This window comes from Aeromicrobium sp. Sec7.5 (genome assembly GCF_036867135.1).
Taxonomy (GTDB): Bacteria; Actinomycetota; Actinomycetes; order Propionibacteriales; family Nocardioidaceae; genus Aeromicrobium.
This window is the reverse complement of the sequence record NZ_JBAJIJ010000002.1, coordinates 560250-612388: the sequence shown is the minus strand read 5'-3', so window position 1 is coordinate 612388 and position 52139 is coordinate 560250. Positions and strand designations below refer to the sequence as shown.

Genomic DNA, 52139 nt, shown 5'->3' with positions numbered 1-52139 from the left:
TGAATCGCCCCGGGATGTCTGGAGAGTCCTTTCGTTGGAAGGATGATCTTCATGGCACGTCCCTCGAGGTATCCGCTTGAGTTGCAGGAGCGCGCGGTCCGGATGGTGATCGAGTCTCGGGCTGAGTATGAGTCGGAGTACGCGGCGATCAAGTCGATCTCGGCCAAGCTCGGGATCACGTCGCCGGAGTCACTGCGCAAGTGGTTGCGGCGGGCTGAGGTCGACGATGGTGTCCGCCCTGGCAAGACGTCCGAGGAGCTGGCGGAGATCCGTGAGCTGAAGAAGGAAGTCGCTGAGCTGCGGCGGGCGAACGAGATCTTGAAGAGCGCATCGGCTTTCTTCGCGGCGGAGCTCGACCGCCCCTACCGGCACTGATCGAATTCATCGAGTCCCGCAAGGGTGAGTTCGGGGTCGAGCCGATCTGTCGCGTGCTGAGTGAGCACGGGTTGAAGATCGCCCCGTCGACTTACTACGACAACGTCTCGCGGCGACCGTCGAAGAGGGCGCTGCGTGATGGGCAGATCGTCGCGCTGATCGAGGCCGAGCGACAGCGGCAGAAGTTCGTGGCCAGGTTCGGTGCGCGCAAGATGTGGTTGCACTTGCGAGGGCGCGGACATGACGTCGCTCGGTGCACGATCGAGCGTCTCTATCGCCAGCAGGGCTGGGAAGGGGCACGGCGGCGCAAGAAGCACCGCACCACGATTGCCGACCCGTCAGCACGTCGGCCGGCGGATCTGGTCGATCGTCAGTTCCTCGCGACGCGGCCGAATCAGTTGTGGGTCGCGGACTTCACCTATGTCGCGACCTGGTCCGGGACGGTCTATGTCGCGTTCGTCTTCGACGTCTTCAGCCGCCGGATCGTGGGCTGGCGGGCAGCCACGAGGATGAAGACCGACCTGGTCTTGGACACCCTCGAGCACGCGATCTGGACCCGCTCCCAGGGCGGGGTCACCGACCTGACCGGGCTGATCCATCACACCGACGCCGGCAGTCAATACGTCTCGTTCGCGTTCACCGAGCGGCTCGTCGAGGCCGGCGTCGACCCCTCGGTCGGATCTGTCGGCGATGCCTACGACAACGCGTTGGCCGAGTCCCAGATCGGGCTGTTCAAGTCCGAGCTGATCCGCCCCGAGGGTCCCTGGCGGGGCCTGGAGCACGTCGAGCTCGAGACCCTGAACTGGGTCGACTGGTTCAACAACGAGCGCCCGCACGAATCGATCGACGACCTGACACCCGTCCAGGCCGAGGAAGTTCACTACGCTGCAAGAAACCGGCTCACGCCGACCGGCTGAGCCACCAAACCGACCCTCCAGACTCGCCGGGGCGATTCAGTACGAACTTGAACCAGTACGGCGAAGGTGTCAGGCGGAAGTCGCCGGTGTGGGCCATGCGTGCGTGCGCGGAGCCCATCCGGCTTAAGGACTTCTTGATTTCGCTCTCGGCCGTGTAGGCCCATCGCTCTTCGCCGGGCTTGGAGTTTCGTCTCGGTTCCTGGCGTTTGTACTGAACGAGAGTGAACGTACCGGCAGTTGCGTCGAAGTAGATGAGGTCGACTCCGGTGACTTTTTCAAGGCGCTTTCGGTTGACGTTCAAGATCGTCAGGCGGAACCGGTTGTCACGAAAGCTGGCCGCGCTTCCGCTGCTCATCTTCAGTTCACCGCGTCCGTCGAAGCGGCGAAGGTCGACGGCGATTAGGTCGTCTTCGATGTCATACATGACATGTTCGGGGAGGACGAGGGAGAGCGGGGAATCCGGGGTTGGGTTGTCGTCGATGTTCAGTGGAGCGGGTATCTCCATATCTGCGAGGTCGATCGCCGTGGTGATGGCGTCGCGTTCCTCGCGCATCCTTTGGCCGGCCTGACCTTCGACCCTCAGGTCTGCCTCTGCGAGTTTTGCCAGGAATGCGGCAACCTCGGGAGATAGTGATCGCAGCGCTTCAAGGAGCTGATCGGCCACGAGCGCGCCGAGGGTCTGTGCTCGCAGAGGCGGGGGAATGTTGAGATCTGGGCGCTTGCCGAGGTTCGCTTCGATGTAGTTTTCGATGCGGCCTACGGGTACCGGGTCGATCTGGATCAAAGGCTGAACTCGGACGCGATCCTTGCGTGTTGCCACCGCGTCGACCTGGTGCACCACACCGAGACCTATGACCTCCAGTCCGCGTGAACTCGCGCCCAGCGCCACCAATCTGGTTCGAGGTTTCGGCTTGTGGTCGCGCAGGAATACATCTGTGACGTATGCCGCCTCGTTGTCGGTTTCAGTGACGGATCGGGATAGGACATCACCAGCATTCCAGAGCGCCACGGGGCTCCGCATCACTGCAACCGCCCCGCTTCGAGCGTTGCAGCCTCGACGACCGCGGCAAGCCCTGTCGGGGTTCCGAGTTCTTCGAAGTTCACTTCAGCGCGCGGGTGCGTCGGAAGACCCGTCATCAACATTGTTCGATCCCTTCCCCTACGTAGTCGCGCTCGCCGATCGATTCTTACCGAGTCAACCCTCGTGCGCGCAGGATAGGGCGGTGCTGAGCTGCAATGGAGGTTCCGTCGCGGTGCTGGTTCGGGGGTTTAGGCGTGTAGGCCGGGGCATCGGACGTCATCCGTCAGAGGATCGAGCCGGTAAAGAAGCCTGTGAGTAGCAGCATGATCGCAGCGATGCAGTCTCGGATTCCGGCAGAGACCCAGTTGCTGAGTTTTATGCCTTCAAGTTCGTTGTCTGCCGCCGCGTCAAGCATTAGAGCGGCGGCCTTCTCGCTGGCTGCTTCGTGAAGCGTCAGGGTGACGCGTGGCCGAGGCAGATTCACGGCTACGCCGCTCAGAACGGCGGACAGGAGGTAGGCGCCAGCGAGTAGGGCTAGGGCGCGGGGGGCGTCGCCGGCACTGGCGACTTGAACGGCTGGAGCGACGGTCAGCGACGCGACGGCGAGGACGCCGGTGGACTTCGTGACCAGCAGGGCGAGCCGGTCGTTTTCGGCTGCCCAGTAGGCGGTCGCGGTGTCGGTGTTCACGGATGCAAGGTTGGATGAGCTGAAGGACGTGGTCCACCGAGCCTGTAGCCGCCGGTTAGCGGACCAAGCACGGGGCGCCTGCGGCAGGGAGCTGGCGAGTATCGCTGCGCCCCTGAGTGCTGGCGTTTTGAGAGTGCGGAACTTCAGCGGTGGTGGGGTGCGAACGCTGTGTTGCCTCATGTGCAAAGGGTCTTAGCGATGGCCTTAGTCACGCCGAGCGCCAGCGGACGGTCGATGAACGCGAATTCGCCTGCCTGGTTGCATTCCAAGAACCAAGTCTCGGAGGCGTCGGAGGCGAAGTCCAGAGCGCCGTAGGTGAGTCCCATCGCGCGGACGAGTGCCTTCGACCGTTCGGCAATGGTTTCAGGGACGGGCCATGGCTCCCATGTTGTGTCGCTGGCGTGTAGGCGCCAGTCGGTTCCGGGGGCAACGGTCGACGCCCCGAAAACAGCATCTTCGACTACGAAGACGCGGATGTCGGTGCGAGGGGCCACGCGTTGTTGCACGATGACGGGTTGCTGGGCCCAATGGTGGTCTCCGTAGGTCAACGCTTCGTCGAGATCAGTTGTGAAGGTGAAAGCCTGATCGCTGAACGGAAAGTAGCCGCTCGCTACGGTCTTTACTACGAAGCTTCCTCGCGATGCCGCCCATTGCGTCGCCTCGTTCCTGCTGTTAGTCACAAGCGTTGGTGGAACGTTCAGACCTACACGGGACGCCGTCCGAAGTTGTATCAGTTTGTTCTCTGCACGCCTCGATTCAAAGAGCGGGTTCATCCATTTCGCGGCACTCTCTGTCAGGAGTTCGAGTCGCGTGCGCCACTGTTCCCGCCGGACGAGAAAGTCGTCGACCTCGGCGACTGTCCTTGTTGGTTGGGCGTCTGGAAGGAACTGTCGAAGCCAGACGCTTCGAATGTTCGAAGGGAGCGGTGGCTGGTCCGGCTCCCAATTGGGGATGTCGCTCATCAGCGTCTCGGTGTTCCACCGTTCTACCGACCAGTCAGGTCGTTGGTTGATGAGACTGATGACCTGGTCGGCAGCGAAGTCGCGGTGGTTCGAGACCACCAGAACTGTCTGTGCGGTCACTACTGGCCCTTTTGGTCCTCACCGGTCTCGAGGTCGGCCTTCTTCGTCCGAGTGACCGCCGACGACTTCGTACTGGGTAGCCAGACGCCAGCCTCTTCCACGTAGGCGATTTTCTCGGTGGGCGAGTACCGCACGTGTGGCTGAGTGGCGGACGCAGTGCGTGTATGAGCGAGTTGTCGGATAAGCACCGTCGGCACCTTTCGGGTGGAGTGGAGGCAGGAGATCGGCCTCAAGGTTGTCTCTCTGGGGGAAGGCGGGTGTTACACAGTGGCGGAGTGCTCGAACCTTTCAAGTAGCCCTGTGGAGTGTCGCGGGGGGACCATGTGGAGGCGGGATCGCTTGTGTTGGACGTTGACGACCGGGGATCTCGAACGTTTCGCGCTCGCGCAGCGATCCAGTTCTGGCGCCTGAACACGGCGTCAGCGACTCGGTGACACTCGGCTAGTCACCACTTCGCGCAGTGCTGTGAGTGCCCGCGCTCGTGAGGTGGTCTGGCGTTGGTACTCGTCGGCTAGTTGCCTCTGCCGGAGTAAGTCCGGCTGGCCCTGGGCGTCAGTCGGGACGATCACTTCTACTTCTGACCGCACGTTGGTGAGGCTCGACCGAAACACTCGGTCGAAGCCGTACGCGTCTTTAGATGCGTCCAAGTAGCAGTAGACGTAGAACGGGTCGAGGTCGTCAGCAAGAATTTGGAGTCTGCCGCAGTGGTCGGTCGTGGCGAACTCATGCTTTGTCGGCAGGTAATTCCACATGAAGTTCCCGTCGATTCCCCAGAGAATCGACGGGCGGTCGAAGTCGGTCAGGTTTCCCACCGCTACGTGCCCGAACGGTGCAAGTGCGTTGGCACTGTAGATCGGGATACCGCTGTCAGCGTGGTCCTTCTTGAGTACGCGATTGCCTATCGAGAGCTCAAATCTCGTCGTGTCAGACAGGGTCAGCGTCACGTGCGGATCTTCGATGTGGAACGGGATGCTGACGCGCTCCAAGGCATCGTGGGCCTGGAGGACGGCCTCCTGCCGATTTTCGATTCTCTCTAGGCGGCTGCCGGCGTCCTCCATCGCGTCGAAGTCGAGGGAGCCATCGGACAGCACGGGTAGTTCGACGGTGACGTCTGCAACCGTGCCGGGGTAGAGCTTGGTGTACTCATTCAGGCGACCTTCGACTCGGCGACCAACGGCGGCAGCGCGGAGCTGCGGCTCGAGGATGTGCCGCAGATACGTGAGGTTCGGAATGCGCTTATCCGCGCGCGGGAGGAGGACACCTCGGTCGCGGTTCGCACTGAACCTCCCCGCCACCTGCTGTACCCGACCGCCGTAACCGTTCATGACCCATGTCAGGTAGGTGCCCTCAAAGTCGACGTCGGCGACGTGACCAAAGGGTTCGAGCAGCGAAGCCGAGTAGACCGGATGTGGTCCCGGGTTCGCGTCGACGTAGTCACGGATGTACTTCGTCTTGCCTCCGACCGGCTGGAAGATGTCGCCGACCGCGATCTCGACGGTGGCAGTCACGAGCTGAGTTCCGTCAGTAGTTCATCGAGGGCAGTACGTGCATCGTCGACGAGACCCCGGAACGCAATCGGGTCAACTTCGAACGTCTCTTCCGAAATGCCGAGCTCGACCTTCTCAGCGTGGGTCCACGCGCGATCCACCAGCCAGTTGTGAGACTCGTTGAAGTCGTCCCAACTGACAATCTTGCACCTCGGATCGGCGGTCACGTAGGCGTTCGGTTGAGCATCGAAGTACTTGAACTCACTCACGAGGGCGGTGAGATCGTTCTCGTCGATCGAGACACGACGCGTGTCACGGGACTCGCCGATCTCGGAGACGAGGTAAGTCAGCACCGGACGAGTCTGGACGGTGGTCGGGTCCGCCTTCTTTCGCAGACCCAAGATGTAGGTCTTCTTCGGGGTTGAGTAGAACGTCCGGCTGGGGAGCGCAGCAATAGTCAGGACCTCGCACTGCGTCTTCACGTACTCCAGCATCGGTGTCTGGTTCATCAGCCCATCGGGAACGACCAGGAATGCCTCACCACCGGCTTTCAGGTGTTTGACGATCCATTGCATCGCCAGTGCTTCGGTGCCTCGACCGGGTTGGTCGTAGAAGTCCTGAAGGTTCTCGGCCTCAATGGCGGACCGGATGGTGGCGGACCCCGACGTCACGTAGGGCGGATTGGTCAGGATGAGATCGTGCTGGCTCGTCTCGTCGACCTTTCCGAAGGTCCCAAGGTTCGTCCGAAGGAGCTTGAAGGTTGAGTTGAACGCGTTGTCGGCGAACTCCCTTAGATACTCCGGGGATGGGTTGGCCGAGAGCAGGTCCGACAGGTAGACGAGCATGTTTGCTTTGGCGAGAATGATCGTTCGTTCATCCTCCTTCTCGTCGGAACCCTTGTCATAGCCCACGAACGTGATCTTGGGGTCGACGCGGTTGTTGCGGGGTTCGAACTGCTTCAGCAGGGCGGGGTTCTCCGCGATGGCCTCGAGAAGGAACCCGCCTACGCCACAGAACGGATCGCAAACCGAGGCCCCGTCGCTGAGTCGGTCCGCGTTGGACATGCGGACCATCGCCTGTACGACGTTGCGGGGTGTGAAGTACTGACCGAGCGAGCGGATGCCGGCCTGCTGGCGTAGGAAGGACTCGTACAGGCGGGTCTTGAATTGGCGGTCGATGAACGCCAGCGACCCGTACTCGTCGTCGAATTTCTGGAAGTCGCGGATTACCATGGCGAACAGCTCTGCCTGAGAGATGTTCGGCTGTCCGGCCTCGTTGACGAAGATGGTCCCGTTGATCACGGTCGTTCCATCGTCGCCAGCGGGGAACAACTCCTTGATCCGTTTGCGGGAACGATCTGCGTAGTGTCGGAGAGCCTCCTGGGCATCTTCCTCGGCGAGGAGACGCACGATTCTGGAGAATGACACGTTCCCGGTGAGGACGCCGATGTCACTGAGAAACTTGAAAACCAGGATCTCGACGACGTTGTAGAGGCACTTCTCGGGCTCCTTGCCCGTATTGATCCAGATCTTCTGCCAGACCGTCTTCGCAAGTGCGCTTGGATCGATGACTCTCACTGCCACCAGTTCGTTGCTCTGGTCTGTGAGGCTCTGGTCTGCCAGCTCGATAGTCGAGACGAAGGCCCTCAGGTCCTCGGGGGCGAGGTCACCTGAGTCGAGTCGAGCCGGGTCCACATGCAGTCTGAGCGGGGTGTCGTCCGCTTGCATGATGGGCTGCTCAGTGAGCGGGTTGTACCAGTACGTCTTCTGGCCATCCGTGATGATGAGGATCTTGCACACCGCGCGGGCGATCGGTGCGTAGTGCTCGACTACGCGCGGAAGCTTCGCAGCAGTCAGTTCGCGCGGCTGCTTGATTTCGATGACGGCCTTGATCCCGCCGAGAGGCAGGAAGACAATGGCGTCCGGCTTGCGTCGCTCATCTTCGGCGGCGAGCGAGCCTCGCACATAGCGGCTCCGCTTCAGTTGAGCAAGAGTTGTGGACCCGAGGGTGAGATACCCGTACCGGCCCAGACTCCGAGAGTGACGGGCGACTTGGTCCTCGCTCACTGGTTGTGCCTTCCATTCGCTGTTCGTTGACTGAAGTGTTTCACGGTGGATAGGGGTCCACAATGGGCTCGCCCGGGCCGGTAGGGGTCGGCTGCGAAGGCGACGAAACGACCTGGCACCGTCGTGTTCTTGCCGCGTGCCGAGTCGCGCTGAATCCCGTCCGGAGGTCGCCGGATGGCGTGACTCCGCGCCGGTCGGAGCGAATCCTGCCTGTTCGTGCCGACAGTTCTCAGCTGGTGCTCGAGGCTGTGTCCTAGGGCTGAAGCAGATCGGACACGTGCAGGTCGAGCGCATTCGCAACCTTGCGAAGCGTCGAGATTCGAGTGTCCAGGGTTCCTGCCTCGAGACGACTGATGTGGACGTCGTGGACGCCGGCTAGGGCGCCCAACGCCTTCTGCGTCAAGGCTCGGTCCGTTCGCGCGGCGCGTATGCGCCCCCCGATGGCCTCTAGAAACACCCGTTCCGATACGCCCGAGGCGGCTGACTCGGATTCCGGCAGGTTTGCCATCGGGCCCCTCGCTGATTCTGAGACTGGGCGGATCCTGCCGCGAGATTCCGGGACTCGACGACCTCGACGAAATATGTGGACCGTCCAGTACTGAATATGTGGACCGGTCGTGGAGCCGATGACGGGAATCGAACCCGCATATCTTGCTTGGGAAGCAAGCGCTCTACCACTGAGCTACATCGGCGAATGTGGGACTGAGTCTAGCCACCTCGCAGGCTAGCCTGTGCACGTGCTTCTCTCCGACCGCGACATCCTCGCCGAGATCGACGCCGAACGGGTCCAGCTCGACCCCCTCGACCGCGACATGATCCAGCCCTCGAGCATCGACGTGAGGCTCGACCGGTTCTTCCGGGTCTTCGACAACCACAAGTACCCGCACATCGATCCGGCCGCGGACCAGACCGACCTCACGCGTGCCGTCGAGGTCGCCTCCGACGAGACGTTCGTTCTCCACCCGGGCGAGTTCGTCCTGGGCTCGACCTACGAGCTCGTCACGCTGCCCGACGACGTCGCCGCCCGGCTGGAGGGCAAGAGCTCGCTCGGTCGCCTCGGCCTGCTGACGCACTCGACGGCCGGCTTCATCGACCCCGGCTTCAGCGGTCACGTCACGCTCGAGCTCGCCAACGTCGCCACGCTGCCGATCGTGCTCTACCCCGGCATGAAGATCGGCCAGCTGTGCTTCTTCCGACTCACCTCGCCGGCCGACAACCCGTACGGGTCGGCGAAGTACGGCTCGCGGTACCAGGGCCAGCGCGGTCCCACGGCCAGCCGCTCCCACGCGAACTTTCACCGCACCGAGATCTGATGCCGAAGCTTCCCCTCAGCACGTCGCCCGAGGTCGCCGAGGCGCTCGCCGCAGGGCAGCCGGTCGTCGCGCTGGAGTCGACGATCATCTCCCACGGCTTGCCGCGCCCCGACAACCTCGTGGCCGCGCAGGAGTTCGAGGCGATCGTGCGCGACGCCGGGGTCGTGCCCGCCACGATCGCGGTGCTCGACGGCGAGCTCAAGGCGGGCCTCACGGGCTCCGAGCTCGAGCGCATCGCGGGCGAGGACATCCCCAAGCTCAGCGTCCGTGACCTGCCGGTCGTGCTCGCCCAGGGCGGCAGCGGTGCCACCACGGTCGCCGCCACCTCGTACATCGCCGACAAGGCCGGCATCCGCGTCTTCGCCACCGGCGGCCTCGGCGGCGTGCACCGCGGCGCCTCGGCGAGCTTCGACGAGTCGGCCGACCTCACGGTGCTGGGCGACGTGCCCATCACGGTCGTCTCGGCCGGCGTGAAGTCGATCCTCGACATCGGGGCCACGCTCGAGCGGCTCGAGACCCTCGGCGTGGTGGTGCTGGGCTTCCGGACCGAGGAGTTCCCCAGCTTCTGGCTCACGAGCTCGGGCCACCGGCTCGACTGGCGGGTCGAGGACGCGTTCGCCGTCGCCGCCGTGATGTCGAGCCGCGACGCCCTCGGCCAGCCCGCCGGCATCGTCGTGGCCAACCCGCTCCCGCTCGAGAAGCAGCTCGACCCCTCCGTGCACGACGCCGCGCTCGCGCAGGCGCTCGGCGAGGCCGAGCAGGAGGGCCTCAGCGGCAAGGACGTCACGCCGTTCCTGCTGCAGCGCATCGTCGAGATCACCGGCGGCGAGAGCCTGCGGGTCAACCTCGACATCGCGCGCAACAACATCGAGGTCGCCACGCGCATCGCGAAGGCCTGGGTCGAGCTGTCCGCCGGCCCGGGCGCCTGATCGCCCCGTCATGATCGAACGCCCGTGACCATCCTCGTCGTCGGTGACGTCGTCGACGACATCAGCGTGCTCCCGCTCGAGCCGGTCACGCCGCGCACCGACACCCGCTCGCAGATCCGGATGACGCCGGGCGGCTCGGCCGCCAACACCGCGGCCTGGCTCGGGTTCCTGGGTGCCGACGTGCGCTTCGTCGGCAAGGCCGGTGCCGACGGGGCGGTGCGGCACTCGATGGCCCTGGCCGACTTCGGTGTCGACGCACACATCGCCGCCGATCCCGTCGTGCCCACCGCCACGATCGTCCTGACGCTCGACGACGACGCCGACCGCACGATGTACGTCGACCGCGCGGCCAACGGCACCCTCACGACCGACGACGTGCCGGAGTCGGTGTGGGACGACGTCACCTGGCTGCACCTGAGTGGGTACACGTTCTTCGACCCCGCCACGCTCGGCGTCGCGCGCGACCTGCTCGCCGAGGCGCGTCGGCGGGACGTGCCGGCGAGCATCGACCCGGGCTCGGTCGCGTTCCTGCGCGAGGTGGGTCACGAGGAGTTCCTCCGCTGGACCGCGGGGGCTGACCTCGTGCTGCCCAACGCCGAGGAGGCGCGCCTGCTCACGGGGTCGACCGGGCCGTTCATCAACCACGACGTGCTCGCCGAGGCCTACCCCCACGTGGTCGTCACGATGGGCGCCACCGGAGCCACCTACGTCGGTGGCGAGGTCCGTGAGCAGGTCGTCGCGCCGCGGGTCTCCGTGCTCGACACGACCGGAGCCGGCGACGCCTTCACCGCCGGGTTCCTCGCCGCGTGGATCGATGGGCAGGACCCGAAGCTGGCGCTCGCCGGAGGCGTCGGTGCGGCGAGCCGGTGCGTCGAGATGCGGGGAGCCCGACCGTGAGCTCACGGTTGCGGGCGATCCTGGCGGTGGGGATCCTGTCCGTGCTGCTCGGCGGTGTGGGCGTCTACTCGCTCGTGACCGACCTGCCCACCGGCACGACGCTGTCGACCGATCCGGTCTCGGAGTACCAGTCGCCCCCGCTGGAGGCCCCCGGCGGCGGCGTCTACGCGTTCATGGCCACCCAGCCCGAGACCGACGACGTCCCGGTCACCTACGACCCGTGCGAGACGATCCGGGTCGTCGTCAACGAGGAGCGGGCGCCCGACGACGCCGACGAGATCCTCCGTGACGCGCTCGACGAGGTCGAGGAGCTGACGGGGCTCTCCTTCGAGGTCGACGGCACCACCGAGGACGAGCCGCTGTCGGACGACATCCGTCGCGGTGACGGGTGGCGGCCGGTGCAGATCTCCTGGAGCGACGTCGACAGCGTGCCCGAGCTGGAGGGCACGGTGGCCGGCCTCGGTGGCAGCACCTGGGCCGAGGAGGACGGCCAGCGGAGGTTCGTCACGGGCGATGTCGTGCTCGACGCCGAGGACCTCGAGCGCCTCGGCGACGACGTCACCACGATGGTGCTGCTGCATGAGCTGGGCCACCTCGTGGGTCTCGCGCACGTCGACAGCACCGACGAGCTCATGCACCCCAGCAGCGGGGGACCGGAGTGGGGCCCGGGCGACCTCGTCGGCCTCGCGGCGTTGGGTCAGGGCCCCTGCCGCTGAGCGAGCGAAGCCCCCGCCCCTTGAGTTGCGACGAGGAACGAGGAGCCTCGAAAGGGGTACCTCGGCCCCACGGGTGACCAAGGTTTCGAGGCTCGCGCGCCAGGGCGCACTCGCACCTCAACCCCCGGGGTGCAGGCGCCCGGCGGGGGGCGTCGCCGGGTGTGAGACTTGGACGGTGGATCGACGACAGCTGCTGGCCGCGACAGGCCTGCTCGCCCTGGCCGCCGCCTGTGCGCCGGGCGGGAGCGAGCCCGCTCCGCCGGCCGAGGACACCGACGAGCGTCTGGCCTACGGCGACCATCCCTCCCAGTTCGTCGACGTGTGGCGACGCACCGGGTCGGGGGAGCCCGTCGGCACCGTCGCGCTGATCCACGGCGGGTTCTGGCAGCAGCAGTTCGACCTCACCTACCTCGAGCCGTTCGCCGCGGCGGCCGCCGCACGCGGGTGGGACGTCGCCTCCTTGGAGTACCGACGGGTCGGAGGGGACGGGGGCTACCCGGCCACCTTCGACGACGTTGCGGACGGCATCGACGTGCTCAAGGGCTGGATCCGCACGCCCGACGTGGTGACGTTGGGCCACTCAGCCGGCGGTCACCTGGCGGTCTGGGCCGCCGGCCGTCCCGCATTGACCGACACGGTCTGGGGCTCGCCTGCGGTCGACGTGCGCACGGCGATCAGCCTCGCCGGCGTGCTCGACCTGCAGGCCTCCCACGACGAGCTGCTCGGCAACGGCGCCGCGGACGAGCTGATGGGCGGCCCGCCCGACGGGTCGACCTGGCCCCTGGCCGACCCGACCGCCCGCATCCCGCTCGACGTCCCGGTGCGGTGCGTCCACGCCCCGGACGACGACCTCGTGCCGATCTCGCAGTCGACCGACTACGTCGAGCGGGCCACCGCCGCCGGTGCCGATGCGACCCTGACCGAGGTGTCCGGCGGCCACTTCGCGGCGACCGAGCCCGGGACGTCCGCCGCCTCGACGCTCCTGGACGTGCTGGACGCGGCGGCCAAGCCCGTCTGACCGGGCTCACACTTCGGGCGGCTGCGTCGTCGAAGGGGTGAAGCGGGAGACACGCCCCCGCACTTCCCGAGAGGATCACCCCATGAGGATCGCCGTCGCCGGAGGAACCGGTGCCGTGGGCACCCACGTCGTCGAGCTCGCCCGGGAGGCCGGGCACGAGGTCGCGGTGCTCAGCCGTGGCACGGGCGTCGACCTGACCACGGGGGTCGGTCTGACCGAGGCGCTCGCCGGTGTCGAGGCCGTCGTCGACGTCGCCTCGACGTTCACCCTCGATGCGCAGGAGTCGCGCACGTTCTTCGGTGACACCACGCGCCGACTCCTGCAGGCCGAGGCCGCCGCCGGGACCAAGCACCACCTGGCGCTCTCGATCGTCGGCATCGACCGCGCCCCGCACGGCTACTACGCGGGCAAGGTCCTGCAGGAGGAGCTCGTGACCACGGGCCCCGTGCCGTGGACCGTGCTCCGGGCCACCCAGTTCCACGAGTTCGCCGGTCAGGTCCATGGATCCACGACGTTGGGTCCGCTCGTGCTCGTGCCCCGCATGCGCAGCGAGACGGTGGCGGCTCGCGACGTCGCCGCGCGGCTCGTCGAGCTGGTGGAAGCCGGACCGTCCGGCAGGGTCGCCGATCTCGGTGGGCCCGAGGAGGCGTGGATGGCCGACCTGTCCCGCGCCTGGGCCCGCGCCCGTGGCGACAGGCGTCGGGTGCTCGGCGTGCCGTTGCCCGGCAGGCTGGGCCGGGCGATGCGCGACGGCACCCTCGTGTCCGGCCCGGGTGCCGACCACGGCTCCACGACCTTCGAGGAGTGGCTGCGTGACCAGGCGGTCCAGCGTGCCTGAGGCGGAGGACGCCGACCGCGGGCGCCTCCTCGCCACCGCGTTCCGGCTCCTCGGCACGAGCGCCGACGCCGAGGACGCCGTGCAGGAGGCCTACGTCCGCTGGTTCCGGCTGGCGTCCACCGAACGCGAGGCCGTGCGCAACGTCGACGCGTGGTTCACGACGGTCGTGGGCCGCATCTGTCTCGACGTGCTCGGATCGGCCCGCGCCCGGCGCGAGCAGTACACGGGGGAGTGGCTCCCGGAGCCCCGGCCGGGCTCGGACCTCGCCTCCCCGGGTGCGGCGATCGACCCGGCTGAGCGGGCGAGCCTCGACGACCAGGTGACGAGTGCGCTGATGGTCGTGCTCGACTCGCTGACCCCCGCCGAGCGGGTCTCCTTCGTGCTGCACGACCTGTTCGGGCTGAGCTTCGTCGAGGTCGCGGACGTCGTCGGCCGCTCGCCGCAGGCCGCCCGCAAGCTCGCCTCCGACGCGCGGCGCGACATCCGCGAGCGCAAGGTCCGCGGCTCCTCGGCGGTCGACCACGAGCGTGTCGTGCAGGCCTTCCTCGCGGCGTGCGGCTCGGGCCAGCTCACCGACCTCGTGGCGATGCTCGACCCGAGCGTGACCTTGGTGACCGACGGTGGTGGGCGGGCCTCGATGGCGCGCCGCCCGGTGCAGGGTGCCGACCGGGTCGCCCGGTTCATGCTCGGCATCATCGAGAAGATGGCGCGCGAGGGTCGCGTCGTGGAGCCGAGCATCGAGCCGGTCGACGGGCGTGCCGCGATCGTGCTGCGGGAGTCGGGCGCGGCGCCATTCGTCATCATGCTGAACGTCGTGGACGGTGTCGTGCGCGACGTGTGGATCCAGGCCAACCCTGACAAGCTCGGCGCCTGGACGGAGTAGGCAGACCCGCGACCCCCCGGTGGTTGAGGTGCGAGGAGCGCCAGCGACGAGCCTCGAAACCTCGGTGGGGTGAGGCGGGCGGTCACCGCGGGGTGGCTTCGAGGCTCACGCCCTGGCGGGCATTCGCACCTCAACCACCGGAGGGTCTGGGAAATCGCGAGACGGCGACCGCCCCGGTGGGGGCGATCGCCGTCTCGGTCGTGCGGTGACCTCGGTCAGTCGGTCTTCTTCGCCTCGTCCGCGTCGTCCTCGTCGTCGGCGGCCATCTCGGTCGCCGCGGACGAGAGGTCCGCGCCGCTCGGGTTGGCCTCGGTCAGCGGGGCCACGTCGTCGGACTCGACCTCGGGATCGGAGCCCTCCTCGACCGACACGATGCCCTCCGGTGCGTCCGGCGAGATGGATCCGGCCTCGGGCTCGGCGGCCTCGGCCTTGTCGTCGAGCGTCTCGGCCTCCTCCTCGCGGGCCCCTTCCTCGACGGGCTCGTCGGCCTCGGGGGCCGGCGTGTCCTCGCTGGGCGAGGACTCCGTGTCGGGCTGGGCCGACGGGGCGGACTCGGCGTCGGGGTCGGTGGTGTCGCCCGGCTCGGGCTCGGCCTCCGGCTCCTCGACGTCGTCGGCCGGCTTCGCGTCGGCCTCGTCCGTGGGCTCGGCTCCGGCGGCCGGCGTGCCGGGCAGAAGGTCGGTGTTGACCGCGCCGACGTTGGCCCAGGCACCCTCCTCCTTCTCGGACGCCTCGCGGTCGTCGGCCTCGGAGTCCTCGGACGTGGCCTCGGCCTTCGCCTCGTCGCCCGCAGGCTCGGACGTCGTGGTCTCGTCGTCGGCCTCGGCCGCGTCGGCCTCGTCCTCGACCACGCCGCTGTCGCCGGCGCGGTCGCCGGGCTCACCCTCGGACTGCTCGAGCGTCTCGGCCTCGCTGTCCTCACCCTCGCGGGCGTCGGCGTTGCGCGGCTCCTCGGCGAAGTCGGACTCGTCGGTGCTGCCCGAGCCCTTCTCGTCGACCGGCACGCCCTGCTTGGCGGCGGCGTGGTCGGTGGCCTCGTCCTCGGTGGTCGTGGCGGGATCGTCGAGCTTCTCCTCCTCGACCACGTCGGCGGCGGCCTCGGTGCCCTTCTCGGCATCCTCGCCGGAGTCGCCGTCGCCGGAGTCGTCGCCCGAACCGTCGCCGGCCTTGTCGGTGGCGGCGGCAGCCGTGGCGGCCTCCGCCTCGGCGATGACCTCGGCCTCCTCCTCGGGGGCCGGGGCACGCTTCACAGCCGCGAGAAGCATCTGCGCGACGTCGATGACCTCGACCTCCTCGCGGGCCTCGCCCTCGGACTGCTTGAGGGTCAGGCCGTCCGACAGCATGACGCGGCAGAACGGGCAGCCGGTGGCGATCTTGTCGGCACCGGTGGCCACGGCCTCGACCGTGCGGTTCACGTTGATGCGCGAGCCGATGGTCTCCTCCATCCACATGCGGGCGCCACCGGCGCCGCAGCAGAAGGAGGTCTCCTTGTTGCGCGGCATCTCGGTGAACGTGGCACCCGGGATGATCTCGAGCAGCTCACGCGGCGCCTCGTAGACCTGGTTGTGACGGCCCAGGAAGCACGGGTCGTGGTACGTGATGTTGGTCCCGGCGACGGTGCCCTCGGACGCGGCGACCGGGGTCAGCTTCTTCTCGCGCACGAGGCGGTTGAGCAGCTGCGTGTGGTGCACGACCTCGAGCTCGATGCCGAACTCCTGGTACTCGTTCTTGAGCGTGTTGAAGCAGTGGGCGCAGGTCGAGACGACCTTCTTGACCTTCGTCTCCTTGAACGTCTCGACGTTCTGCATCGCGAGCTGCTGGAACACGATCTCGTTGCCGGAGCGACGCGCGGCGTCACCCGTGCAGGTCTCGCCGTCGCCCAGCACCGCGAACGTCACGCCCGCCATGTCGAGCAGCTCGGCGACGGCCTGCGTGGTCTTCTTGGCGCGGTCCTCGTAGGCGCCGGCGCAGCCGACCCAGAAGAGCCACTCGACCTCGTCGAGGTCCTCGACGTCGACGCCGACCTGCTTGACCTCGAAGTCGAGGCCGTCGGTCCACTTCAGACGGTCCTTCGGGCTCATGTTCCAGGGATTGCCCTTGCGCTCCAGGCCCTTGAAGATGTTGTTCAGCTCGGCCGGGAAGTTCGACTCCACGAGCACCTGGTAGCGGCGCATGTTGTCGATGTGGTCGACGTGCTCGATGTCGACGGGACACTGCTGCACGCAGGCGCCGCAGTTGGTGCACGACCACAGGACGTCGGGGTCGATGACGCCGTAGACGTCGGCGTCGCCGATCAGCGGACGCTCGAGCTCGGCGACCTGCGCCTCGGTGCGCTGGTCCTCGGGGATGTCGAGCAGCGGCAGCTTGGCGTGCGCGTGCTCGCGCAGGCCCAGCATGAGGAGCTTCGGCGAGAGCGGCTTCTCGGTGTTCCAGGCCGGGCACTGGCTCTGGCAGCGACCGCACTCGGTGCAGGTCGAGAAGTCCAGGAGGCCCTTCCAGCTGAAGTCCTCGACCTTGCCGACGCCGAGCTTGTTGAAGTCGTCCTCGTCGAGGTCCTCGAGCTTCTCCAGGTCGATCGGCTCGCCGCCCACGTAGAGCGGCACGAGGCCGCCGAGGGCGGTTCCGCCGTCGGACTCACGCTTGAACCAGATGTTGAACCAGGCGGTGAAGCGGTGCCAGGCGACGCCCATCGTGATGTTGCGGGCGATGACGATGAGCCACACCATCGCGAGCACGATCTTGAACATCGCGACGAAGAAGATGATGTTCTTCAGGCCGTCCTCGCCGGCCGACCCGTACAGGGCGTCGCCGACGTACCCGCTGAACGGGAAGTGGAAGCGCCCACCCTTGTCGGTGTCGCCGGTCAGCTCGAAGAGCTTGTACTCGGCGCCGCGGACGAACAGGATCGCCGCGCCCTCGAGGAGCGCCATGATCTCGACGAAGTAGGCCTGCCAGAACGTGGAGCCATAGAAGCGGCTGCCGCGCTCGAGCCGCCGCGGGTGGTTCCGCTGGCGCACGGCGATCAGGTAGATGATGCCGATCGTGCTGAGCAGTCCGAGGCCCTCGGCGATCCACTCGTAGAGGAAGAAGTGTCCGATGATCGGCCACGCGAACTCGGGATCGGCGAGCTGGAAGTACGCCTGCAACACCGCGGTCGACAGCACGAGGAACGCCGCGTAGACGAACCAGTGCATGACGCCGACGACCGTGAACTGGCCTTGCGTCATCCGGGTGTGGAGAAAGGTCTCCTTGAACATCGTGAGGGTTCGCTTGACCGGCTGGTCGCGACGTCCGATGACCGGTTGACCGGCCTTCAGGACGCGCACGAACTTCGCGGTGGCGAGGGTGATCATCGGGACGGCGACAGCCGTCACGAGCACCGACACGATGATGGCGACGAGCTGCATCAGGGCCCCAATCTCCACGCTGACAGTTGGGCTGACATTAACTCGCGAGGAGGCGGCCCGCGCACTAAGGCATGCCATACCCGCAGGTCACGTGACGGATCACTCACGGGCGTCGTCGCCGAGGTGTCGGCCGCCCCGCCCCGATCAGGGCTCGGACGGGGCCGGATCGCGGGGGATCAGCGGGATCGCCAGGACCGGGAGCACCGCGACGACCAGGAACGCGGTGGCGTAGCCCTGGTGCGTCACGAGCGCGCCGACGACCGGGGGCACGGCCGCGCTGACGAGGTACTGGCCCGTGTTCTGCCAGCCCATCGCCTTGCCGGCCCAGTAGGGTCCGCCGATCTCGGCCACGGCCGTGAACGCCAGCCCGTTGTCGGCGACCGTGACGCCCGTCGCGACGACGATCACGACGACCGCGACCCATGTCGACTCGACGAGGCCGAGCAGCAGCATCACGAGCGCCGCAGCCACGGCGACCTGACGCATGGGGCGCAGGCGGCTGCCGACGTGGTCGGACCACCAGCCCACCCCGATGCGGGCGGCGGCGCCGACGAGCTGGGACGCCGCGACGAGGGCACCGGCCCCGGCGGCGCTGAGGTCCTTGGTCTCGATGAGCCAGACCAGCATGAAGCCCCACACCGTGAACTGGGGCACGACGAGCAGCGTCGACGCGAGGTGGATCCGCACCAGCCGGGTGTCGCGCCGGTAGGGGTTGTCGAGCTGCCCCGTCGAGGCGGCCTCGACGCGGTCGGGCCGCGGTGGGTCCACGACCAGCAGGACGCAGCCGACCGTCGCGACGGCGCAGATCGCGGCGACGACGAGCATCGTCGTGCCGATGCCTGAGGTCGTCGCGAGCGGAGGCACGAGCAGCGCCGTCGCTCCGATGCCGAGCGGCAGGGCCGTCTGCCGGACGCCCATCGCGGTGCCGCGCCGGTGCGCCGGGAACCAGCCCACCACGAGTCGGCCGCTGGCGGAGTTGGTGGACCCGGCGAACAGGCCGATCACGAAGAAGCAGGCGGCGAGGGGCACGTAGCCGTCGACGAGCCCGGCGGCGAGGGCGGCGGCCGTCACCCCGGCGAGGCCCAGGGACATGGCGGTGCGCTCGCCCAGACGGTCGACCAGCGCCCCCCAGGCGACGAGTGACGCGGTCGTGCCGATCGCGGGGGTGGCCGCGATGAGTCCGGCCTGCGTGAGCGTCAGCCCCTGCTCGAGGTACAGGTACGGGATCAGGAACAGGGGGGCGTTCGCCGCGATCGTGCCGGCGACCTGCGCCACCATGCCGACGACGAGCATGAACCACGGACTCGGCGCCCGTGTCGCGCTGCTCGTCGCCGCTCTCGTCACCCGGTCAGTCTCCGCCTGTGGCGGCCGTCACCCGGGTCCGGGGTCAGGTGAGGTACTTCTTCATCCCGAGGTGGCTGGGCTCGTAGCCGAGGCGCTCGTAGAAGCGGTGCGCGTCCAGCCGGCTGCGGTTGGTGGTCAGCTGGATGCGGGCAGCACCGCGGTCGCGCGCGGCCGTCTCGATCCAGGCCATGAGCTCGCCACCCAGTCCGCGCCCACGGTGCGCCTCGTCGGTGCGGACGTTCTCGACCTGGCAGTACAGGCCTCCGTCGGCCGACAGCATGCGCAGCCACGTGATGTGCGCGGTCGCGACCACCGTGCCCTCGAGCTCGCCGACCAGGACCTGGTGCGACGGGTCGGCGACGAGCTCGGTGAGCGCAGCACGCTGCCGCGGGGTGGCGACGGTCGACGTCGGGGTCGTGGGGCTCCGCGCGTCCTGCACCATGAGTGCGAGGATCGCGTCCAGGTCGACGGCCGTCGCCTCGCGGACGACCAGGTGCCCCCTGGCTCCCGCCTCGCGGCCCGGCACTACTGCAGGGCGCCGAGGTGCGCCAGCGCCTGCTTCACGAGCACGCCGCGTCCCCCTTCGAGCTCCTCCAGGATGCCCGCGGTCAGGACCTCGGCGGGCGTGAGCCAGGAGAGCTCGAGGGCGTCCTGGCGCGGGTTGCACTCGCCGGTGACGGGCACGACGTAGACCAGCGACACGGCGTGCTGGCGCGGGTCGTGCAGCGGGGTGACGCCGGGCAGCGGGAAGTACTCCGCGACCGTGAACGGGACCGTGCTGGCGGGCAGCTGCGGGAACGCGGTCGGGCCGAGGTCCTTCTCGAGGTTGCGCAGGAGCGCGTCGCGGACCGACTCCCCGTGCATGACCCGGCCGGAGACGATCGTGCGGGACATGGCGCCGGTCGTGACCGAGCCGCCGAGCAGGAGGCCGACGTGCTCGACCTGGCCGAGGGCGTCGACGCGGACGGGGATGGCCTCCACGTACAGGATCGGTACCCGCGAGCGTGTCTCGTCGAGGGCGATGTCCGAGAGCCAGCCGGGATTGGGATCGGGGGTGCGCACGCTCATGCCCGCCATTGTCTCCCACGGCCCGAAGCGAACGCGGGACCGGAGCCGAATGTGTCGACGAAGAGCGCCCGCTGGGGCGCCTCGCTACCGTGAAGTGGTCTCTGGACGACTGTCCCGGACGAGCCGCCGACCGAGAGGTGCCCCGTGATCCGTCACGCTGTCGCGGTCGCCGCCGTCCTGGTCTCGGCCGTCACGTCGTCCGGCTGCTCGCACGACACCCCGGAGTCGTCGCACGACGACGTGCACGTCGACCCCGGCGGAGACGCCGCCCACCTCCCGCCGATCCCGGACATGGACGGGGCGGAGGGGGCCGTGGCCGACGCGACGTTCGACGACTGCGCCACCACCCCGGGTCCGCACGTCGTGCGGGGCACGGTCGAGAACTCCGCCGACGAGGCCATGACCTACGTCGTGGCCGTGAGCTGGATCGACCGCGAGGCCGACGTCGCGCAACGGGGCGTGGCGGAGATGGTCGACGTCCCCGCGGGCGACTCGGCCGACTTCACCGTGACCGCCGACGTGCCCGACGGCGTCACGTCCTGCACGTACTACGTGCTGCGGGCGCCCACCGACTGAGACCCGTCCGACACCCGGCTCGTCGCCGGGTGCGGCGTGGGTAGGGTGGTGTCACCAGACAGGGGAGCGCCGGGCCTTCGGGCAGGGGCGCTGAGAGTGCGGGCCAGGCATCTGGCACAGCCGCAGACCCTCCGAACCTGCCCCGGTTAGCACCGGCGAAGGGAGTCCTTGATGAGTGCTGCACCCACCACCCACGACACCGCGGTCTCGCGTCTCGTGCGGTACCGCACGATCGACCTCGTGACGATCGCGACCCTGGCGGTCGCGCTCGGCGTCACGTTCTGGGCCTGGGGGAAGGCGTACGCCGGCCTGAACGGCATCGCCGTGTTCTCCTACCCGCCGAGCGTCGGCCTCCTGGGCGGCCCGTGGCTCCTGGCCGGCGTCATGGGCGGTCTGATCATCCGGCGGCCCGGCGCCGCACTGGCGACCGAGGTCGCCGCCGCGGCCGTCTCGGGCCTCGTGCCCGGGGGCACCGAGTGGGGCATGAGCGTCCTGGTGTCGGGCTTCTGGCAGGGCCTCGGCGCCGAAGTCGTGGTCGCGATCCTGCTGTATCGCCGCTTCGGCCTGCCGGTCGCGATGCTGATGGGTGCCGCGGCCGGCGCGATCGAGTCCGTCTACGAGTGGTTCGCCTTCTACGACGGCGTCTTCGACACGGGCGACCGCCTGGCCCACCTGGGCTTCTTCGCGCTCTCGGGCGCCGTCGTGGCGGGTGCCGGGGGTTGGCTGCTGACCCAGGCGCTCGCTCGTGCCGGGGTGCTGGACTCCTTCGGACCCGGACGGGACCTGCTCGCGCGGCACGAGGTCTGAGGTCGGGGACCCCGATGCGGGGCGAGGTCCGGGTCGAGGGACTCACGTGGCGTCCGCTCGGCCGCCGCGCCCCGGTCGTCGACGGCCTCGACCTGCACGTGGAGGCCGGTTCGAGGGTGTTGCTCGCGGGTCCGAGCGGTGCCGGCAAGTCGACGCTCCTCCATGCGCTGGTGGGTGCGCTCGGCACGACGCTCGCGGGCGAGCTGGACGGATCGGTGCAGGTCGACGGCCGCGTCGGGCTGGTGCCGCAGCAGCCCGGCGACGCCGTGGTGGCCGAGCGGGTGGGCCGTGACGTCGCGTTCGGCCCGGAGAACGTGGGCCTCGAACGGGACGAGACGTGGCGCCGGGTCGACGCCGCCCTCGCGGCGGTGGGCCTTCGCCAGGGTCGTGACCACCCCACGGCAGCGCTGTCCGGCGGCGAGCTGCAGCGGCTGGCGCTGGCCGGGGTCCTCGCCCTCGAGCCGGACGTCGTGCTGCTGGACGAGCCGACGTCGATGCTCGACCCGGTCCACGCCGCGGCGGTGCGGGACGCCGTCGGTCGCACCGTCGGAGGCGGTCGGGCGACGCTCGTCGTGGTCGAGCACCACCTCGAGCCGTGGCTCGACCTCGTCGACCGGGTCGTGGTGCTGGGGTCCGACGGAACGGTCGTGGCCGACACGACCCCCGACGAGTTCGTCAGGGACCACCGGGACCGGCTCGGTGCGCTCGGCGTGTGGATGCCCGGGCTGCCCGCCCCGCGTCCGATCGAGGTCGACCCTGACCTGGTCCGCCCGGAGCATCCGCTGCCGGGCATGGCGGCGGTCGACCTCACGGTGCAGCTGCGTTCGCGCTCCCTGCGGGGGTCCACGACCACGACGGCGCTGCGGGGTGTCGACGCTGCGGTGGCCGCCGGGGCGCTGACGGCCCTGACCGGCCCGAGCGGTGCCGGCAAGTCGACGCTGCTGGCGGCGATCGGCGGGCTGGTCGCTGCCGACGGCGGGTCGGTCACGGGACTCGACCCGGCGCTTGCGCGCCGGCGGTCGCGTGACCTCGCGCAGGACGTCGGCTGGTCGCCGCAGGTGCCCGAGCACGGATTCCTCGCCCCGACGGTGGCCGAGGAGGTGGCGCTCACGGCGGGCCGGTCGGGTCGCCGCGCGGACGCAGCAGCGTGGCTCGACATCGTCGGCCTCGGGCACCTCGCGGGCGCCCATCCGTACCGGCTCTCGGGGGGCGAGCAGCGCCGCCTCTCGGTCCTGGCCGCCGTCGCGCACCGGCCCGGGCTGCTGCTCCTGGACGAACCGACCGTCGGGCAGGACCGGATCACCTGGGCGGCGGTGGCGGGCATCGCGGTCGCGGCTGCCGGGGCCGGTGCGGTCGTCGCGACCGCGACCCACGACCCGCTCCTCGTCGACCTCGCCGACGCGGTCGTCGCCCTGCAGGCGGGTGTGCGCGCATGAGGTCGGGATCATGAGGTCGGGGGTGCAGCGGCTCAACCCCCTGGTGCTGCTGGCGTTCGGGTTCGCCTCGCTCGCGGGCTCGTTCGCCGTGCGTGACCTGCCGGCCGCGCTCGCCGCGACGGCGGCCTACGCCCTCGCGGCCGTCCTGTTCCTGCCGAGCTGGCGCTACCCGCTGGCGTGCCTGGCGCTGTGCGGCGTCTCGGCCGGCCTGGTGGCCTACTCGGCCTGGCGGCTCGGCAACGGCGATCACGCGCCCGTCGCGGGGCTGCGCATCCTGGTGCTGGCGTGGCCCGGTGCGGTCATGGTGGGGTTCGTCGATCCCGCACGCCTGGGCGACTACGTCGCGCAACGTCTCCGCGGCCCCGACCGCTTCGTCGCGGCCTTCGTGGCGGCCATGCAGCGAGTCAGTGGGCTGACCGGGACCTGGCAGCAGCTCGCGCGCGTCCGGCGGGTGCGGGGGCTCGGGCCCACTCGGAACCCCCTCGTCGCCCTGCAGTACGCCGGGTCGATGACGTTCGCCCTCCTCGCGGACGCACTGCGCGGCGCGAGCCGGACGTCGATCGCGATGGATGCCCGCGGGTTCGCCTCGGCGCACGATCGCACGTGGGCGCTGCCCGCCCCGTGGGCGCGGGCGGACACGGTCGGCCTCGCCCTGGCCGTCGCGCTCGGTGCCGTGGCGCCGGTCGCGCTGATCCTGCTCTGAGGAAGCCCGAGGAAGTCCGAGGATCCCGCTCCCCGGGGTGGTCAGGAGTGGCGTGGGCCACTAAGGTGCGAACTAAGCAAGCGCTTACCTCGACTTGATTCCGGGAGGAATTCCATGCCCCGCGTCTTCTCCAACCTCGACGAGTTCAAGGCGGCCGTCGGCTCCGAGCTCGGTACCAGCGACTGGGTCACCGTCACCCAGGAGCAGATCAACACGTTCGCCGACGCCACGGGCGACCACCAGTGGATCCACGTCGATCCCGAGGCGGCCGCCAAGGGTCCGTTCGGCACCACGATCGCCCACGGCTACCTGACGTTGAGCCTCCTGCCGGTCTTCGGTGCCGAGATCTACGAGGTCCAGAACCTCGCGTTCGGCGTCAACTACGGCGCCAACAAGGTCCGGTTCCCGAACCCCGTGCCGGTCGACTCCCGCCTGCGCGCCACGGCGACGCTCAAGGAGATCGCCGACATCCCGATCGGCACGCAGGCCACGATCTCGTTCGTCGTCGAGCGCGAGGGCGCCGAGAAGCCGGCCGTGGTGGCCGAGGTCGTCTACGTCTTCGCGGGAGCCTGACATGCACTTCGGCTACGACGACCGCACCGCCGCGCTGCTCGAGCAGGTCTCGGGCTTCATGGACGAGCACGTGTACCCGGCCGAGGCGGCCCTCAAGGAGCAGATCGAGCGCCGCGAGCGGGCGGACGACTGGTCGATCCCGGAGGCCATCACCGAGGTGCGCGAGAAGGGCAAGGCCGCCGGGCTCTGGAACTTCTTCCTGCCCGGCGAGCACGCCGAGTCCGGCGGGGGTGCCGGGCCGGGGGCGGCAGATCTGTACCGCGGCGCTGGGCTCACCAACCTGCAGTACGCGCCGATCGCCGAGCTGACAGGCCGCAGCATCCAGCTCGCGCCGCAGGCGTTCAACTGCGCCGCCCCCGACACGGGCAACATGGAGGTCCTGCACATGTTCGGCACGCCCGAGCAGAAGGCGCAGTACCTCGGTCCGCTGATGGACGGCCAGTTCAAGTCGGCGTTCGCGATGACCGAGCCTGACGTCGCGTCGTCGGACGCCACCAACGTCGAGACGTCGATCGTGCGCGACGGCAGCGACTACGTGATCAACGGCCGCAAGTTCTACATCACCGGCGCGATGAACCCCGACTGCCGGGTTTTCATCGTGATGGGCAAGACCGATCCGTCGGCCGAGCGCCACCGTCAGCAGTCGATGATCCTCGTCGACCGCGACACCCCGGGTGTCGAGGCCGTGCGTGGCATGCACGTGTTCGGCTACCACGACCGCGACCACGGCGGCCACGCCGAGGTGCGGTTCACCGACGTCCGGGTGCCGGCCTCGAACCTCATCGGCGAGGAGGGCAAAGGCTTCGCCATCGCCCAGGCGCGCCTCGGACCGGGTCGCATCCACCACTGCATGCGCTCGATCGGCGTCGCGGAGCGGGCGCTGGAGCTCATGTGCGTCCGGGTCAAGGAGCGCACGGCCTTCGGTCGCCCACTCGCGAACCAGGGCGTCATCCGCGACTGGATCGCCGAGTCCCGGGTGCGCATCGAGCAGCTGCGCCTGCTCGTGCTCAAGACCGCGTGGCTCATGGACACCGTGGGCAACCGCGGGGCGCACACCGAGATCCAGGCCATCAAGATCGCCACGCCCGAGACCGTCAACTGGATCCTCGACAAGGCGATCCAGGCGCACGGCGGTGCCGGCGTCAGCCAGGACACCCCGCTCGCCGAGATGTGGGCGGGCATCCGCACGCTCCGCCTGGCCGACGGTCCCGACGAGGTCCACAAGAACTCGCTCGCCAAGGCCGAGCTGGGGAAGCACTGAGGTGGCCGGCCCGATCGGTGCTGACCTGACCGGGACCTCGTCCGTCGTCACCGGCGCCGCGGGCGGCATCGGGGCGGCGTTCGCCCGGGTGCTCCTGGAGCGCGGTGCGCACGTCGTGCTCGGTGACCTCGACGCCGCGCGCGTCGAGGCCACGGCGGCCGACCTGCGGGCCGAGTTCGGCGACCGCGTGCGTCACCACGCGGGCGACTCGAGCACCGACGCCGGCGTGGCCGCACTCCTGGCCGCGGCGCCCGCTCCGGTCACCCTGTTCGTGGCCAACGCGGGCGTCTTCCGCGGCTTCGGTCTCGAGGCGACGCCGCAGGACTGGGCGCTGTCGTGGGAGGTCAACGTCATGAGCCACGTGGCCGCCGCCCGCGCGCTCGTGCCCGGGTGGACCGCCTCCGTCGAGGCGGGCGGCGACGGCGGCGCGTTCGTCAGCGTGGCCTCCGCGGCCGGCCTGCTGACCCAGCTGGGCTCGCCGACGTACTCGGCGACCAAGCACGCCGCCCTGGGCTTCGCCGAGTGGCTCGCCGCCACCTACGGCGACCGTGGGGTGCAGGTCACGGCCGTCTGCCCGATGGGCGTGCGCACCGCGATGCTCGAGGAGGGGAAGACCAGCGAGCAGGCCGACGCGCGCCTGGGCATGCGCTCGGTCGTGTCGGCCGGCGAGCCGATCGACGCCCGCGAGGTCGCCGAGGTGGCGCTCGAGGCCCTGGCCGCCGGCCGCTTCCTGGCCCTGCCGCACCCCGAGGTCGACCGCATGCAGCAGCAGAAGGCCGCCGACCGCGACCGCTGGATCAGCGGCATGCAGCGCTTCCGCACGAGCCTCGAGGCCTGAACGCCCACCCAGATTTGCTGGCCAATCCACCTTTCGGTGTCGCCCCTTCGGTGGATCTGCCAGCAAATCTGGGGAGGCCGGCGACTAGGGTTCGGCGCATGGGTACAGGTGCACGCAATCGGATCCTCACGGTCGCCCTGATCGTCGTCGCCTTCTTCTTCGTCCTCGACCAGGTCCTGGAGATCGACTGGCCGGAGGGCGCGCTCTGGCCGTTCCGCATCGTGCTGCTCGTCGCGGCCGTCGTGGTCGCGGGCATCGCCTACGCGGGGTGGAGCGGTGGTGAGCCGGCTGCGCCGAGGCCGCTCGTCGCGATGATCACGTCCCTGATCGGCGGCGCCTGCCTGGCCTCGGCCGTGACCTCGGCCGACGACGGCACGATCTTCGGCTCGGGCGCGCTCGGCGCCGTGGCGGTCGTGGCGACCACCTTCGGCGTCATCGTGTTCAACCTCGAGGCCCGCGAGAACCACGGTCAGTAGGGTCCACCGACTCGGCCATGATCTCGGCCATCGCGGCGTAGCCGGCGTCGTTGGGGTGGAACCGGTCGGCGGCCAGGCGGCCGGACCACGACCTCAGGCGCGGGTCGCGGAACTCGGCGAGCCGGAACCGTCCGGTGTCCACGACCGCGTGGTTGAAGGCGCGCGCAGCGCCCCGCGGCTGCGGCAGTGACGCGACGACCGCGCCGTCGGGCAGCACGTCGACGAGCTCGGCCGCATGGGCCTCGACGAGGCGGCTCTGCCGGCGGTTGAACAGGTCGTTGCTCCCGATCATGACGGTCACCAGGTCCGGGACGACCCCCAGCGAGCGCAGGGCGGGCAGCTGGCGATCGATGACGTCGCGGATCAGGCCGCCGGAGACCGAGAGGTTCACGACGCGGTGCGGCAGTCGGGCGCGCAGCTCGCCCACCCAGCCGCGATGCGGCCCCGACGCCCCGATGCCCTGCGACATCGAGTCGCCCAGGACGACCCAGAGCGGGCCGTCGGCCGCGAGGGCCGCACGGTTCTGCTGCTCCCACCAGGCGGCGTACGGGGCGACCTGACCTTGAACGTCGCGCACGCCGCGGGACACCAGGCCGGCGGTGCGCAGGAACAGCCCGGGCGGGCGCCCACTCAGGTTGGAGTAGTCGAACGACGTCACGGGTCCATTCAACCGGGCGCCACCCGATCCGGCCCGCGGCGCGTGGACGTAGGCTGATCGCACTATGGCGATCGAGCTCCTGACCCCCACCCAGATCGACGAGATGCGGCCCGCGGGCCGGTTCGTCGGCGAGGTCCTGACCGCGCTCCGCGAGGCGGCCGACGTCGGCGTCAACCTGCTCGAGCTCGATGCCCTGGCCCACCGCATGATCACCGAGCGGGGCGCCGAGTCCTGCTACATCGACTACGCGCCCTCGTTCGGGCGCGGCCCGTTCGGCAAGGTGCTGTGCACCTCGGTCAACGACGCGGTGCTGCACGGACTGCCGCACGACTACGTGCTGGCCGACGGCGATCTGGCGAGCTTCGACTTCGCGGTCAGCGTCGACGGGTGGGTTTGCGACTCCGCGATCAGCGTCGTGGTGGGAGAGCCGCGCGAGGAGGACCTGCGCCTCATCGACGCGACCCAGCAGGCGCTCGACGCCGCGATCGCGGTCGCGCGTCCCGGCAACCGGGTCGGCGACATCGGCCGGGCGATCGGCGACGTCGCCCGCGCGAACGACCTCACGGTCAACACCCAGTTCGGCGGCCACGGCGTCGGTCGCACGATGCACGGCGAGCCGCACATCCCCAACGACGGCCGACCGGGTCGCGGGTTCCCGCTCAAGCCGGGCCTGGTCATCGCGATCGAGCCCTGGTTCCTGCAGTCGACCGACGAGATCGTCATGGACCCCGACGGCTGGACGATCCGCAGCGCCGACGGCTCCCGCGGCGCCCACGTCGAGCACACGATCGCCATCACCGACGGTGACCCGATCGTCATGACCGACCGCGGCTGACCCACTCGTGAGCGGTGAGCCTGCCGTCACCACGTGCGCTGGGCGGTGAGCCTGCCGTCACCCGACCACGCACGGTGACGGCAGGCTCACCGCCCAGCCGGGGGCTACCGCCGCGGGTCGATCGGCAGCGTCGACCAGCCGGCCGCGGCCTCGAGCTGGGCCATGAGCGAGAGCAGCAGCGCGTCGCTGCCCTGGTGCCCGCCGAGCATGATGCCCACGGGGAGGCCGTCGACCTGGCCGAGGGGCAGGCTCCCGGCCGGGATGCCGGCCATGTTGTAGACGGCGGTGAACGGCGTGAACTGCAGCTCGCGGTGGTGGGACTCCGCGGGGTCGTCGGACTCGGTGAACCACGCGTGCGGCTGCGGCAGCATCGCGAGCGTCGGGGTCAAGAAGGCATCGTGCTCGCCCAGTCCGGTCAGGGCCTGGCGCGTCGTGGCCTCGAGGAACTGCATCGCCCCGGCCAGGTCGGCGGCGCTGTGGCGCGCCCCCCGCTCGCGCCAGTACCGCGTGTTCCGGCGCAGCAGCGGGTCCGCCTCGGGCGGGATCGGCGCAGCCGCCATGCCGCTGCTCCACGCGACGTTGAACTGCGGCTCGAGCTCGGGCGGGAACGGGTTGGCCACGACCTCGACCTCATGACCGAGCGAGGCGAGCAGGCGGAGCGCGTCCTCCCACACGGCACGGATCCGTGGATCGGTCTCGATGCCGGGGAGGTAGGGATCGGCCCAGGCCGCGATGCGCAGGGGCCGCGGATCGCGGGCTGCCGCCCCCGCGAAGCGACCGGGGCCGCCCACGTACCGGGCGTCGCCGAGCTGCGGCACCGCGAGCACGTCGAGCAGGGCCGCGACGTCGCGCACCGTGCGGGCGATGGGTCCGTCGGACGCCAGTCCGCTCCAGTCGCTGCCGAGCGGGCCCGGACTCACGCGGCCCCGGGTCGGCTTCAGGCCGACGACACCGCAGCAGCTCGAGGGGATGCGGATCGACCCGCCGCCGTCGCTGCCGAGCGCCCACGGCACCAGGCCCGCGGCCACCGCGGCGGCGGCACCCCCGCTGGAGCCGCCGGCGTTCAGGCCGAGGCGCCAGGGGGTCGACGTCGCGCCGAGCACGTCGTTGTCGGTGTACGAGGAGAGGCCGAACTCAGGGGTGTTGGTCTTGCCGAGGCTCACGAGCCCCGCCTCGCGAGCCAGGCGCACGACGTGGGCGTCGACGTCCGGCACCGCGTCGGCCATGAGCGTCGAGCCCATCGTGGTGCGGACGCCGGCGGTCGAGGTGAGGTCCTTCACGGCGATCGGCACCCCGGCGAAGGCGTCTCCCGCGTCGCCGGTCAGGTCGATCGCGCCGGCCTGCTCCAGCGCCCTGTCGATCGTCGGCGTGACGAAGGACCGCAGCCTGTCGTCGAGCGCGGCGATCCGGTCGGCCTGGTGGTCGACGACCTCCGCCGCGGAGACCTCACGCCGGCGCAGCGTCGCGGCGAGGTCGTGGGCGTCCAGCTCGTGGAGCTCGGTCATGCCCCGAGCCTAGGCCGGACGCGCCGGGGCCCGGCAACCGTGCGGCCGCCGGGCCCCGGGGTGTCGCAGGTGGATCCTCAGGACTCCCAGCGCCACGAGTCGATGATCGACTCGCTGACGTCGACGACCTCGTCGTCGTCGACGTCAGGGCTGAAGGAGAACGTGATGATGTAGTACGCGCCGTCGTACTGCGCGTAGTACTGGCGGGTCTGGTAGGTGGCCCCGTCCCGCGACGCGAGCGAGGTCACGACGGGCGACTCCTCGCCGTCGACCTCGTACGGGTCGTCGGCGGCGACGTCCTGGAACCCAGCGCGCTCGAGCTCGGCGATGCCGGCTTCCTCCAGGTCCTCGACCGACATCTTCTGACCGGGCGTCCGGATGACGTTGATGTTGGCGGCGAATCCGTTGACGGGCTCGTCGTCGCGGTAGGCGATCTCGGCTCCGCTGACCTCGTCGCTGATGTCGCCCCAGCCGTCCGGCGGGATGAACGAGAAGTCGTCGGTGCCGACGGCGTCGTCACGGTTCTCGTCCTCCTGCTCGTCGGACGTGTCGTCCGTCGAGTCGCGCTCCGAGGAGTCGTTGGAGGAGTCGGGCTCGGAGTCGTCGGAGCCGCAACCGACGAGCAGCGCGGCGATCATGAGAAGAGGGAGGACCAAGAGGCGTCGAAGCGTCATGCGAAAACTCTAGGCGCACCCCCGGGCGGGCGCACCGCGGGCGCGGTCCGATGCGAGGCGTGACCGTGACGCCCCCTAGCCTGAGCAGGCGCGCGGCCTCGGACGGTCGGTCGCGGAGGGGGAGATCCATGCGCGGCACGTCCCAGCGGTGGGCCTATCCGGCGCTCATCGGCGTGCTCGGCCTCGGGCTCGGCATCTCCGGGGCGCCGTCGCCGTTGTACGGCATCTACGCGGGCGAGTGGGACTTCGCGCCGGTCACGACGACGGTCGTCTTCGCGGCGTACGCGCTCGCCGCGCTGGTCAGCGTGCTCGTCTCGGGCTCGATCTCCGACCGGTACGGCCGGCGTCCGCTCCTGCTCACGGCCGTGGCCGGACTGCTGCTCGGCCTCGTCGTGTTCATGCTGGCCGGATCGGTGGCCGCGCTCGTCGTGGCGCGGGTGATCCACGGTCTCTCGGTCGGCACGATCGTGGTCGTCGGCAGTGCGGCGCTGCTCGACCTGCGTCCCGACGACGGAGCCGCGACCGGTCGGCGCACCGGCGTCACGTTCAACGTGGGGATCGGCATCACGGTCCTGGCCACGGCGGTCGACGCCGAGTACGGTCCGGCGCCGCTCGTCGTGCCCTACGCCGCGCTGGCGGTCCTGAGCGGTCTGGCCCTGCTCGCGATCGTGCTGATGCGCGAGACGCACGACGTCGACCCGACCATCGCCCTGCACGTCGCGCGCCCCCGCGTGCCGGCCGCGATCGCGCCCGACTTCGCGTTCGCGGCCCTGGGGGTCATGGCGGCCTGGTCGGTGCTCGGGGTGTTCCTGTCGCTGTACCCGACGATCGCCTCGGTCGCGGTCGGCACCGACAACCTGGTGTTCGGGGGTGCGGTCGTCGGCGGGTCGGCCCTCGCCGCCGCCGCGAGCCAGGTCGTGGCCGGCAACCGCGACACCCGTCGATCCGCCATCGTGGGCGACATCGGCACCGCGGCGAGCCTCGGGCTGTGCGTGCTGGCGGTCCACGTCGGCGACGCCTGGTTCCTGGCGATCTGCTCCATCCTCCTGGGGTTCTTCTTCGGGCTCGCCTTCGGCAGCTCGCTGCGCCACCTCGGCCAGGTGCTCCCCGCGGGGCACCGCGGCGAGGTGATGTCGGCCTTCTACGTGCTGGCCTACGGCGCGCTGGCGCTGCCCACGATCGCGGCGGGGATCGCCGCGACGCGGTGGGGTGTCGACACGATCTTCGCGCCGTTCATGGGGTGCGTGGCCCTCGCCTGCGTCGTCGCCGGCGTGCTCGGCTTCCGGGTCAAGGGTCTGCAGCAGGACGCCTGAACGTCGGGGCCGGGCCACGACCGGGTCGCCGGCAGTTCATGACGCGGGGGCACCGTGGCTCGACGTGCGCATCGTGCAGCTCGCCAACTTCGTCGGACCCACCTCCGGTGGGATGAAGACGGCGGTCGAGGCGCTCGGTTCCGGCTACGTCGACCGCGGCGTCGAGCGGCTCCTGGTGCTGCCGGGTCCGCGCGACGACCGCTGGTCGAGCGAGCACGGTGACGTGGTGCAGGTGCGGGCGCCCCGGGTCGGCGACCACTACCGCCTCATCGTCGAGCCGTGGCGGGTGCTTGAGGTCCTGGAGGCGTTCGCGCCGACGTCGGTCGAGGTGCACGACAAGACGACGCTGCTGCCGGTCGCTCGCTGGGCGCGGCGCCGGGACGTCGGCGCGGTCCTGTTCTCGCACGAGCGGATGAGCGACATGATGGCGATGCGCACCCGCCGTGACGCCAGTGCGAAGGTCTCGATCGCGGTGCTGAACCGGGTGCTCGTGCGCTCCTTCGACCAGGTCGTCGTGACGTCCGACTTCGCGCGCGCCGAGCTCGCCGCCGTCGCGGCTGCAGCCGGGTGCCCCGTGCGGACCGTGCCGCTCGGGGTCGACCTTGAGCAGTTCCGACCGGCCCGCCGCCGGTCGTCCGGCGGGCCGTTGAGGCTGGTCCTGGCCGGCCGCCTCTCGCGGGAGAAGTCACCGCACCTCGCGGTCGCGACCGCCGTCGAGCTGCACCGCCGTGGTCTCGACGTCCGCCTCGACGTCTACGGCACCGGGCCACACCTCGATGAGCTGCGCGCTCTTGCGGGCGGGGCGCCGGTCGTGTTCCACGGTCATGTCGCGGGGCGAGCCGAGCTCGCCGCCCGTCTCGGCTCGGCCGACGTCGCCCTGTCGGTGTGCCCGGGGGAGACCTTCGGCCTGGCCGTGCTGGAGGCGCTCGCGTGCGGCACCCCGGTCGTCACGGCTGACGTGGGTGGTGCGCGGGAGCTGGTCGACGCGTCGTGCGGGGCGTGGGCGGCGCCCGAGGCCGGTGCGCTCGCCGACGCGGTGCAGCGGGTCGCCGATCTCCCCGAGCGCGCGCGACGGCGCGCTGCGCGGCGCCGGGCCGAGGCGTACCCGTGGGCCGCGACCGTCGACCGCATGCTCGACGTCCACGCCACGTGGGACCTGTGGCACGCGGCCCGTGTCGGTGGGGCGTGACACGATCTGGCGCAACGGAGGTGCACCCATGCCCGCAGCCCGCACGCACACGACCAACTACGTCGACACGTTCATCGCGGTCGCGCCCGACACCAAGGCCGTCACCTCCGGGGTGCCACCGGCCAAGGACGCACCCACGGTCGCGCAGATCCAGTACGAGATGCTGCTCGACGCTCCCTACGAGCACACGTCCGACGACGTCGTGCACGCCTCGCAGGGCCAGCGGCGCGGCATCTCGCGCGAGGACTTCTTCGCCAAGGGCCAGCCGTGCCTGCGCACATCGCCGCTGGTCAAGACCTACGGCTGGGGCCTGCATCACGACGCCGAGGGCCGGGTCGCGCTGTACCCGGTCGAGTCGTCCGAGTACCGCGAGCTCGCCGCCCGCGACGACCTGAAACAGCTCCACGGCATGCGCTCCTCGCGGAAGTAGGACGTGTCGTCTGACCGCGGTCCGTGGTCGGCGACAAGCGGCCAGGGACCAGAAGCGGTCGGTGGGGTCGGTGAGCCAGCAACCTCTCGCGCGGGTGAGCGGTGAGCCAGCAACCTTCTGGACCTCGGATGACGTTGGCTGCGCACCGCCGCGATCGAGAGCGGTGACAGAGCAACCCCCAGCCGCCGCGAAAGGTTGGCTGCTCACCGCCCCACGCCGGTGTCGGTCCGTGGCCTCTTTTCCCGAGCGTTGCACTGAGCAAGCGAACTAGACGCCCCCGCATCCCCCGCACGCACGAACGGCCCGCCGCGCTCTCGCGTGGCGGGCCGTTCGTGGTTGAGCGACTAGCGGCCGGAGCCGACCAGCTCGCGGTCCTCGACCACGGTGTCGTCCTTGCGCGCCGGCCGGGCGACGAACGCGCCCACGGCGAGCAGGATGACGCCGAGACCCGCGAGCCCGATGGGCAGGTACGTCTGCACCAGCGTGATCTTCGAGGCGTTGGACGCCGCGGTGTCGACGAGGCGGGCGACCGATTCGTCGTCGGCCATGAGCTGCAGGCTGTTGAGGTCCAGCAGCGGGTACGGCTCGGTGCCGAAGTCGGCGTACAGCGAGACCGTCTGGTCCTGGCCGGTCTTGAGCGGCGAGCCGAGCTCGGCGTCGATCCAGATCCGCGTCGTGTTGGTGGAGATGTAGGTCGCCGGGATCTCCGGACCGGCCTCCGCCACCGCGTCGCGCAGGGCCTGGCCCTCGGGGCTGGTCAGCTGCGCCACGAAGCCGGCGACGGTGGCGTTCGGCAGCACCGTGCCGTCGGTGTCCATGCTCCGACCGACCGAGGCCTGGAGCGTCTCGAGCGTGCCCTCGGCCTTGACCGGGAGGATCGACGTGCCCTCGAAGTAGTAGGCCTCGCGGCCCTTGATGGACTCCTCGCGGACGAACTCGACCCGCTGGGCCGCGTCGGTGGTGCCGTCGTAGATCGTGAACGGCTCCTTGCTGGGGTGACGGACGTGCGACAGGACCATGCCGTCGGACTGGTCGTCCACATCGTCGACGCCGTCGACCTGCTGGTAGTCCGTGCGGTCGATCGCGAACGTCTTGTCGGTGACCGACTCGCCCGTGGGCAGGTTGGCGGTCGAGACGCTGTGCACGATGGCGGTGGACCCGTCGGTCTCGGTCACCTCGACCTCGCGCGTGGCGTCGACCGTGGTCGGGTCGCCGAGCTGGAGCGTGGCGGGGTCGAGCTGGGCCGACTTCCCGTCGTAGGTGACCGAGCTGCTGAAGTCACCGGGCATCTGGGTCAGCTTCGGCGCGACCACGAAGACGGTGAGCGCGGCGAGCGCGACGAGCAGCATGCCGCTGATGGTGAATCCGGTACCGCGACCTGCACGAGCGGTCGACGAATCGGTGTGGCGCTTGGCCATGGTGAAACTCCCTCGGACACACGTCGCCCATGGGGCTGACGCATTGAAGTCGCTCGTCCCTCACGAGTGACATGGGTCACGATACTCCCCGGTAGGTCAAGTACCAACCTGGAACCGTCCGCCAGCGGTGACAACTCGGTGTCGACCGCGACCTCCGCCTCGGGCTCAGCGCTGGTCGAACGGGGTCATGGGTGGGGCGAGGTGCGTCAGGTCGCGCGCCCGATGGGCCCACGGGCCGGCGTTGCGCCAGCGTTCGCCATCGGACGTGCGCTGCCCGTCGCCCCACACGCGGGCGCCCGAGCGGGCGACGCTGAGCGTCCCGGCAGCGTGCACCATCACGCCCGCGATCCCGCGTCGGCGCTGCTCCGGCGCGACGTAGATCTGGTCGACCTCCCCGGAGCCGAGGTACCAGCGGATCGCGGCGACCTGGTGCTCGCTCGTGACGCCGGCCGGAGCCTGCGTCACCAGGGTGCCGGCGTCGACCCCGTGGCCGATGAACGCCAGCAGGCACGTCGCGGCCGGGTCGGCGTCCGGTTCCGGGACCTCCGCGAACCACAGCGCGGGAGTCCGCGGCCCGGTCCGTCGCGGCAGCTCGAGGTGCGTGACCCGCGGCCCCTCGAGGTGGGCCGTGCAGGACGCGTCGTCACCGACGAGCGCGACCGCCTCGTCCTCCGGGAGGACGACGCGGGCCGCGTCGGGGTGCTCGGCCGTCGCCGGGACGATCGAGAAGCGCACGACCGCGCCGTCACGGGTGCCGAGGCAGTGCCACCACCCGTGTCCGACGGGGACCTCAAACGGTGGCACGGGCCCCACGGGCGTCGCGGCGTCCGCGGGCTGCGACCCAGGTGCCACCACCGAGGAGCAGCGCGCCGATCCCGAGCAGGGTGGCGTCAGGGCCACCGGTGTTCGGCAGCCTGGTCGACGAGCGCACGATCGATCCGCCCTCGACCACGATGCGCACCGTGGCGGTGGCCGTGCCGTTCGGGGTGCTGATCGTGTAGGTGAAGGTGTCCGTGCCGGTGAAGCCGCGCGCGGGGGTGTACCTCGCGACGTTGCCGACGAGTGTCGCCGTGCCGTTGCTCGGGCCCGACGCGATCACGAGATCGGTCAGCGGGGCGCCGAGGACGGTGTCGTCGTTCGGGAGCAGGGCGATGTCGACCGGCACGTCGACCCTGGTGCGGGCCGTGTCGTCGACCGCGACGGGCGGCAGGCCGACGAGGGAGAACGTGATGGCGGACGCCTGCGGACTCTGGTCGCCGTTGAGGCACACCACGGGGTCGGTCGTGCGGATGCAGGGGGCGACGGTGGCTGACGTGGTGACGCCGCGGAGGTTCGGCGGGGCCGCGGTCAGGAGGACCGAGACGCTCGAGCCGGGCTGCAACACGAACGCCTGACCGTCGTCCGGGACGTCCTCCGGGTCGATCTCGACGCCGGGCTCGACCACGGCCTGGGCGACGGGGCCGTCCGCGAGCTCCTCGCTGGCCTCCTCGTCGGGGTAGTCGGCCTCGTCGGTCAGGCAGTAGGTCGAGCCGTCCGCGGTCGTGGTCTCCGCCGAGGTCGTGCACGTGAACGTGAACGTGTCGCCGTCGCGGTTGGTCTCGGTGACCGTGAAGGTGGTGCCAGCGGTGGTGGTGCCCTCCGGGACGTACGAGCCGTCAGCGAGGCGGACGCCGACGCGGTACTTCTGGAACCCGAAGTCCGGGGCCAGGGCCGGGGCGGCGGCCGGGGCCTCGTCGCCGTCCACGGCTGCAGGAGCCGCCACCTCGGGCTGCGCGCTCTCGGGGTGGACCGCGTCGGGCTGGACCACGTCCGGCTCGGCGGCCTCGGGCTCGGGGGCGGGCGTCACCTCCGGGGCTGCGGGCTGGGTGCCCTCCGGCTCGCCGTCGTCCAGGGCCGAGGCGGCCGGGGCCGCCGCGGCCAGCGCGGCGAGGCCCGCGGCGCCGGCGAGGGCAAGGCGCCCGGTCACGGACCGCAGACGGGTCGGACGGCGGGACGGCAGGGGACGTGCAGGCATCGGAACTCCCGGGCTGGATGAGGTCCACGACGTGCGCCCTCCGGGACATCGTGGCGCATGCCGTGCCCACTTCACAGCAAATCTCCGATATCGGCCGACCGCGGGACCCGGGGGGAATGAATCGACCTTGGAGGAAGTTGATACGATCAGACTCAAGTCATCTGACTGAGAAACGTCAAGGCGTCCGCACCACCCAGCCGGGCGCCCGCAACGATCCACCCGATCCCCAGGAGGACCCACTCATGGCACGTGCCGTCGGCATCGATCTCGGTACCACCAACTCCGTCGTCGCCGTCCTGGAGGGCGGCGAGCCCACCGTCATCGCGAACGCCGAGGGCGCTCGCACGACCCCGTCCGTCGTGGCCTTCGCCAAGGACGGCGAGGTCCTGACCGGCAAGGTCGCCAAGAACCAGGCCGTCACCAACGTCGACCGCACGATCCGCTCCGTGAAGCGCCACATGGGCACCGACTGGACCCAGTCCGTCGACGGCAAGGACTTCACGCCGCAGCAGATCAGCGCGTTCATCCTGCAGAAGCTCAAGCGCGACGCCGAGGCGTACCTGGGCGAGCCCGTCACCGACGCGGTCATCACCGTCCCGGCCTACTTCAACGACCACCAGCGCCAGGCCACCAAGGAGGCCGGCGAGATCGCCGGCCTCAACGTCAGCCGCATCATCAACGAGCCCACCGCGGCCGCGCTGGCCTACGGCCTCGACAAGGGCGAGGACCAGACGATCCTGGTCTTCGACCTCGGCGGCGGCACGTTCGACGTCTCGCTGCTGGAGATCGGTGACGGCGTCATCGAGGTCAAGGCCACCAGCGGCGACAACCACCTCGGTGGCGACGACTGGGACGACGCGGTCGTGAAGTGGATCGTCGACGGCTTCAAGTCCAAGACCGGTCTCGACCTCACCAAGGACAAGATGGCGATGCCCCGCATCCGCGAGGCCGCTGAGCTGGCCAAGATCGAGCTCTCGAGCTCCACCAGCACCTCGATCAACCTGCCCTACATCACGGTCCAGGACGGCAGCCCGGTCTTCCTCGAGGAGACGCTGACCCGCTCGGAGTTCGAGAAGGTCACCGCCGACCTGCTCGAGCGCGCCAAGGCGCCGTTCAACAACGTCATCCGTGACGCGGGCGTCAAGGTCGGCGACATCGACCACGTGGTCATGGTCGGCGGCTCCACCCGCATGCCCGCCGTCAGCGAGCTCGTCAAGAGCCTCACGGGCGGTCAGGACCCCAACAAGGGCGTGAACCCCGACGAGGTCGTCGCGATCGGCGCGAGCCTGCAGGCCGGTGTCCTGAAGGGCGAGGTCAAGGACGTCCTGCTCCTCGACGTCACCCCCCTGAGCCTCGGCATCGAGACCAAGGGCGGCGTCATGACCAAGCTCATCGAGCGCAACACCACGATCCCGACCAAGCGCAGCGAGGTCTTCACGACGGCCGACGACAACCAGCCGTCCGTCGCGATCCAGGTGTACCAGGGCGAGCGCGAGATGGCCGCGGGCAACCAGCTGCTCGCCACGTTCGAGCTGACGGGTCTCCCGCCGGCGCCGCGTGGCGTGCCGCAGATCGAGGTCACGTTCGACATCGATGCCAACGGCATCGTGAACGTCTCCGCGAAGGACCGCGGCACCGGCAAGGAGCAGTCGATGACGATCACCGGCGGCTCGGCGCTGAGCAAGGACGACATCGACAAGATGGTCAAGGACGCCGAGCAGTACGCCGAGGAGGACCGTCAGCGCCGCGAGGCCGTCGACGTCCGCAACCAGGGCGACTCGCTCGTGCACACGACCGAGAAGTTCCTGTCCGAGAACGGCGACAAGGTCGGCGACGACCTGAAGACCGAGGTCCAGGCCGACGTCGACGCGCTCAAGGAGGCGCTGAACGGCGAGGACACCGAGGCCATCAAGGCGGCCACGGGCAAGCTCGCCGAGTCCAGCCAGAAGCTCGGCACGGCCCTGTACGAGGCGGCCGCCGCCGAGGCTGCCAGCGCTCCGTCCGGTGACGCCGACGGCAACAACGACGACGACGTCGTCGACGCCGAGATCGTCGAGGACGACGACACCGAGGGGAACAAGTGACGCAGGGACCCGAGCACACCGATCCGGAGCACACCGATCCCGGGCACGCCGACCCGGAGAACGCCGGGGACGTCGCGCCCGACCTCGAGGGTGAGGTGCCGCAGGAGGAGACTCCTGCGGCACCCGCCCCGGGGGCCCCGGCGGAGCCCACCGCCGAGCAGCAGCTCGCGGAGCGCACCGCCGACCTCCAGCGGCTCCAGGCCGAGTACGTCAACTACAAGCGGCGCGTCGACCGTGACCGCGAGCTCGTGCGCTCGCAGGGCGAGGCGAAGGTCCTCGAGTCGCTCCTGACGGTGCTCGACGACATCGCGCGCGCCGCCCAGCACGAGCAGCTCGAGGGCGGCTTCAAGGCGGTGGCCGACTCCCTGCAGGCGGCCGTCACCAAGCACGGGCTCGAGACGTTCGGCGCCAAGGGCGATCCGTTCGACCCGTCGCTGCACGAGGCCGTCACGCACGCGGGCGAGTCGTCCGACGTCGACGTGACGTCGGTCGAGCTCGTGATGCGCACGGGCTTCCGGGTCGGCGACCGGGTGCTCCGCACCGCGATCGTCGGCGTCGTCGACCCGGCGGCCCCGGCCGCCGAGCCGGCTCCCGCGGAGCCGGCGGCCGACGAGGCCGCCTCCGACGACGCCTGACCCACCCACACCGAACACACCGCAAGCGCGAGGGGAGGTGCCCACGTGAGCACCACGGACTGGTCCGCCAAGGACTTCTACGGTGTCCTCGGCGTCACCAAGGACGCCACGGCCGACGACATCAAGAAGGCCTACCGCAAGCTGGCGCGCGAGAACCATCCCGACGCCAATCCCAACAACAAGGCGGCGGAGGAACGGTTCAAGGGCGTCTCCGAGGCCTACGCCGTCCTGTCGGACTCCACCAAGCGCAAGCAGTACGACGAGCAGAAGTCGATGTTTGGGCAGTTCCGCAGCCAGGGCGGCGCGAACATGCAGTCCGACTTCGACCTCAGCGACATCCTCGGCGGGATGTTCGGTGGCGGTGGTGGGCGGCGTCGCCGCCAGACCACCGCACGCCGTGGCGACGACCTCGAGTCCGAGGCGTCGATCGGCTTCAGCGAGGCCGTCGAGGGAGTCACGATCAGCCTGCGCCTGCCGAGCGACGAGGCGTGCAGCACGTGCCACGGCACGGGTGCGCGCCCCGGCACCGCGCCGACGGTGTGCTCGAAGTGCCAGGGCAGCGGCATGCAGACCAGCGCCAACGGCGGGGTCTTCGCCATGACCGAGCCCTGCCAGGGCTGCCGCGGCCGCGGCATGGTCGTCGAGCACGCGTGCCCGACCTGCTCCGGATCGGGTCGATCCCCGTCGAGCCGCACCCTCCAGGTCCGCGTGCCCGCCGGGGTGCAGGACGGCCAGCGCATCCGCCTCAAGGGCAAGGGCGCGCCGGGCACGGGCGGAGGCCCGGCTGGCGACCTCATGCTGCTGGTCCACGTCGATCCGCACCCGGTGTTCGGCCGCAAGGGCGAGCACCTCACGCTCTCGGTCCCCGTGGCGTACGACGAGGCCGCGCTCGGCGCCGACGTCGCGGTGCCCACGATGGACGGCACGTCGGTCACGCTGCGGATCCCTGCAGGGACGCCGCACGGACGCACGCTGCGGGTGCGCGGCAAGGGCGGCCTGGCCCGGTCAGGACGCCGTGGCGACCTGCTCGTCACGGTCGACGTCGCGGTGCCGACCACGCTGTCGGACGCCGAACGAGAAGCCGTCGAGGCCTTGCGCGTCGCCCGTGGGGGGCGCGATCCTCGAGAGGACCTCTTCAAGGCGGTGAAGTCATGAACCCCAACATGGGCAACCCCTTCACGCCCCCGGGGCCTGAGGCGAAGGTCTTCGTCATCAGCGTCGCCGCGGAGCTGTCCGGCCTGCACCCGCAGACCCTGCGCACGTACGACCGGCTCGGGCTCGTCGAGCCGGGCCGCACGGGTGGCGGTGGTCGCCGCTACTCGCTGATCGACATCGAGCTGCTGCGCCGCATCGCCGACCTCACCGCCGAGGGCCTCGGCCTCGAGGGCGTCAAGCGCGTCATCCAGCTCGAGCACCAGGTGGCCGCTCTGTCGTTGCGCGTCGCGGAGCTCGAGGCCGACCTCGAGGTCGCCCACCGTGCGCTCGGCACCGTCGCGAATCTGCCGGTGCGGGCCGCCGCCGCCCAGGTCACGCTCTACCGCCGCCGCTGAGCCACCGCTCGTCGGCGTGCCGCTGACGCGGGTGGTGCGGGCGTACTACCTTGTCGGCCAGGGGGCCGACCAGTAGGAGATGACATGACCGCTGCACCGCCGCCCGCCCCGGGCACCGCCCTGGCCAGCTGGGGCGCCCGCCTCGGCGCCTACATCATCGACATCCTGCCCCTCGTGATCGTTCTCGTCGTGCTCACTGCAGCCTTCGGGGAGAACGAGGCCACCAGCACCAGCTTCTCGTTCCAGCTCAACGGGCTGCCGGCTCTCCTCTACTTCGTCCTCGCGATCGGCTGGCTGGTCGTGAACTGGGGCCTGCTCCAGGGTCGTCGGGGTGGCACGGTCGGCAAGTCCGTGCTCGGCATCGCGGTCCACAAGGCGGGCACCGGGCGGCCGCTCGGCGTGGGACCCTCGATCGCGCGCCAGCTGCTGCACATCGTCGACGCGCTCCCGTGCTACCTCGGTTTCCTGTGGCCCCTGTGGGACAAGGAGAACCGCACGTTCGCCGACATGATCATGGGGACCCGCGTCGCCAAGCGCTGACCCGCCCCGGGCGGTGAGCTGGCTCCCATTCGGCGCCACCGCCCGGCAGCGCCGACGGGCGCTCTCTCACCGCCCGTCCACCTGTCGTTCGCCTGTGAGGTGGGTGTCGTTCGTCGGGCGTGGTTAGCGTCCGGGCCGCAAGGGGGCCCGTCGGGGGTGCACCCTCGGACGGAAGACGCTCATGACCTTGGCTGCCTCGCCCCTGCCCGCCGCGACCTCGCCCTGGTGCCGGCCGTTGCACCTGGTGCTGGCCACAGCGCTGCTCGCGGCGACCCTGGTGGCCGGTCTCGCCGCCGCGCCGGCGTCGGCGGCCGAGCCCCCGCCGCTGTTCGTGTCGGAGATCGTGGCCAACCCCAGCGGGGTCGACGAGTTCGAGTACGTCGAGGTGACGAACCCGGGGAGCGCGCCGGTCCCGCTCGACGGCTTCACGTTCGCCTACACGTACGCGGACTCGACCGACACCGCTCGTGACGTCACGCTCGCCGTCGACGGGACCGCGACGGTCGCGCCGGGTGGGTCGGTCGTGCTCTGGCTGAGCTACACCGCCAGCGGCCTCGACTCCTTCGCCCGCACGGTCGAGGAGTTCCGCGTCGCGACCGGCGCCTCCGCCGCGACCCAGGTCCTGCGGCTCACGGGCCAGCCCGGCATGGCCAACGGGGGCGACCGTGGCATCCGGATCAGCGACGCGACCGGCATCGTGACCTGGTCGCACTATCCGACGGGGTCGCAGGCGATCGACCTCGGCGTCGACTTCTCGGTCCCGGCCGCCCGCGGCCAGTCGGCCCCGGTGCTGGCGACGCTCTCGCCCATGACGCCCGGGTCGGTCGTGCCCGCGGCGCTGGTGCCGACGGTCCCGGTCGATCCCGAGCCGGAGGTGCCCGCCGACATCGGCGTGCTCGACCCCGACCCGAATCTCGTCGCGGCGCCCCTGCAGGTGACCGAGCTGGTCCCGGACACCGCGAACGTGGGCGGCTCCGACGCCTACGAGTTCGTCGAGGTCCTCAACGCGTCGGACCGTGACGTCGACTTCGCCGACTACGCGCTGACCTACCTCTACCCGCAGGACACGACGACCAACACCAACGAGGCCGCGTGGCCCGCGGTGCCCGGCGACGTCGTGATCCCCTCCGGCGAGACGCTCACGTTCTGGGTCAAGAACGGTGCCAACGACGCCCTGACCGACGCCGACTTCAACGCGTACTACGACACCGACCTGACGCTGGGCGAGGACCTCGTGGAGGTCTCCGCGGCCGGCTTCGCGAACGGATCGGCGCGCGGCATCGCGATCCGCACCAACACCGGGTTCCCGGTCAGCCGCGCCTACTACAACCTCGCGGGTGCCGACGACGTCGACGCGGACGTCGCCATCGCCTACGGACCGACGCCCGACGACATCGGCCTGCAGTCGATCGTCGCCCGCCGCGAGCCCTCCCCGGGTCGCGTCCAGGTCGACCAGGTCGCCGGCGGGCTCGTGGTGGTCCCCGACGACACGGCCGCGCCGGTCGTCGACGACCGCACCGCCGCGACGATCGATCCCCTGGCAGGATTCGTGCTCGACCTTCGGGTCAGCGACGACGTGCAGGTCCGGACCGTCACGGCGCGGATCAGCAACGACGTCGACACCGAGCCGCGCGCGGTCAACCTGGTGCACTCCGCGGCGGACCCGCAGGCCTACGGCACCGTGGTCAACGCCGCCGACGTCGTCGGCAAGCAGTGGTTCGAGTACGTCGTGGAGGCCTCCGACGGCACCAACGTCACGCGCACCGAGACCCGCCGGGTCCTGGTGGACGGCGCGAGCTCGGACCCCGTGCGCCTCAACGTCGCCGACGGCGACTTCGTGGGAGGCACCGCGACGATCTCCGCGGCCGGCGAGAGCTACCCGCCGAGCCTGGAGCTGACGATCGACGGTGCCCCCGTCCAGACGCGTGCGTCGCTGGAGTCCACGCCCTACTTCGTGTTCGAGACCTCGCAGACCGACTTCTACTTCCGCAACGGCGTGCGCATCGGTGAGGACGTCCTGCACGTCTTCGACGAGGGCACCTACGAGCGCACGGAGACGATCGCGGTGCCCGTGCCGCTGTCGTACGTCGCCCAGGGAGAGCCCCTCTCGGTCGACGTGTGGGCCGGCACCAAGGCCGGACCGTGGATCGACGAGGCGGAGAACAACGACGACTTCGTGATCTCCGGCATGCGCCTGGTGCTCCCGGACGGCCGCACCCTGCGCCCGGCCGGCTATGACGACCCGTCGCAGCTCGTGCAGATGGGCGACAGCGCGGGCAAGAACGACTTCTACGCCTCCGTGTTCGACCTCGGCGACGATGCGTTCACCGCGCTCGCCCACGACTGGGACACGTCGGCCGTCGCGGACGGACCACACGAGGTGCTCGCGACGGAGGGCGCCGACAGCGCCTCGGCCCAGGTCCTGGTCGACAACACGGCCCCCGTGGTGACGCCGAGCGTCGAGGACGGACGGGTCTACCAGGGCGAGATCGTGCTCGACGCGGCGATCGACGACGGCAGCGGGTCCGGCGTGGTGGAGACGGTGGCCTCGCTCGATGGGGCACCGGTGGTGCTCCCGCTGACCACGTCGTCGGTCACGCTGCCGGCGGGCGACCACGTGTTCTCGGTCGTCGCGACCGATGCGGTCGGCAACGCCACCGAGCGCTCGGTGACGTTCACGGTCCCCGAGGAGCAGCCGGGCGCCGACGGTGTCGCCCCGGTCGACGGCTCGGAGGTCGAGGTCGGCAAGGTCGTGCTGCAGGCCCTCGTCCAGGACCCCACGGCCGACCCGCTGGATGTGTCGTTCCGTCGCGGCGAGCGCCTCGCGCTGGGTGACGAGGAGGTCGCGGCCGCCAGCGGCACGACGCACGATGCCCGCGCGCTCGAGCGCGACGGCACGCCCGTCGAGCCGGCGGGGTCGTCGCCGGCCCGGATCCTCACCTCGCAGCAGCTCGAGACGTCGGCCGGCCTCGCGCCGGTCACCGCCACCGACGCCCTGCCGTACTACACGTTCGACGTCGCGGTGCCGGCCGATGCCGGTGCCGACGCCACGGCACGCCTCACGTGGGACGGCACGGCCGACCGTGACTCGCAGGTCATGCTCTACGCCCTGGCGGCGGACGGCTCGCGCTGGATCGAGCTGGCCCGGCACCGCACGACCGCCGATGGTGAGGCGTTCACGCTGCAGGGCTCGGCCGTCGTCGGCGAGACCGTGCGCGACGGCACGATCACGGTGCTCGTGCAGCACTCCGAGGGCTTCTCGGGCGCCGACCTGAGCACCCGCGACTCCGCCATCGCCCCCGCGAATGCGCTCGACACCCCACGCTCGGAGTACGACTTCACGATCGCGTGGGAGTCCGACACGCAGTACTACAACGAGGAGTTCGTGCAGCACCAGACGGCGATCCACGACTACGTGCTGGGCCAGCGTGAGAACCAGAACATCCAGTACCTGATCCACACGGGCGACATCGTCGACGACTACGACCAGCCGTACCAGTGGGCCAACGCCGACCCGGAGTACGCGCGCCTCGACGCCGCCGGCCTGCCGTACGGGGTGCTGGCGGGCAACCACGACGTGGGCAGCGGGCTCTCGGACTACTCGCAGTACTCGCAGTTCTTCGGCGAGGCCCGGTACGCGGCCAACCCCTGGTACGGCGGCTCGTACCAGGACAACCGGGGGCACTACGACCTGATCTCGGCCGGCGGCATCGACTTCGTGATGCTCTACATGGGGTGGGACCCGCAGGCCGACCACATCGCCTGGATGAACGACGTGCTGGCGCGGTACCCGGAGCGGGTCGCGATCGTGAACCTGCACGAGTTCATGCTGACGACGGGCGGTCTTGGACCGGTGCCGCAGCAGATCCTCGACGAGGTCGTCGCGACCAACCCGAACGTGCGGATGGTGCTGTCGGGGCACTACCACGACGCCTTCACGCGGGTCGACCAGTTCGATGACGACGGCGACGGTGCGGTCGACCGCGACGTGTACTCGATGCTGTTCGACTACCAGGGCCTGCCCGAGGGGGGTCTGGGCTACCTGCGGCTGCTGCAGTTCGACAACGAGGGCCAGTCGATGCGTGTGCGCACGTACTCGCCGTCGCTCGACGTGTACAACTCCGACGACCCGGCCCTGCTCGATCCGGGGCCGGACCCGTACGTCCACCAGGACTTCGAGATCGGGTACGACGCGCTGCGGATCACGCCGAGCGACAAGACGCTCGCGACGACCGGGTTCACGGCCGAGGTGCTGACGACCCAGGAGATCGGCTCGGTGCAGGACGCGCCGAGCGGCACGGTCGCGGCGGTGACGTGGGACCTGACCGAGCTCGGCGAGCACGGCTGGTACGCCCGCACGGTCGACCCGTACGGCGCCACCCACGACACCCCGGTCTACGCGTTCACCCTGGTCCCGGCCGCGGCCGGTCCGGGTGACGGATCGGGCAGTGGTCCGGGTGCGGGCGGTCCCGGCACAGGTCCGGGCACCGGTCCTGGCAGTGGCAGTGGCAGTGACGGCAGCGGCACGGGCACGACGCGCCCCGCGGGCGCCGACCGCAACCTGCCGGGCACGGGGCTGCCGATCGACGCAGCCGTCCTCCTGCTCGCCCTCGGCCTCCTCGGCGCCGGCGCCGTCGTGCTGGTCCGCGCCCGCCGCCGGACCTGATCGGGCGGTGGGTCGGAGCGGCGCCACGGGCTCGTGCTCGTGCTCGACAGCGCACCGTGGAGGGCGGGAGTAGCGTCGGTGGCGTGACTGCCCAGTCCCCAACAGCCCCGTCCCCCACGACCGTCGGCCAGCTGCGCGCCTCGGGCCACGTCCACCGGCCGCTGCGTGCCGAGATCCGCGACAACTTGTTGTCCGCCCTCGCCGAGGGCCGGGACCCCTGGCCCGGCCTGCACGGCTTCGAGGACACCGTCGTGCCGCAGCTGGAGCGGGCGCTCATCGCCGGGCACGACATCGTGCTGCTCGGCGAGCGCGGCCAGGGCAAGACGCGGCTCCTGCGCACGCTCGTGGGACTGCTCGACGAGTGGACGCCGGTCATCGACGGCGCCGAGATCGGCGAGCACCCGTATGCGCCGATCACCACGGCCAGCATCCGCCGCGCCGAGGAGCTCGGTGACGACCTGCCGGTCGTCTGGCGCCACCGCGACACGCGCTACGCCGAGAAGCTGGCCACGCCCGACACGAGCGTCGCCGACCTGATCGGTGACGTCGACCCGATGAAGGTCGCCGAGGGCCGCAGCCTGGGAGATCCGGAGACCATCCACTTCGGACTGATCCCGCGCAGCCACGGCGGCATCGTGGCCATCAACGAGCTGCCCGACCTCGCCGAGCGCATCCAGGTCGCGATGCTCAACGTGATGGAGGAGCGCGACATCCAGATCCGCGGCTACGTGCTTCGACTGCCGCTCGACGTCCTCGTGGTCGCCAGCGCCAACCCCGAGGACTACACCAACCGCGGCCGCATCATCACGCCGTTGAAGGACAGGTTCGGGGCCGAGATCCGCACGCACTACCCGCTCGCGCTCGTCGACGAGATCGCGGTCATCCGGCAGGAGGCCCAGCTGGTCGCCGCGGTGCCCGACCAGCTCGTCGAGGTGCTGGCGCGGTTCACCCGCGCGCTCCGCGAGTCGTCGGCGGTCGACCAGCGCAGCGGCGTCAGCGCCCGGTTCGCGATCGCGGGGACCGAGACCATCGCGGCGGCCGCGCTGCACCGCGCGACGCGGCAGGGCGAGGAGCGGGCGGTGGCGCGACCGGTGGACCTGGAGACGGCGGTCGACGTGCTCGGCGGCAAGATCGAGTTCGAGTCGGGCGAGGAGGGGCGCGAAGAGCTCGTGCTCAGCCACCTCTTGCGCACCGCCACGGCCGAGACCGTGCAGGGGCTCTTCGCGGGGATCGACTTCGGGCTGCTGGTCGAGGCGCTCGAGGCGGGCGACCTGGTCGCCACCGGCGAGCAGGTCAGCGCGCGGGACTTCCTGGCCGGGCTCCCCGTGCTGGGCGAGTCCGACCTCTACGACCAGGTGGCTGATCGCGTCGGGGCCGGCGACGACGGTGAGCGGGCCAGCGTGATCGAGCTGGCGCTCGAGGGCCTGTTCCTGGCTCGCCGCATCGCCAAGGACTCGGCCGGCGGCGAGACGGTGTACGGCTGAGGGTGGGAGTCGATCGATGAGACGCCAGAACCGACGCCTGACCCGCGCGTCGAGGTACGGCCGGTACGCCGGCGGACCCGACCCGCTCGCGCCGCCGGTCGACCTCAGCGAGGCGCTCGACGCGATCGGTGAGGACGTCATGGCGGGGTACTCGCCCGAGCGCGCCCTGCGCGAGTTCCTCCGACGCGGCGGCACCGACCAGCAAGGCCTCGACGACCTCGCGCGCCGCGTCGCCGAGAAGCGCCGCGACCTGATGAAGCGGCACAAGCTCGACGGCACCCTGGCCGAGGTCAAGGAGCTGCTCGACCGGGCCGTGCTGGCCGAGCGCGGCCAGCTCGCGCGCGACGTCGATCTCGACGACGGCGAGCGTGCGCTCGCCGAGCTGCAGCTCGACGCGCTGCCGGGTTCGCCCGCTGCCGCGGTGCGCGAGCTCTCGACCTACCCGTGGAGGAGCACGCAGGCGCGCGAGGACTACGAGCGCATCAAGGACCTGCTGGGGCGCGAGCTGCTCGACCAGCGCTTCGCCGGCATGAAGGACGCGCTCGAGAACGCCACGGAAGCCGACCGCGCCGCCGTCAACCAGATGCTCGACGACCTCAACGACCTGCTCGACAAGCGGCGCGACGGCACCGACACGTCAGCCGACTTCGACGCCTTCATGGACGAGCACGGCGACTACTTCCGGTCCGAGGACGGCACGCTTCCGCAGGACCTGGACGCGCTGCTCGACGAGATGGCGCGACGGTCGGCGGCGGCCCAACGCATGATGAGCTCGATGACGCCCGAGCAGCGTCAGGAGCTGGCGCAGCTCTCGGCGCAGGCGTTCGGGTCGCCGCAGCTGAATGACGCGCTCGGCCGGCTCGATGCGAGCCTGCAGTCGCTGCGTCCCGGCGAGGACTGGGGTGGCTCCACCCCGATGGACGGTGAGCAGGGCGTCGGGCTCGGCGACGGCACCGGCGTGTTCCAGGACCTGGCCGATCTCGATGCGTTGGCCGAGCAGCTCGCGCAGTCGTACCGCGGGGCGAACCTCGACGACGTCGATCTCGACGCCCTGTCGCGACAGCTGGGCGACGAGGGCGTCGTCGACCTGTCGACCCTCAAGGACCTGGAGCGAGCCCTGCGCGAGTCGGGAGCCGTGCAGCGCGGCACCGACGGACAGCTCCGGCTCACGCCGAAGGCGATGCGTCAGCTGGGCCAGGCGCTGCTCCGCGACGTCGCCCAGGCGATGTCGGGACGCCAGGGCCAGCGCGAGACACGTCGTGCCGGCGCCGCCGGTGAACGCTCCGGCGCGACCCGCGAGTGGGCGTACGGCGACACCGAGCCGTGGGACGTCACCCGCACGATCACCAACGCGATCCAGCGCACCGTGGGCGAGGGCGGCACGCCCGCGTCGATGTCCCGCGACGGTGTGCGGCTGCAGATCGGCGACGTCGAGGTGCAGGAGACCGAGGACCGCACGCAGGCGTGCGTGGCGCTGCTCGTCGACACCTCGTTCTCGATGGCGATGGACGGGCGGTGGGTGCCGATGAAGCGCACGGCGCTCGCCCTGCACACGCTCATCAGCACGCGGTTCCGTGGCGACGCGCTGCAGCTCGTCGCGTTCGGGCGTCACGCCGAGACGATCGAGATCGAGGAGCTGACCGCGCTGGAGCCGGAGTACGCCAAGGGCACCAACCTGCACCACGCCCTGCTGCTCGCGAACCGGCACTTCCGCAAGCACCCGAACGCCCAGCCCGTGCTGCTGATCGTGACCGACGGCGAACCCACCTCGCACCTGGAGTCCAGCGGCGACGTCTGGTTCAGCTATCCGCCGCACCCGGTCACGATCGCGGTGTCGGTGCGCGAGCTGGAGGCCTCGATGCGCCTGGGCGCCCAGACCACCTTCTTCCGCCTCGGCGAGGACCCGGGGCTGGCGCGCTTCATCGACCAGATGGCTCGCCGCGTGGGCGGATCGGTCGTCTCGCCCGAGCTCGACGACCTCGGCGTCGCGGTCGTGGAGTCCTATCTCGGCTCGCGCCGTGGCGGTGCCGGTGGTCCTGGGGGTGGCGGCGGATTCGGCGGGGGCTTCGCGGGCGGCTGGCCGGGCGGCTGGCCGGGCCGCGGCTCCTGGGCCGACTGACCTGGTCGGTACGGTCGAGTCCGTGCCGCAGACCATCGAGCTGACGCTCGACGACGAGCTCGACGCCGCCGTCCGTGCGGAGTGGGACCTGCTCGCCGCCGCGGGCCTGCCGAGCCAGGCGCTGCACCTGGGCATCACGAACGCGCCGCACGTCACGCTGGGCGTCGCCTCGGCGCTCGATCCAGGGACGACCGGCCGTCTCGCCACCGTGCCGCTCCCCGGGCAGATCCGACTCGGGGGGCTCCTGGTGTTCCGCGGGCGGCGGTCGTCGGTGGTGTCGCGAGCGGTCATCCCGAGCGCCGCGCTGCTCGCCACCCACGCCGGGGTCGCCGAGGCGATGGGCGGCGCGCCGGATCGGCCCGACCTCACGCTGCCCGGCCGGTGGACCCCGCACGTCACGCTCGCCCGGCGCCTCGACGACGCCCAGCTGGCGCAGGTGCTCGACCTCCTCGCCGACGTGCCACGCGAGCTCGTCGGCGAGCCGAGCGCGCTGCGCCACTGGGACTCGGACACCAAGACCGTCCACGTCCTCAGCGCACGCTGAGCCACCGTGTGATCTGCGCCACGTCGCAGGCAGTCACATCGCGGACCTGATTTCCCGGAGTTGCACTGCCGCTTTAGGCTTGCCTTCGTTGTCTTCTCCCCAGGAGTGCCCGAAATGACCAGGAAGCTGCGTGTCGGCATCGTCGGTGCCGGACCTGCCGGCGTCTACGCCGCCGACATCCTCACCAAGGCCGAGCTGCCCGAGGGCTTCGACGGTGTCGCCGTCGACATCCTCGATCGCGACCCCACGCCCTTCGGCCTGATCCGCTACGGCGTCGCGCCGGACCACCCGCGGATCAAGGAGATCATCAAGGCCCTTAAGCGGGTCATGGCGAATCCCGACATCCGCTTCTTCGGCAACGTCGGCTTCGGCACCGACGTCAAGCTCGAGGAGCTGCAGCAGTTCTACGACGCGGTCGTCTTCGCCACCGGCGCACGCCGCGACCGCGACCTCACGATCCCGGGCATCGACCTCGAGGGCTCGTACGGCGCGGCCGACTTCGTGTACTGGTACGACGGCCACCCTGACGCCCCGCGCGAGTGGGACTTCCAGCCGCACGCGAAGCAGGTCGCCGTGCTCGGCGTCGGCAACGTCGGCCTCGACGTCGCCCGCATCCTGGCCAAGACGGCCGAGGAGCTCGTCGTCACCGAGATCCCCGACAACGTCCACGCGGGCCTGCAGAAGAACGCCACGACCGACGTCCACGTGTTCGCACGTCGCGGCCCGGCCCAGGTCAAGTTCACGCCGATGGAGCTGCGCGAGCTGTCGCACTCGCCCACGATCGACGTCATCGTGCACCCGGAGGGCTTCGAGTTCGACGAGGGCTCGATGGATGCCATCCGCGCCGCGAAGAGCCAGAAGCTCGTGGTCGACGTGCTGCAGAACTACCTCGCGAAGGAGCCCTCGGGCGCCGCGCACCGCATCCACATCCACTTCTGCCAGAACCCCGTCGAGGTCCTCGGCGAGGACGGCAAGGTCGTGGGCCTGCGCACCGAGATCACCGAGCTGGACGGCACCGGCAACGTCCGGGGCACCGGCGAGTTCAAGGACTGGCCGATCCAGGCGGTCTACCGCGCCATCGGGTACCACTCCGACAACCTCCCCGGCCTGCCGTTCGACCAGAACGCGGCCGTGCTGCCCAATGACGGCGGCCACGTGGTCGACATCGACGGCAGCCCCATCCCGGGCGTCTACGCCACGGGCTGGATCAAGCGCGGTCCGGTCGGCCTGATCGGTCACACCAAGTCCGACGCCGCCGAGACGATCGGCATGCTCGTCGCCGACGCCCCGTCACTCAAGGCCGCGGAGCAGTCCGAGCCCGCCGCGTTCGACCGCTACCTCGACGGTCGTGGCATCGAGTACACGACCTGGGAGGGCTGGGAGAAGCTCGACGCCCACGAGGTCGAGCTCGGCGCCAACGACCCGTTCCAGCGCGAGCGCAAGAAGGTCGTGGCCCGCGACGAGATGGTCAGCATCTCCCGCGCCTGAGTGTTCCCTGACCGCATGGGGACCTCTCCCCAGTTGCGCGTGAGGTGCTGACGCGGCCGACCTGCCGTCCTACCGTGGTCGCATGGTGATCGGCGGCGATCCGGGCGAGGTGCGCGACCACGCGCGCCGCGTCCGGGCTTGGGCCGACCAGGTCGACGCCGTGGCGGCCGAGGTGCTCGGCTCGTCGTCGGTCGCGTGGGTCAGCGATGCCGCCGACCGGTTCCGCGAGGAGCTGGAGGCGCGCCAGCTCGAAGTCACGGCGATCGCCGAGCGG

The 52139-nt window shown here is 70.4% G+C and carries 47 protein-coding genes, 1 tRNA gene and 1 other annotated feature (1 of these 49 only partly in view); of the genes, 31 read left to right on the top strand and 17 right to left on the bottom strand.

Going from position 1 to position 52139, the window contains the following annotated elements:
* The first annotated feature begins 51 nt into the window (after positions 1-51).
* A protein-coding gene (locus V6S66_RS16255) for an IS3 family transposase (protein WP_334207540.1) occupies positions 52-1292 on the top strand; the annotation gives its coding sequence in 2 pieces (ribosomal slippage) (positions 52-334 and positions 334-1292; 1242 coding nt in all).
* Positions 333-461 (top strand) — a sequence feature (AL1L pseudoknot). It overlaps the preceding gene by 129 nt.
* Here V6S66_RS16255 and V6S66_RS16250 read toward each other — a convergent pair.
* From V6S66_RS16250 to V6S66_RS16225, 7 genes are all read right to left on the bottom strand, one after another.
* The gene (locus tag V6S66_RS16250) at positions 1276-2301 is read right to left on the bottom strand and encodes a hypothetical protein (protein WP_334207831.1); all 1026 of its coding nucleotides are present in this window, start codon (positions 2299-2301) and stop codon (positions 1276-1278) included. The genes V6S66_RS16255 and V6S66_RS16250 overlap by 17 nt on opposite strands.
* Positions 2302-2596: 295 nt before the next feature.
* Entirely contained in the window at positions 2597-3001 is a 405-nt protein-coding gene (locus tag V6S66_RS16245) for a hypothetical protein (protein WP_334207830.1), read from the bottom strand.
* Between the two features lie 176 nt (positions 3002-3177).
* Positions 3178-4083, bottom strand: coding sequence for a hypothetical protein (locus V6S66_RS16240; protein ID WP_334207829.1), 906 nt, complete (start codon positions 4081-4083; stop codon positions 3178-3180).
* Positions 4084-4502: 419 nt separating this feature from the next.
* A complete protein-coding gene (locus V6S66_RS16235) occupies positions 4503-5591 on the bottom strand; it encodes a hypothetical protein (protein ID WP_334207828.1) in 1089 nt (362 codons plus the stop codon).
* Positions 5588-7534: an HsdM family class I SAM-dependent methyltransferase gene (locus V6S66_RS16230; RefSeq protein ID WP_334207827.1), complete on the bottom strand. Its 1947-nt coding sequence runs from the start codon at positions 7532-7534 to the stop codon at positions 5588-5590. The genes V6S66_RS16235 and V6S66_RS16230 overlap by 4 nt, the downstream gene beginning before the upstream one ends.
* Positions 7535-7889: 355 nt before the next feature.
* Positions 7890-8144 carry a helix-turn-helix domain-containing protein gene (locus V6S66_RS17080; RefSeq protein WP_442885949.1) on the bottom strand — a complete coding sequence of 85 codons (255 nt, stop codon included), beginning with the start codon at positions 8142-8144 and terminating at the stop codon, positions 7890-7892.
* A gap of 110 nt (positions 8145-8254) precedes the next feature.
* A tRNA-Gly gene (locus tag V6S66_RS16225) sits at positions 8255-8328 on the bottom strand.
* 45 nt (positions 8329-8373) lie between these two features.
* On the opposite strand from V6S66_RS16225, the gene dcd reads away from it, so the two are divergent.
* The 7 genes from dcd (at position 8374) to sigJ (ending at position 14230) form a co-directional block, all read left to right on the top strand.
* Positions 8374-8949, top strand: a complete 576-nt coding sequence (gene dcd, locus V6S66_RS16220; RefSeq protein ID WP_334207826.1) for a dCTP deaminase — start codon at positions 8374-8376, stop codon at positions 8947-8949.
* A complete protein-coding gene (locus V6S66_RS16215; RefSeq protein WP_334207825.1) occupies positions 8949-9878 on the top strand; it encodes a pseudouridine-5'-phosphate glycosidase in 930 nt (309 codons plus the stop codon). The genes dcd and V6S66_RS16215 overlap by 1 nt, the downstream gene beginning before the upstream one ends.
* A gap of 24 nt (positions 9879-9902) precedes the next feature.
* Positions 9903-10775 carry a carbohydrate kinase family protein gene (locus V6S66_RS16210; protein WP_334207824.1) on the top strand — a complete coding sequence of 291 codons (873 nt, stop codon included), beginning with the start codon at positions 9903-9905 and terminating at the stop codon, positions 10773-10775.
* The gene (locus tag V6S66_RS16205; RefSeq protein WP_334207823.1) at positions 10772-11491 is read left to right on the top strand and encodes a matrixin family metalloprotease; all 720 of its coding nucleotides are present in this window, start codon (positions 10772-10774) and stop codon (positions 11489-11491) included. The genes V6S66_RS16210 and V6S66_RS16205 overlap by 4 nt, the downstream gene beginning before the upstream one ends.
* 175 nt (positions 11492-11666) lie before the next feature.
* On the top strand, positions 11667-12509 hold the full coding sequence (locus V6S66_RS16200) for an alpha/beta hydrolase family protein (protein ID WP_334207822.1): 843 nt from the start codon (positions 11667-11669) through the stop codon (positions 12507-12509).
* 82 nt (positions 12510-12591) lie between these two features.
* On the top strand, positions 12592-13347 hold the full coding sequence (locus V6S66_RS16195) for an SDR family oxidoreductase (RefSeq protein ID WP_334207821.1): 756 nt from the start codon (positions 12592-12594) through the stop codon (positions 13345-13347).
* Positions 13322-14230 carry an RNA polymerase sigma factor SigJ gene (gene sigJ, locus V6S66_RS16190; RefSeq protein ID WP_334207820.1) on the top strand — a complete coding sequence of 303 codons (909 nt, stop codon included), beginning with the start codon at positions 13322-13324 and terminating at the stop codon, positions 14228-14230. The genes V6S66_RS16195 and sigJ overlap by 26 nt, the downstream gene beginning before the upstream one ends.
* A 215-nt stretch (positions 14231-14445) precedes the next feature.
* Here the strand turns inward: sigJ and V6S66_RS16185 are convergent, their stop codons facing one another.
* The 4 genes from V6S66_RS16185 to V6S66_RS16170 form a co-directional block, all read right to left on the bottom strand.
* Positions 14446-17655 (bottom strand): heterodisulfide reductase-related iron-sulfur binding cluster, encoded by a 3210-nt coding sequence (locus tag V6S66_RS16185; RefSeq protein ID WP_334207819.1) that lies wholly within the window; start codon positions 17653-17655, stop codon positions 14446-14448.
* A 126-nt stretch (positions 17656-17781) separates the two neighbouring features.
* A complete protein-coding gene (locus V6S66_RS16180; protein ID WP_334207818.1) occupies positions 17782-18981 on the bottom strand; it encodes an MFS transporter in 1200 nt (399 codons plus the stop codon).
* Positions 18982-19024: 43 nt separating this feature from the next.
* Positions 19025-19507 carry a GNAT family N-acetyltransferase gene (locus V6S66_RS16175; RefSeq protein ID WP_334207817.1) on the bottom strand — a complete coding sequence of 161 codons (483 nt, stop codon included), beginning with the start codon at positions 19505-19507 and terminating at the stop codon, positions 19025-19027.
* Complete coding sequence (locus V6S66_RS16170; RefSeq protein WP_334207816.1) at positions 19507-20049, bottom strand: NUDIX hydrolase family protein; 543 nt, start codon at positions 20047-20049, stop codon at positions 19507-19509. Before V6S66_RS16170 ends, V6S66_RS16175 begins: the two co-directional genes overlap by 1 nt.
* 144 nt (positions 20050-20193) lie before the next feature.
* On the opposite strand from V6S66_RS16170, the gene V6S66_RS16165 reads away from it, so the two are divergent.
* From V6S66_RS16165 to V6S66_RS16130, 8 genes are all read left to right on the top strand, one after another.
* Complete coding sequence (locus V6S66_RS16165; RefSeq protein WP_334207815.1) at positions 20194-20625, top strand: FxLYD domain-containing protein; 432 nt, start codon at positions 20194-20196, stop codon at positions 20623-20625.
* A gap of 171 nt (positions 20626-20796) precedes the next feature.
* Positions 20797-21432 carry an ECF transporter S component gene (locus tag V6S66_RS16160; RefSeq protein ID WP_334207814.1) on the top strand — a complete coding sequence of 212 codons (636 nt, stop codon included), beginning with the start codon at positions 20797-20799 and terminating at the stop codon, positions 21430-21432.
* A 14-nt stretch (positions 21433-21446) separates the two neighbouring features.
* Positions 21447-22868, top strand: a complete 1422-nt coding sequence (locus V6S66_RS16155; RefSeq protein WP_334207813.1) for an ABC transporter ATP-binding protein — start codon at positions 21447-21449, stop codon at positions 22866-22868.
* A gap of 10 nt (positions 22869-22878) precedes the next feature.
* The gene (locus V6S66_RS16150) at positions 22879-23571 is read left to right on the top strand and encodes an energy-coupling factor transporter transmembrane component T (protein WP_334207812.1); all 693 of its coding nucleotides are present in this window, start codon (positions 22879-22881) and stop codon (positions 23569-23571) included.
* A gap of 114 nt (positions 23572-23685) precedes the next feature.
* The gene (locus V6S66_RS16145) at positions 23686-24144 is read left to right on the top strand and encodes a MaoC family dehydratase (protein WP_334207811.1); all 459 of its coding nucleotides are present in this window, start codon (positions 23686-23688) and stop codon (positions 24142-24144) included.
* Between the two features lies 1 nt (position 24145).
* On the top strand, positions 24146-25405 hold the full coding sequence (locus V6S66_RS16140) for an acyl-CoA dehydrogenase family protein (RefSeq protein WP_334207810.1): 1260 nt from the start codon (positions 24146-24148) through the stop codon (positions 25403-25405).
* Between the two features lies 1 nt (position 25406).
* Entirely contained in the window at positions 25407-26243 is an 837-nt protein-coding gene (locus V6S66_RS16135; protein WP_334207809.1) for an SDR family NAD(P)-dependent oxidoreductase, read from the top strand.
* A 98-nt stretch (positions 26244-26341) separates the two neighbouring features.
* A complete protein-coding gene (locus V6S66_RS16130) occupies positions 26342-26719 on the top strand; it encodes a hypothetical protein (RefSeq protein ID WP_334207808.1) in 378 nt (125 codons plus the stop codon).
* Here the strand turns inward: V6S66_RS16130 and V6S66_RS16125 are convergent.
* Positions 26685-27377 (bottom strand): SGNH/GDSL hydrolase family protein, encoded by a 693-nt coding sequence (locus tag V6S66_RS16125; RefSeq protein WP_334207807.1) that lies wholly within the window; start codon positions 27375-27377, stop codon positions 26685-26687. The two genes, V6S66_RS16130 and V6S66_RS16125, sit on opposite strands and share 35 nt — an antisense overlap.
* Positions 27378-27441: 64 nt before the next feature.
* Between V6S66_RS16125 and map the strand changes: the two genes are divergently transcribed.
* Positions 27442-28212 (top strand): type I methionyl aminopeptidase, encoded by a 771-nt coding sequence (map, locus tag V6S66_RS16120; RefSeq protein ID WP_334207806.1) that lies wholly within the window; start codon positions 27442-27444, stop codon positions 28210-28212.
* A gap of 104 nt (positions 28213-28316) precedes the next feature.
* Here the strand turns inward: map and V6S66_RS16115 are convergent, their stop codons facing one another.
* On the bottom strand, positions 28317-29717 hold the full coding sequence (locus V6S66_RS16115) for an amidase (RefSeq protein ID WP_334207805.1): 1401 nt from the start codon (positions 29715-29717) through the stop codon (positions 28317-28319).
* Positions 29718-29794: 77 nt separating this feature from the next.
* On the bottom strand, positions 29795-30391 hold the full coding sequence (locus V6S66_RS16110) for a hypothetical protein (RefSeq protein WP_334207804.1): 597 nt from the start codon (positions 30389-30391) through the stop codon (positions 29795-29797).
* Between the two features lie 128 nt (positions 30392-30519).
* On the opposite strand from V6S66_RS16110, the gene V6S66_RS16105 reads away from it, so the two are divergent.
* From V6S66_RS16105 to V6S66_RS16095, 3 genes are all read left to right on the top strand, one after another.
* Positions 30520-31704: an MFS transporter gene (locus tag V6S66_RS16105; protein WP_334207803.1), complete on the top strand. Its 1185-nt coding sequence runs from the start codon at positions 30520-30522 to the stop codon at positions 31702-31704.
* A 64-nt stretch (positions 31705-31768) separates the two neighbouring features.
* Positions 31769-32893: a glycosyltransferase gene (locus V6S66_RS16100; protein WP_334207802.1), complete on the top strand. Its 1125-nt coding sequence runs from the start codon at positions 31769-31771 to the stop codon at positions 32891-32893.
* Positions 32894-32921: 28 nt separating this feature from the next.
* Positions 32922-33323 (top strand): DUF6157 family protein, encoded by a 402-nt coding sequence (locus V6S66_RS16095; protein WP_334207801.1) that lies wholly within the window; start codon positions 32922-32924, stop codon positions 33321-33323.
* Between the two features lie 344 nt (positions 33324-33667).
* On the opposite strand, the gene V6S66_RS16090 is transcribed toward V6S66_RS16095, so the two are convergent.
* The 3 genes from V6S66_RS16090 to V6S66_RS16080 form a co-directional block, all read right to left on the bottom strand.
* Positions 33668-34741, bottom strand: a complete 1074-nt coding sequence (locus V6S66_RS16090; RefSeq protein WP_334207800.1) for a porin PorA family protein — start codon at positions 34739-34741, stop codon at positions 33668-33670.
* 165 nt (positions 34742-34906) lie between these two features.
* On the bottom strand, positions 34907-35545 hold the full coding sequence (locus V6S66_RS16085) for a hypothetical protein (RefSeq protein WP_334207799.1): 639 nt from the start codon (positions 35543-35545) through the stop codon (positions 34907-34909).
* Positions 35532-36755: an Ig-like domain-containing protein gene (locus tag V6S66_RS16080; RefSeq protein WP_334207798.1), complete on the bottom strand. Its 1224-nt coding sequence runs from the start codon at positions 36753-36755 to the stop codon at positions 35532-35534. Before V6S66_RS16080 ends, V6S66_RS16085 begins: the two co-directional genes overlap by 14 nt.
* A 242-nt stretch (positions 36756-36997) precedes the next feature.
* Between V6S66_RS16080 and dnaK the strand changes: the two genes are divergently transcribed.
* From dnaK to V6S66_RS16025, 11 genes are all read left to right on the top strand, one after another.
* A complete protein-coding gene (dnaK, locus tag V6S66_RS16075) occupies positions 36998-38839 on the top strand; it encodes a molecular chaperone DnaK (protein ID WP_334207797.1) in 1842 nt (613 codons plus the stop codon).
* The gene (gene grpE / locus V6S66_RS16070) at positions 38836-39474 is read left to right on the top strand and encodes a nucleotide exchange factor GrpE (protein ID WP_334207796.1); all 639 of its coding nucleotides are present in this window, start codon (positions 38836-38838) and stop codon (positions 39472-39474) included. The genes dnaK and grpE overlap by 4 nt, the downstream gene beginning before the upstream one ends.
* Positions 39475-39519: 45 nt before the next feature.
* On the top strand, positions 39520-40629 hold the full coding sequence (dnaJ, locus tag V6S66_RS16065; RefSeq protein WP_334207795.1) for a molecular chaperone DnaJ: 1110 nt from the start codon (positions 39520-39522) through the stop codon (positions 40627-40629).
* The gene (locus V6S66_RS16060; RefSeq protein ID WP_334207794.1) at positions 40626-41024 is read left to right on the top strand and encodes a heat shock protein transcriptional repressor HspR; all 399 of its coding nucleotides are present in this window, start codon (positions 40626-40628) and stop codon (positions 41022-41024) included. The genes dnaJ and V6S66_RS16060 overlap by 4 nt, the downstream gene beginning before the upstream one ends.
* An 84-nt stretch (positions 41025-41108) precedes the next feature.
* Positions 41109-41564, top strand: coding sequence for an RDD family protein (locus tag V6S66_RS16055; protein ID WP_334207793.1), 456 nt, complete (start codon positions 41109-41111; stop codon positions 41562-41564).
* Positions 41565-41745: 181 nt separating this feature from the next.
* Positions 41746-46230: a lamin tail domain-containing protein gene (locus V6S66_RS16050; RefSeq protein ID WP_334207792.1), complete on the top strand. Its 4485-nt coding sequence runs from the start codon at positions 41746-41748 to the stop codon at positions 46228-46230.
* Between the two features lie 83 nt (positions 46231-46313).
* Positions 46314-47714 carry a sigma 54-interacting transcriptional regulator gene (locus V6S66_RS16045; RefSeq protein WP_334207791.1) on the top strand — a complete coding sequence of 467 codons (1401 nt, stop codon included), beginning with the start codon at positions 46314-46316 and terminating at the stop codon, positions 47712-47714.
* A 16-nt stretch (positions 47715-47730) separates the two neighbouring features.
* A complete protein-coding gene (locus tag V6S66_RS16040; RefSeq protein WP_334207790.1) occupies positions 47731-49833 on the top strand; it encodes a vWA domain-containing protein in 2103 nt (700 codons plus the stop codon).
* A gap of 22 nt (positions 49834-49855) precedes the next feature.
* Complete coding sequence (locus V6S66_RS16035) at positions 49856-50377, top strand: 2'-5' RNA ligase family protein (RefSeq protein ID WP_334207789.1); 522 nt, start codon at positions 49856-49858, stop codon at positions 50375-50377.
* A gap of 114 nt (positions 50378-50491) precedes the next feature.
* Positions 50492-51865: an FAD-dependent oxidoreductase gene (locus V6S66_RS16030; protein WP_334207788.1), complete on the top strand. Its 1374-nt coding sequence runs from the start codon at positions 50492-50494 to the stop codon at positions 51863-51865.
* 82 nt (positions 51866-51947) lie between these two features.
* Positions 51948-52139, top strand: the 5' portion of a protein-coding gene (locus tag V6S66_RS16025; RefSeq protein WP_334207787.1) for a hypothetical protein. 216 nt of this gene lie beyond the right edge of the window; 192 of the gene's 408 nt are visible here — the first part of the coding sequence; its start codon is at positions 51948-51950; its stop codon lies off the right edge, out of view.

What these genes read in the sequence shown, in the direction of transcription:
- V6S66_RS17080 (WP_442885949.1), bottom strand. Translation starts at nt 8,144, where the DNA reads ATGGCAAACCTGCCGGAATCCGAGTCAGCCGCCTCGGGCGTATCGGAA.
- V6S66_RS16215 (WP_334207825.1), top strand. Translation starts at nt 8,949, where the DNA reads ATGCCGAAGCTTCCCCTCAGCACGTCGCCCGAGGTCGCCGAGGCGCTC.
- V6S66_RS16195 (WP_334207821.1), top strand. Translation starts at nt 12,592, where the DNA reads ATGAGGATCGCCGTCGCCGGAGGAACCGGTGCCGTGGGCACCCACGTC.
- V6S66_RS16170 (WP_334207816.1), bottom strand. Translation starts at nt 20,049, where the DNA reads ATGAGCGTGCGCACCCCCGATCCCAATCCCGGCTGGCTCTCGGACATC.
- V6S66_RS16160 (WP_334207814.1), top strand. Translation starts at nt 20,797, where the DNA reads ATGAGTGCTGCACCCACCACCCACGACACCGCGGTCTCGCGTCTCGTG.
- V6S66_RS16155 (WP_334207813.1), top strand. Translation starts at nt 21,447, where the DNA reads ATGCGGGGCGAGGTCCGGGTCGAGGGACTCACGTGGCGTCCGCTCGGC.
- V6S66_RS16150 (WP_334207812.1), top strand. Translation starts at nt 22,879, where the DNA reads ATGAGGTCGGGGGTGCAGCGGCTCAACCCCCTGGTGCTGCTGGCGTTC.
- V6S66_RS16145 (WP_334207811.1), top strand. Translation starts at nt 23,686, where the DNA reads ATGCCCCGCGTCTTCTCCAACCTCGACGAGTTCAAGGCGGCCGTCGGC.
- V6S66_RS16140 (WP_334207810.1), top strand. Translation starts at nt 24,146, where the DNA reads ATGCACTTCGGCTACGACGACCGCACCGCCGCGCTGCTCGAGCAGGTC.
- V6S66_RS16130 (WP_334207808.1), top strand. Translation starts at nt 26,342, where the DNA reads ATGGGTACAGGTGCACGCAATCGGATCCTCACGGTCGCCCTGATCGTC.
- map (WP_334207806.1), top strand. Translation starts at nt 27,442, where the DNA reads ATGGCGATCGAGCTCCTGACCCCCACCCAGATCGACGAGATGCGGCCC.
- V6S66_RS16115 (WP_334207805.1), bottom strand. Translation starts at nt 29,717, where the DNA reads ATGACCGAGCTCCACGAGCTGGACGCCCACGACCTCGCCGCGACGCTG.
- V6S66_RS16110 (WP_334207804.1), bottom strand. Translation starts at nt 30,391, where the DNA reads ATGACGCTTCGACGCCTCTTGGTCCTCCCTCTTCTCATGATCGCCGCG.
- V6S66_RS16105 (WP_334207803.1), top strand. Translation starts at nt 30,520, where the DNA reads ATGCGCGGCACGTCCCAGCGGTGGGCCTATCCGGCGCTCATCGGCGTG.
- V6S66_RS16095 (WP_334207801.1), top strand. Translation starts at nt 32,922, where the DNA reads ATGCCCGCAGCCCGCACGCACACGACCAACTACGTCGACACGTTCATC.
- V6S66_RS16090 (WP_334207800.1), bottom strand. Translation starts at nt 34,741, where the DNA reads ATGGCCAAGCGCCACACCGATTCGTCGACCGCTCGTGCAGGTCGCGGT.
- V6S66_RS16080 (WP_334207798.1), bottom strand. Translation starts at nt 36,755, where the DNA reads ATGCCTGCACGTCCCCTGCCGTCCCGCCGTCCGACCCGTCTGCGGTCC.
- dnaK (WP_334207797.1), top strand. Translation starts at nt 36,998, where the DNA reads ATGGCACGTGCCGTCGGCATCGATCTCGGTACCACCAACTCCGTCGTC.
- V6S66_RS16060 (WP_334207794.1), top strand. Translation starts at nt 40,626, where the DNA reads ATGAACCCCAACATGGGCAACCCCTTCACGCCCCCGGGGCCTGAGGCG.
- V6S66_RS16055 (WP_334207793.1), top strand. Translation starts at nt 41,109, where the DNA reads ATGACCGCTGCACCGCCGCCCGCCCCGGGCACCGCCCTGGCCAGCTGG.
- V6S66_RS16050 (WP_334207792.1), top strand. Translation starts at nt 41,746, where the DNA reads ATGACCTTGGCTGCCTCGCCCCTGCCCGCCGCGACCTCGCCCTGGTGC.
- V6S66_RS16040 (WP_334207790.1), top strand. Translation starts at nt 47,731, where the DNA reads ATGAGACGCCAGAACCGACGCCTGACCCGCGCGTCGAGGTACGGCCGG.
- V6S66_RS16030 (WP_334207788.1), top strand. Translation starts at nt 50,492, where the DNA reads ATGACCAGGAAGCTGCGTGTCGGCATCGTCGGTGCCGGACCTGCCGGC.